Source organism: Lutibacter profundi (assembly GCF_001543325.1).
Lineage (GTDB): Bacteria > Bacteroidota > Bacteroidia > Flavobacteriales > Flavobacteriaceae > Lutibacter > Lutibacter profundi.
Map to the genome: position 1 here is coordinate 749,729 of NZ_CP013355.1, position 57,671 is coordinate 807,399.

The window sequence follows — 57,671 nt, forward strand, 5'->3', positions numbered from 1 at the left end:
TTATAATGCATTTAACTGAAAATAATGAATTTAAATGGGAGTTGGATGAAGAAATAACTGATGAAACTTTAATTGTACAAGAAGGAAAAATTAGAAAAAACTAAAACTAAACGAATATGAATGAATTATTAGAATTTATTAGCAATAATTTAGAATTAATATATATCCTAATTTTAGCGATATTTATTGGTGTAGAATTAATAAAAAATGTACCATCCGTATTACACACTCCTTTAATGTCAGGTGCAAATGCACTAAGTGGTGTTGTAATTGTTGGAGCATTATTAGTAATGCTTCAAGCAAATCCTAAAGATTACTTATCATTAGGTTTAGGGTTTGTTGCCGTAGTATTAGGAATTATAAACGTGATTGGTGGTTTTGCAGTTACCGACCGTATGTTACAAATGTTTAAAAAGAAAAAATAATGAATATAACATTAAGTATTATCTATTTGATTGCAACCGTTACATTTGTTATCGGTTTAAAAATGTTAGGACACCCTGAAACAGCAAAAAAAGGAAATTTAATTGCTGCGGTAGGTATGATTTTAGCTATTATTGGAACAATCTTTTTACATGATTTTGAAGTAGCTTCTATAAATTACATTTTAATTGGAGCTGCTTTATTAGTTGGAACTGTCGTTGGATGGCTAATTGCCATTAAAGTTGAAATGACAAAAATGCCCGAATTAGTTTCACTATTCAATGGTTTTGGAGGTGCAAGTGCAATGCTAATTGGAATAGTTGAATATGGCAATAAAGTTGGAGACGCAATGCAAACTTCAACCGTAATTGCGGCTATTGCTATTGGTAGTATTACCTTTACAGGAAGTTTAATTGCTTGGGCTAAATTAAATGGCTCTATGAAAGATATTAGGCTTCCAAAATATAACCTACTAAATAATATAGTTTTATTAGGGCTATTAGCCTTCTCAACTTATATTGTTATGATGGGTGGAAACCATTTATTCCTAATTTATATCTTATTATTTGCTTCGTTAGTTTATGGAATTTTATTTGTTATACCAATTGGAGGAGCTGATATGCCAGTTGTAATCTCTCTTTTAAACTCTTTAACAGGTATTGCAGCTGCAATCACAGGTATTCTATACGGTAATATGGTGATGTTGGTTGGAGGTATCTTAGTTGGATCTGCAGGGTTAATTTTAACTTTTGTAATGTGTGATGCAATGAATAGATCTCTAAGTAATGTGATTTTTGGAGCATTTGGAGGTGATGGTTCTACAGAAGGAGTTGCAGCAGTTGGAAAAACAGGCGGTACTGTTAAGAAAACAACGGCTAGTGATGCTGCAATTATGCTTAATTATGCAAGTAAAGTTGTAATTGTACCTGGTTATGGATTAGCCGTAGCACAAGCGCAACACGTTATTCACGAACTTGAATTATTGCTAACTAGCAAAGGTGTTGATGTGTCTTATGCCATTCACCCAGTTGCAGGTCGTATGCCCGGCCATATGAATGTTTTATTGGCTGAAAGCAATGTTGACTACGATAAATTAATTGAAATGGATGATATTAACCCTCAATTCCCTAATACTGATGTGGTATTGGTGGTGGGTGCAAACGACGTTGTAAATCCTGCAGCACATAACGACCCTTCAAGTCCTATCTATGGTATGCCAATTTTAGATGTAGAAAATGCGAAGCATATTATTATTAATAAACGTAGTATGAATGTTGGTTATGCTGGTATTCAAAATGAATTATTTTTTAATCAAAAAACTTCAATGCTCTTTGGTGATGCTAAAGCTGCTTTAACAGACTTAGTTTCAGAACTAAAAAACATGTAATTTTTGTAAATTACAAAAACCTTCTTTAGAAGATGCAATTTAAAATTGCATCTTCTTTTTTTGGGAAAATCCTATTCACTATCATATCATTTTTTAGTATTTTTGCCGAAACTAAAAAAATTCAAATGACATTAAAATTAAAAGGTGATATTGAAATTAGTGATATCCCTCCATGTACTACAAAAGCCTTAAAAATAAATCTTAACCAAAATATTTATGGCACTTTTGCCGAAATAGGTGCTGGTCAAGAAACAGTTCGGAATTTTTTTAGAGCTGGTGGTGCCTCAGGTACTATTGCTAAGGCAATGAGCGCTTATGATAAAAATTTTTCAGACGCCATCTATGGAGTTGAAGAAGATGGTCGTTATGTTACTGAAGAAAGACTAAAAAAAATGCTTCACTATGAAATTGAACTAATTGAAGATCGATTAAACAGAAAAAAACATCCAGGAAAAATGTTTTTTTCATATGCAAATACAGTAACAACTATAGATTTTGCCAAAAAATTCAAAGGGCATGGCTGGATTGGACTTAATTTTCAATTGGATCCTTTAGAAGATTATAATGAAATTATTTTACACGCACGCTTTAAGGAAACTGATGCTAAATTACAACAAGAAACTCTAGGCGTTTTAGGAGTTAACTTAATTTATGGAGCTTTTTATTTAAATGACAACCCTAAAGAGTTACTAAAATCGTTATATGATAACTTACATGAAGTTCAATTGGAAATTGATATGATTAATTTCTCTGGCCCTCGATTTTCATATATTGATAATAGACTCATGAGCCTATTATTGGTAAAAAATGGCATGACAAATGCAGTAATGTTTGGTCCAGATGGAAACAACTTATTACCTGCTCAACAATTATACAAAGCCAATATTTTGACGTTACGCGGTAGCTTTAGACCTGTAACTAAAGTAAATATGGACATGTATAAACTAGCTGAAGAACTTTTTTTAAAAGAAAATAAAGTCGATAAAAAAAACACTAAAATAATATTTGAAATTACATTAACTAATTTAATTTCTGAAGGAGAAATTAATGAAAGAGATTTCTTAGAAAGAGCTGAGTTACTATGCTCACTAGGTCAAAATGTAATGATTACCAATTTCCAAGAATACTATAAATTGGTTGAATACTTCTCTGAATTTACAAAAGCCAGAATGGCTTTAGCAATGGGAGTTTCAAGCTTTGTTCAAATATTTGATGAGAAATACTACCGCAATTTAAGTGGCGGAATTTTAGAGGCTTTTGGTAAATTATTTTATAAAGATTTAAAAGTTTATTTATACCCTCTTAAAGATCAACGAACAGGTGAAATTAAAACGAGTGAAAATCTAAAAGTTCATCCTCGAATGAAAGAATTATATAAATTCTTCAAATACAATGGAAAAGTAGTTGATATTGAAGATTATAATCCTGAAATTTTAGATATTTTCTCTAGGGTTGTTCTTGATATGATAGCAAAAGGAGAAAAAGGCTGGGAAGATATGCTCCCAAAAGGAATTTCTGAAATTATAAAAAATGAACGATTGTTTGGCTATTCAAAAAGAAAATTTGAGAAACTAACATAATCTTTGGTTTTGAATTAAACCTTTTCTATTTTTAAGCGTCTAATAGAAAATAAATTACGTGATAGACGAAAGATTATTAGTTGCTCAACTTAAAAATTCTGACACTCAGGAACTAGCATTTAGAAACTTAATGTCTCTATACAAAGAACGTTTGTATTGGCATATACGTAAAATTGTTTTAAATCATGAAGATGCAGATGATGTACTTCAAAATACATTCATTAAAGTTTTTAAGAATATCCATTCATTTAAAGAAAACAGTAAATTATATTCTTGGATATATAGAATAGCTACCAATGAAGCCATTACTTTTATTAATAAAAAAGCGGCAAAACAGCATATTGATATCAATGAATTACAGCATAAAATAACTGATAATTTACATGAAGACCCTCATTACTCAGGTAGTGAAATTCAACAATTATTACAAAAAGCAATTATTTCATTACCTCAAAAACAACAATTAGTATTTAACATGAAATATTTTGATGAAATGAAGTATTCAGATATCTCTGAAATTTTAGACACTTCTGTTGGAGCCTTAAAAGCATCATATTTTCATGCCGTAAAAAAAATTGAAAAATTTTTAAAATCATATTAAACCATCATATTAAAAACATGTCTTATAATTATTAATGAAAAAAGGAAATTTACATAAAAAAACACCTATGTTAAGTGAGGAATTACTTAAAAAAAATGGCTTTGAAATACCTGAAAATTATTTTGAAACTATTGAAGATGGCGTTTTAGCTAAATTAAAAACTGCAAAATTTCCAACGAAAATAAAACTTAATGCATTTAATACTCCTGAAAAATATTTTGACACAGTTGAAGATATTATTATTACAAAACTAAAGGCTGAAGCAATTCATGGTAAGAGGAATACTTCAATACCTGAAAAATACTTTGACACATTAGAAGAAAGTGTTTTAACTAAAATAAATGATGAAGCAAAAGTAATTTCATTAAAAAGAAAATTAACTAAATTTATAGCACCTATAGCAATTGCTGCTTCACTCCTATTACTATTTATTCTAAAAAACGATACTCCTAAAATTACATTTAACTCCCTTAATTCAACAGAAATTGAAGATTGGATTTATAATGGTAGTGTGGATATTGATGCTTTAAGCATTGTTTCTATGTATCCTGAAATTGAGTTAGATAGTGAAATATTAAGCACTTCTATTTCAGATAATGAAGTTTTAGAATATTTAAATGAAGAAGATCTAGATGAAATTCTCTATAAAAACTAAAAATGAAAAAAATGAAAAAATTACTATTCTTAACATATATAATACTGCTAACAACAAACACATCGTTCTCTCAACAGCAAAATAGGCAAAGAATTAAAGCACTTAAAACAGCTTATATAACTGAGGCTCTAAATTTATCACCAAATGAAGCCGAAAAATTCTGGCCTATTTACAATATGTATACAACTAAAATACAGGCTTTAAAAATGTCACTTGAGGGTGGGCTTCAGCATAAAGTTCAATTAGCTGGTGGAATTGATTATTTATCAAATAAGGAAGCACAAAAATTGATAGATGACGTAATTTTAACTGAACAACAAATTACTGACAACAAAATAAAATTAGTGAAAGAGTTGTCTAAAATAATTTCAGCAGTAAAAATTATACGACTTAAAAAAGCTGAAAAAGAGTTTAACAGAAGAATTTTGAGAGAATTTAGCAGACGAAAAAAACTACAAAGACAATAAAAAAGTAAGCAAGATAGCTCGCTTTTTTATTGATACATTTTAGCTCTAAGTTCTTTAGTTTTAGAATCTTCAAGATACTCATCAAATGTAGAATATCTATCTATGACTCCCTTTGGTGTTATTTCAATAATTCTGTTAGCAACGGTATGTGCAAATTCATGGTCATGAGTTGTAAACAATACTGTGCCTTTAAAGTTTTTTAACGAATTATTAAATGCCTGTATTGACTCTAAATCTAGGTGGTTTGTTGGTTCATCTAACATTAACACATTGGCTCTAATCATCATCATCCTAGATAACATACAACGTACTTTTTCTCCTCCAGAAAGCACATTGCATTTTTTTAGAGCTTCTTCTCCGCTAAAAATCATTTTCCCAAGAAATCCTCTTAAATACACTTCTTCACGTTCTTCTTCGGTTTTCGCATATTGTCGCAACCAATCAACTAAATTTAAATTAACATCTTTAAAAAATTCAGAATTATCTAAGGGTAAATATGACTGACTTGTAGTAACACCCCATTGAAATTTACCGCTATCAGCTTTTATATGTCCATTTAAAATTTCATAAAATGTAGTTACAGCTCTTGGATTTTTTGATATTAACGCTACTTTATCTCCTTTATTTAAATTAAAGTGAATATCTTTAAATAACACTTCTTCATCTGTTGATTTAGATAAATGTTCAACATTTAAAATTTGATCCCCTGCTTCTCTATCACGTTCAAATATAATTGCTGGATACCTACGACTTGAAGGTTTTATTTGATTAACATCTAATTTTGCAATCATTTTTTTACGAGATGTTGCTTGTTTAGATTTTGCAACATTGGCTGAAAAACGACGAATAAACTCTTCTAATTCTTTCTTTTTATCTTCAGCTTTCTTATTCTGCTGAGCACGTTGTTTTGCTGCTAACTGACTAGATTCATACCAAAAAGTATAATTTCCTGAATAATGATTTATTTTTCCAAAATCAATATCAGAAATATGAGTACAAACAGCATCTAAAAAGTGACGGTCATGCGATACTACAATTACAGTATTATCATAGTTAGCCAAAAAATTCTCTAACCAACCAATAGTTTCAAAATCAAGATTATTGGTAGGCTCATCCATAATTAAAACATCTGGATTTCCAAACAATGCTTGAGCTAATAATACACGTACTTTTGCCTTCCCATCTAACTCACTCATTAACGTATAATGCAAATCTTCTTTTATTCCTAATGAGGATAATAATGTTGCTGCGTTACTTTCAGCATTCCAACCTCCCATTTCTTCAAATTCAACACCTAATTCTCCAACTTTAATACCATCTTCTTCAGAAAAATCTTCTTTGGCATAAATAACATCCATCTCTTTTTTAATATCAAATAATTTTTTATTACCCAACATAACCGTATCTAAAACCTGATAGTTATCAAAAGCGTAATGATCTTGAGAAAGAACAGACATGCGTTTACCAGCTTCTAAATGTACTTGTCCTGATGTTGGATCTATTTGACCTGAAATAATTTTTAAAAAAGTTGATTTTCCTGAACCATTGGCACCAATAATTCCGTAGCAATTTCCTATTGTAAATTTTGTATTTACATCGTCAAACAAAACACGTTTACCGAATTGAACAGACAAATTTGATACTGAAAGCATTATATATTTTTATTTAAAATTTTTGCAAAAGTAATAAATTAGATTCACTAAAAAATATTTAATTTAAAGTTAATTATAACTATTTTAAAATACCTTTTCTATATTTAACATCTCGTTAACAAACTAGCGTATAAGTTGTACGTATTTTTGTGTCAACTTGTTTTCAATGAAGTATTTTATAAGTATCATATTATTCGTTTTAATTTTTAGTTGTAAAACAACTGAAAAAGATAATCCTGAAATTTATTTTGGAGGAGAAATTATCAATCCTAAATCAAGTTATGTCTTGTTTTTAAAAGATAATGAAGTAATTGATACCTTACCTCTTGATAAAAACAACCGTTTTTTTAATAAATATAAATCATTGAAAGAAGGTTTGTATACATTTATACATGGCAATGAGTTTCAGTATATTTATTTAGAACCTGCTGATAGCGTATTGGTGAGATTAAATACTTGGGATTTTGATGAATCACTTGTGTATAGTGGAAAAGGAAGTGATAAAAACGAATTTTTAATCAATCTTTTTTTACAAAATGGAAAAGAAGAAAAAGAGATGTATCAATATTTCAGTTTATCAGAAGCCAATTTTCAAAAAAAAATAGATTCCTTATTAACTAATCGACTTAAAATTTATAACGATTTTTCAACTACCCAAACTCATATTTCTGAAGACTTTAAAAAATTAACTACTACAGCAATTAACTTCCCTTTGTATAGGTTGAAAGAAATTTACCCTTATTTTCACAAAAGAGCTCATAACTTAGATAAGTTTCCTGAAATCTCTGCTAAATTTTACAATTTTAGAAATAATATTGATTTAAATGAGAAAAAGTTGGTTTCTTTTTACCCTTATCAAAACTATATTATTAGCTATTTGTACAACTTAAGTTATCAACTGAAAGAAAAAGATACCACTAAAAATAATATTACAGCCAATATTTTGAATGCTACTATAAAGCATGTTAAGGCTGAAAACTTCAAAAATACCTTACTAAAAAAAATTATAATAAATGATTTTTTCAAAACTAAATCCACTTGTAGTATTAATAATAAAGCTTTAGATATTTTCTTAAAAAATTGTAGTAACCCATCTTTTGTAAAGCAAGTTAAAAGTTTGGTAAATGACAGTGAATTTGTATCTAATGGCAAACCTCTTCACAATTTTGAAATTGTTTCTACCAACAATGTTAAAACCACCATTAACAATGTTATAAAAGGATCCAATACAGTTATTTATTTTTGGTCTACAGATTTTATGTCATCCGATTATTTGGTAAATAGAATCAAATACTTAGAAAATAAGTATCCAACTATTTTATTTATTGGCATTAATATGCATCCTTCTCTAGAAAATATAAAAACAGAACCTCATTTAAAACTACTAGATACTTCAAAACAATTTAAGTTAACTAAAGATAGCTACGCAAATAAATACCTAACTAGTAAATATCCACGAATTATTATTGTTAATAGCAAGGGAATAGTTAAAAATGGCTTTACCTATTTAGACTCAAATAAATTAAATTTAGAATTAAACAAATTAAAATAAAATATTTTTTCCTCTTTGTATTAAATTAAAGTGTATCTTTGCACGTTTTTAACCGGTTTATAGATGGGCGTCTGTAAATCAATAATATATACAGAATGTCGACATTTATGGAGTTAGGGCTTAATAGCAATATTATTAAGGCTTTAACCGATTTAGGATACGAAAATCCTACAGAAATTCAATCAAAATCAATTCCTCAAGTTTTAAACTCAAAAGAAGATTTAAAAGCATTTGCACAAACAGGTACAGGAAAAACTGCTGCTTTTAGTTTGCCAATTATAGAGCAAATTGATACAAAAAGCAAAGATACACAAGCAATTATCTTATCGCCAACTCGCGAATTAGCAATTCAAATTGCTAAAAATATAGCTGAATTCTCTAAACATATAGATGGTTTTAGAACCGCAGCTGTTTATGGAGGGTCAAATATTGAAGAACAAATTAGAAAACTCAAAAAAGGGGTTCATATTGTTGTTGGTACACCAGGTAGAACGGTGGATTTAATTAACCGAAAACAATTAAAATTATCTAATGTAAAATGGTTAGTTTTAGATGAAGCAGATGAAATGCTGAATATGGGTTTTAAAGATGAGTTAGATAAAGTTCTTGCTGTTACCCCTAAAGAAAAACAAACCTTACTGTTTTCTGCAACTTTCCCAAAAGAAGTAGAAAGTATTGCAAAAAATTATATGCACAAACCAGTTGAAATTAGTGCTGGTAAAAAGAATGTTGGTGCAGATCAAGTATCACATCAATTCTATGTAGTTTCAGAAAGAAATAGGTATGCAGCGCTAAAAAGAATTGCAGATGTAAATCCTAATATTTATGGAATTATTTTTTGTAGAACCCGTAGAGAAACACAGGAAGTTGCCGATAAATTAATAAAAGATGGCTATAGTGCAGATGCGCTTCATGGAGATTTATCACAAGCTCAACGAGATAGTGTTATGGGTAAATTTCGTAAAAAAAACTTACAGCTTTTAGTTGCAACAGATGTGGCTGCCAGAGGTTTAGACGTTACCGATTTAACACATGTTATAAACCATAAATTACCAGACCAAATAGAGTCTTATACTCACCGAAGTGGTAGAACAGGAAGAGCCGGAAAAGAAGGTATTTCAATTGCAATTGTTACAGGGCGTGAAAAAGGTAAATTACACCCTATTGAACGATTAATTGGGAAAAAATTTGTGAGCACCTCTATTCCAACTGGAAAAGAAATTTGCCAAAATCAACTTCTTAAACTAATTGATAAAGTACAAGACATTAAAGTTAATGAGACTGAAATGGCTGATTTTCTACCTTCTATTTATGAAAAATTAAAAGATTTAGACAGAGAAGAATTAATAAAACGTTTTGTTTCACTTGAATTTAACACATTTTTATCATATTATGAAAATGCACCTGATTTAAATGACAGTGACCAAATGAGAGGTGGTTCAGATAGTAGAGGAAGACGAAGAAATGACGAAAATATGTCTCGTTTTTTTATCAATATAGGGAGAAAAGACAGGTTAAATCCTGCCCGATTAATTGGTTTAATTAATGAGCAGCAAATTGCAAAAAATATTGAAATAGGTCAAATTGAAATTCTAGATACATTTTCATTTTTTGAATTAGACAAAAACTATACCGATGAAACAATTGCTGTTTTTAAGGAGAACGATGTTGATTTTGAAGGTAGGAATGTAAATGTAGAGATTACAGAGAAAAAACGCTCTGGAAGAAGTGGTGGAAGAAGAAGCGATGGAGATAGAAAAAGAAGAGACAAAAATTCAAAAGGAGATTTTAGTAAATTTGGACGAAATCGTTCTAATACTAAAAATGCTTTTAGCTCAGCTAATAAAAGCTCTAAAAGAAGAAAAAGATAATAAAAAAAGTGGCTTAAATGCCACTTTTTTTTTACATTGTTAAAAGCTTTAACAATAAAGAATTCTTTTTAAGAATAAAATAAATACTTTATTTTTTACAATTTGAATTCAACAATTGTTTTCTTTATAATTGAAATACAATCTAATAATTGCTCTTCATTCATAACCAATGGAGGTGCAAAACGAATAATATTTCCATGAGTTGGTTTCGCTAACAAACCATTATCACGTAATTTTAAACAAATATCCCAAGCTGTAGAACTATCTTCAGATTCGTTAATAATTATTGCATTTAATAAGCCTTTACCTCTCACCTGCTTTACCAAACCATTGGAATTAACTAATTTTTGAATTTCATTTCTAAATAAATTCCCTAATTGCTCTGCATTTTTAGCTAAATCTTCTTCTTTTATAACTTTGAGTGCTGCAATTGCGACAGCAGCAGCCAATGGATTGCCCCCAAAAGTAGAACCGTGTTGCCCAGGCTTTATAACATCCATTATTGCATTATTTGCTAGTACTGCTGATACAGGATAAACTCCTCCACTTAACGCTTTTCCTAAAATTAAAATATCTGGTGTTACGTTTTCATAATCTACCGCCAATAATTTCCCTGTTCTTGCAATACCCGTTTGTACCTCATCTGCTATAAAAAGAACATCATATTTTTCACACAGTTCTTTTGCTTTTTTTAAATATCCTTCTGAAGGCACATAAACTCCTGCTTCTCCTTGGATGGGTTCAACCAAAAACCCTGCTATGTTATCAAATGATTTTAATGTAGTTTCCAAAGCATCTAAATTATCGTACTCTATTTTAATAAATCCAGCTGTATAAGGTCCAAAATTTTTACGAGCATCTTCATCGTTAGAAAAGGAAATGATGGTTGTAGTTCTTCCATGAAAGTTATTTTCACATACAATTATCTCAGCTTTGTTTTCGGCAATTCCTTTTTTTTCATATGCATATTTTCTACATAATTTAATTGCTGTTTCAACAGCTTCTGCTCCACTATTCATTGGCAGTACTTTATCAAAACCAAAATATTGCGTAATGTATTCTTCGTATTTGCCAAGTATATCATTGTAAAAAGCTCTGGAAGTTAATGTTAAGGTTTGAGCTTGATTTGTTAATGCTTTGATAATTTTAGGATGACAATGCCCTTGATTAACAGCTGAGTAAGCCGATAAAAAATCATAATATCGCTTACCGTCAACATCCCAAACATATACCCCTTCTCCTCTACTTAATACTACTGGTAGCGGGTGATAATTATGTGCACCATATTTTTCTTCTAAATTAATTGCTTGTTCTGATGAAATTTTTTCTGAAACCATTCTTATAAAATGTTTTAAAAATTGAATTTTCTTTCAATTCCTTCTTATGGAGAGAAATCATCCTAGTAGCCAACAAAATTACAAAATTTTTTACGATTTATATTTTATCAAATAGCAATAAAATGGATTCATTTTAAAAGAATACCTAGTCTGTTTAATCCAAATTAATTTTTATAAAAGTTTACATTATTATTGATTTTTTTTAGATAAATTAGCAGTTGTAAATTAAATTATAAAAAAAATGAAAAAATCAGTATTAGTTTTAGGATTAGCTGCACTATTTTTTGTGAGTTGCGGTGAAAAAAAGAAAGAAGAAAAAACAAAACCAATGATGCAACAGCCAATGATGCAACATAATACAACTACGGAAACAACCACAGCGACTAAGGAAGCTGATGCAACATCCGATGTGGCTGATAGTAAGGTTGAATTAGGTAAAAAATTATTTTCTGAAAAAACCTGTGCCACTTGTCACAATCCAACTATGAAAGTTATTGGCCCTTCAATTAAAGAAATTAATAAAATATATTCTGAGAAAAATGGGGATATTGTTAAGTTTTTAAAAGAAGAATCTAAACCTATTGTAGATACTGACCCTGGACAAGTTGCAATTATGAAAGCAAACTTAGATGGTTTTGTTAAAAATCTTTCTGAAGAAGAATTGGCTGCAATAGCAGCTTATATGAAAAGCGTTAAATAAAGATAGCTTATAAAAAATATTTGAAGCATCCCTTAAATTGGGGTGCTTTTTTTATGCTAAAATGTTACATTTGCAAAATGGGTAGAAGAAACAAATCAATTATTTTTGAAAATATTGAAGTAATAGATGCTGGCGCTAAAGGGAAAACAGTTGCAAAAGCACCAGATGGACGTATTATTTTTTTAACTAATACTGTCCCAGGTGATATTGTAGATATTAAAACCGGAAAAAAAAGAAAAGCATATTTTGAAGGTACTGCTATTAAATTTCACACATATTCTAAAAAAAGAGTTGAACCAGTTTGTGAGCATTTTGAACATTGTGGTGGTTGTAAATGGCAATTTATGGGATATGAGCACCAATTGGCATATAAAGAAAAAGAAGTGATAAATAATCTAACTCGTATTGGTCACCTTAATTTACCAGAAGCAACTCCCATTTTAGGTTGTGAAAATATTTATTTCTACAGAAATAAAATGGAGTTTTCTTTTTCAAATAGCCGTTGGCTTACCTTGGATGAAATAAATTCAGAAGAAAATATTGATAATAGAAATGCTTGTGGATTTCATATTTCAGGCATGTGGGACAAAATTTTAGACATTGATAAATGCCATTTGCAAGAAGACCCTTCCAATCAAATTCGAAATTTTATTAAAAATTACGGTATCAAAAATGGGTTAGAATTTTACAATCCAAGAGAGCAATCTGGCTTATTAAGAACCATTATGTTACGTATTTCTTCAACAGGCGAAATTATGGTTGTTATTCAATTCTTTAAAGAAGAAAAAGAAAAACGACTTGGTTTATTAAAAGCTATTTTTAAAGAATTCCCACAAATCACATCTCTTCAATATGTAATTAATAGTAAAGGAAATGATACTTTATACGATCAAGATATTATTTTATTTGAAGGTAGAGATCATATATTTGAAGAAATGGAAGGTTTAAAATTTAAAATTGGCCCAAAATCATTTTATCAAACAAATTCTGCACAAGCCTACGAATTATACAAAATAACACGTAATTTCGCTCAATTAACAGGAAATGAAGTTGTTTATGATTTTTATACAGGTACAGGAACTATTGCTCAGTTTGTAGCAAAGAAAGCTAAAAAAGTAATTGGTGTAGAATCTGTTCCTGAAGCCATTGAAGATGCAAAACTAAATGCACAATTAAATAATATAAATAACGTTGAGTTTTACGCAGGTGATATGAAAGATGTTTTTAATAATAAATTTATAAAAAAACATGGAAAACCCGATGTTATTATTACAGATCCTCCTAGAGATGGTATGCATAAAAATGTGGTGGCTAAAATTATAGAAATTGCACCAAAAAGAATAGTTTATGTAAGTTGTAATTCTGCAACTCAGGCACGTGACCTTGCTTTGATGAAAGAACAATACAACATTATAAAAACTCAAGCAGTTGACATGTTTCCACAAACACACCACGTTGAAAACGTAGTTTTATTAGAATTAAAATAGCTTAACAATGAAAAAAAATTACGTGCTAATATTTATTTTTCTTTTTACTTTTTTAAGTTGTGAAAAAGATGATATTTGTGTTGAAACCACTACTCCTAATTTAATTATTAAGTTTTATGATAACGATGATCCGACAGTGATAAAGCAAGTTACAGAATTAACTGTTTGGGCTGAAACTAAGGATAGTATTTATATAAACAAATCATTAGATTCTATTATTATACCTCTAAATTTAAATGAAAACTTTACGAAGTATATCCTTGAAAATAATACTATAAAAGATACTGTTAAATTTACATACAACAGAAATGATATTTTTGTTTCACGTTCTTGCGGTTATAAAACAATTTTTGAAAACTTACAAATAGAGAGCAATACCACAAATTGGATCAAAAGTATTAGCATTAATAATTCAACAATTGACAATGAAAAAGCAACACATATTTATATATTTCATTAGTATTCTTTTTACCATATCTGTTAATTCTCAAGAAAAACTAGATACCGTAAAAACTAAAGAAAGTTATGGTATTAGAATTGGATTGGATTTAAGTAAACCCATAACATCATTTTTAGATACTAATAGCTACGGATATGAATTTGTTGGTGATATGCGTATTTCAAGAAATTATTATGCCGCTGTTGAACTTGGATTTACCAACAAAACTACCATTGAAGATTATCTCAATTTCACCACAAAAGGATCTTATATTAAGGCAGGATTCAATTACAATGTTTATAAGAACTGGAAAGGTATGACTAATGAAATTTATATTGGCTTAAGATATGGTTTAAGTTTTTTTAATCAAACTTTAAATAATTACACGCCCCACGTAAAAGGAACTTATTTTATACCAAATACCCTTGAAGTAAATACCGAATTTAAAGATTTAACTGCACAATGGGTTGAAATTGTTTTTGGTATGAAAGTTGAAACTTTTAAAAATTTATATTTGGGAGTTAGTGTTAGTTTTAATAATATGCTGAATACAAAAGAGCCTGAAAATTTCAAAAATTTATATGTTCCAGGATTTAATCGTGTATTTTTAAATAATGCAGGAGTAGGATTTAATTACACTTTAAGTTACCTTATCCCTATTTTTAAAAAAGAAAATTAATTTTTAATGGGAACAAAAAATATTATTTCATTTTTTACATTTGGAGTTTTTTTAATTGTTGTTGGAGTAATCTTAAAAATATTAAAATGGCCTCAAGCAAATTTAATTCTGTTAATCGGTTTCATATTTGAACTACTTGCCATTTTATTTTATATCTGGAAAAAACTAAAAAAATAAATATTGTTTCATTACTTTTGTAAGTCTTTTTTAATAAAAACATGAGTAAAAAAAATTAAATAGCTTAGATGACTTAGGAGGTTTTGTTTTTTCAACAAATAATAGTTTTGAATTTGATGAAGAGCAAAATGAAGAAACTATAGCTCCTAATAAACAGTTTTTAGAAGCTCATTTTTCAAATAAAGGAAGAGCTGGTAAAACCGTAACGGTTATTTCAGGTTTTATTGGAAATAAAAGTGATTTAAAATCGTTAGGTAAACTATTAAAAACCAAATGTGGTGTTGGAGGTAGTATTAAAGATAACGAAATTATAATACAAGGAAATTATAGAGATAAAATAATGGTAATCCTTAAAAAAGAAGGATATAATATAAAACGCGTTGGCGGATAAAAATTATGAATAAAATAGCAGCATCAGAATTAATTCTAAATCCAGATGGTAGTATTTACCACCTAAATTTAAAACCCGAACATTTAGCAACAAATATTATTTTTGTTGGAGATCAAGATAGAGTACCAAAGGTGGCAAAACACTTTGATACTATTGAATTTGAAACTCAAAAAAGAGAATTTAGAACAATTACAGGAACCTATAAAGGTACTCGTTTTACAGTAATGTCTACGGGTATTGGCCCTGACAATATTGATATTGTAATTAATGAGATTGATGCATTAGTTAACATCAATTTTGAAACCAGAACCATAAAAAAAGAATTCACCCAACTCAACATTGTTCGAATTGGAACTTCAGGCTCTTTACAAGATTATATTCCTGTAGATAGTTTTGTATTAGCAAAATATGGAATAGGTTTTGATGGTGTTTTACATTCATATGATTGCAACCATGTTTTAAATCCAGATTTTGAAGATGCGTTTATTAAACATACAAATTGGAACAGTCGTAAAGCACGACCTTATGTTGTAAAAAACAGCAGTGATCTTGAAAATAAACTATCAAGTGATGAAGTTTTTATTGGTGTTACTGCAACTGCAGTTGGGTTTTACGGACCACAAGGTCGTGTTCTTCGTCTAGCAATTGAAGATCCCAATTTAAATCACAAGATAGATAATTTTGAATTTAACAATGTGAAAATTACCAACCTTGAAATGGAAACTTCAGCAATTTATGGTTTATCTAAATTATTGGGGCATAACGCCTGCTCTATGAATGCAATAATTGCTAACAGAGCTAATGGTAATTTTAGTAAAGATCCTAAAAAAGCAGTTGAAAAATTAATAATTTATACGTTAAACAAGTTGGCTTTATAAAATAAAAGCATATTTAATACGTTTACATTCCTGTAATAATATTATAACAATATGAAGAAATCAATTTTAAATATCTTTTTTATCGCAATATCCTTAATGTTATTCTCAGCTTGTAAATCAACAAAAAAAGGATGTGGCTTAACAAGCGATATACAAAAAATAGAACAACCAACCATTCACAATATTACTATTTTAAGAGACGTTTAAAATTATATTTTATACTATAATAAAAATCCGCTAAAAAGCGGATTTTTCATTTACTAAAACTAACTATTTTGAATAAGTAAACTATTATATATTTATTTATAATGAAAGTATGTATATTTGTAACGTTTAAAAAATAAGAAAATGGATAACGGATTATACGCAAAATTTAACACCTCAAAAGGTGTAATAATTGTAAATTTAGAATTTAAAAAAACTCCTGGAACAGTTGGTAACTTTGTTGCATTGGCTGAAGGAAATTTAGAAAACAACGCTAAACCACAAGGTACTCCTTATTATGATGGACTGAAATTTCATAGAGTTATAGCCGATTTTATGGTTCAAGGTGGATGCCCTTTAGGTACTGGAACAGGTTCGCCAGGCTATAGTTTTGATGATGAATTTCACCCAGATTTAAAACATGATAAACCCGGTATTTTGTCAATGGCAAATTCTGGACCTGCATCAAATGGAAGTCAATTTTTTATTACCCACGTGGCAACACCTTGGTTAGATCAAAAACATACCGTTTTTGGGAATGTTATTGAAGGACAAGCTATTGTTGATTCAATTGCACAAGATGATATTTTAGAATCTGTAGAAATAATAAGAGTTGGTGAACAGGCTGAAAAATTCAACGCAGTTGAAGCATTTAGAATTTTTGAAGGTTCAAGAGCTAAACGAGAAGCTGAAGCTAAAAAAGAAGCCAAAGAAGCTATGGATAAAATTGCTGCTGGCTATACTGAAACTACAAGTGGATTACGCTATAAAATTTTGCAAGAAGGAAACGGAAAAAAAGCAGAAAAAGGCAAAACAGTTTCTGTACATTATAAAGGGCAATTAGCTGACGGACAAGTTTTTGATTCGTCTTACTCACGAAAACAACCAATTGATTTCACGCTAGGTGTTGGCCAAGTAATTGCTGGTTGGGATGAGGGAATTCAATTATTAAAAGTAGGTGATAAAGCTCGTTTTGTAATTCCTTCTAATTTAGCATACGGAAGTCAAGGTGCTGGCGGTGTAATTCCTCCTGATGCAACCCTTATTTTTGATGTTGAACTTATAGATGTTAAATAAAATAATAACATCTTAGAATATTTAAAAGCATTGATTTTAAAATCAATGCTTTTTTTTATTATTTTTGGGACAACTGTTTATAAAATAAATGTTAAATTATACGCCAATAGTTAAATGTTTATGATAGTTTAGCAAAAGTTTTTATAAAAAGCAGTGATACGCTTCAAACAATAGCAAATTATAAATATCTCTAACTTTAGATTTAAGTAATTCAAGAGCTGAAAAATATATTAAAAAATTAAGTCTCCATATAAAATGAAACAATTTTTAAACTTACTTTTTTTATTCTTCATACATACTCTTTTCTCACAACAACAAGAAATTGAAGTTACCAGCGTTTCTATCAATTCAAAATATGCTGAATTAGGTGTTATATACTTACCAAACAATGAAATAATATTCACCTCTTCACAAAAAATTGAAACAGACAAGCCTTTCTCTAAAAATAGAAGGAGACATAATAGAGAACTTTATTTAGAATTATTTAAAGGTACTATTGATGAAAATGGAGATATTATTAACACTTCAAGGTTCACAAAAGATGTTTTTAATAAATTTTTTGAAGCTGACTTTTGCTTCACACCAGATTTTAAGAAAATTTACTTTACTTGGAATAATTTTTTTAATTCACAGCCAAAAAAATCTAAACCTGAAGAAATGCCTTTATTTCTTTTCTCAGCTTCAGTAGATAAAAATTTTAACTTAACAAATATTACTCCACTTAGGTTTAATAGTAACAACTACTCAATTAAAAGTCCGGTTATTAGTAAAGATGGTAAATCTCTTTATATATCTTCAAACATGCCTAACGGATATGGAGGTTTTGATATTTACGTTGTTTCTATTCTTGAAAATGGAACACATAGTTGGCCAGAAAATTTAGGGCCTAAAATTAATACTAGTAAAGATGAGATGTATCCTTTCATTGATACAAATAATACACTTTATTTTTCTTCAACCGGGCATAAAGGTAAAGGAAATTTAGACATTTTTAAAAGTGAATTTAAAAACAACCAATTTTCAGATATTCAAGATTTGCCTGAACCAATAAATAGTAAGTTTAATGATTTTTATTTTGTTATTGATAATACAACTAATACTGGGTACTTTACTTCTGATAGAGAACCAGGAAAAGGCAATGTAGATATTTATGCTTTTAGAGATAAAAAAATTGAATGTAAGCAATTAATAACTGGTAAAATTTTAGATAATGAAACCAAAAAATCATTAAATAATGTTCTTATTTCTTTATATCAAGATAATGTTTTAAAAGAAACTCAAACAGTAAGCAATTCTTTTAAATTTGAAGTAAATTGCAATAAATCTTATAAAATAGTTGCAGAAAAAGAAAATTTTATTATAGCTGAACTTGATATAAATACTTCTGATACAGATAAAATTAATATTTCTGAACTATTAGAATTAATACCTATAAAGTGCAATCAATCAATTAATTTATCAGTTTTTAATAGTGAATCTAAACAATTATTAAATAACATAAATATTTCGCTATACCAAAACAATACTTTAAAAGAAACTCAACCAATAAATGGTATTTTTAAGTTTGAACTAAAGTGTAACGAAACATATAAAATAATTGCAGAAAAAGAAAATTTCAAAGCTGCTGAAATTATTATTAACACCGATAATACAAATGATATACAAATTTCTAAAACGCTTAATTTAACACCTATAAAATGTAATCAATTAATTACAGGAATTGTTTTAGATAAAAATACCAATAAGCCTCTTCCCAACTCCGTCATTACTTTTTTAAATACCGATAAAATAATAGATAGCATTCATGTTAATTCTGCAGCAACATTTAAATACTCATTAAAATGTAAAACCAAATATAAAATAACAGCATCACACGAAAACTATAGTAGTAATAGTTTTCAATTACAAACATCTGGAAAAAATAATTTGGAGTTAACTAAGAAAATATTGTTAGATCCTTCTTTAGAATTTGTTACAATTAGAAATGAAAAAATGATTAAAACAAACCCTATATATTTTGATTTAGATCAAGCCAAAATAAGACCCGATGCAGCGAAAGAATTAGATAAGGTAGTTGCCATTTTATTAAAATACCCAACAATTAAACTTAAAATTAAATCACATACTGACAGTAGAGCTCCTGATAATTACAATATGATTCTTTCAAACAAAAGAGCAACTTCAACCATTAATTATATTATTTCAAAAGGAATTAATCCAGATCGAATTACAGGAAAAGGATATGGAGAAACTGAATTAGTAAATAAATGTTCAAATGGTGTAAAATGCACAAATACAGAACATCAATTAAATAGAAGAACTGAATTTATTGTAATAGATGAATAACATAAAAACCGAAATTTCTTTCGAAGATTTTAATAAAGTTGATATTAGAATTGGAACCATTATTGAGGTTCATGATTTTCCTAAAGCTCATAAACCTGCTTACCAATTGGTAATTGATTTCGGTAATTTGGGTATTAAAAAATCAAGTGCCCAAATTACCCATTTATATACGAAAGAAGAATTGTTAAACAAACAAATAGTAGCCATTGTAAACTTCAAAAAAAAGCAAATAGCAAGTTTTATAAGTGAATGTTTAGTGCTTGGAATTGAAAATAGTCAAAATAAAATTGTACTATTACAGGCCTCAAAAACTAAACTTAAAAATGGCAAACAAGTAAGCTAATTACATCTCTTTTGAGAAAAATATAGCATTCATTAGTAATTTATTTGTTCCATACCAAAACGCCCTAAAATTGGTGTTATCTGTAAAAATCATTACGTTTCCTTTTCCATATTTACGAACTTGAAAAGGGACAGTATTTTTTAAAGCTTTTAAATTTTGTGTTGAAATATACCCACTTAAAAGTGGATTGTTTGTATATTTTATTGGATTATTATAACTAATACTATCTGGTTTAATAAATATTGTAGTACGTCTAAACATTGGCAACTTGTTATTAGTGAAACCAAAATTTATAGGATGAGATATATCTAACTTTGTTTCAAATATTGCTCCTCCAATAACCTGAGCTCCAGTAAAATTCCTTTTCTGTTCAAAAGTAATATTCTTTGCTTCAACTTTTACTTTCGTGTATTCTAATTTAATAAACTTATTAGTTGACAGCCATTTTACCGAATTTTTAAAACCTATAACATTACCTCCATTTTGAACCCATTGTTTTAATTTCTTTATGTTTTTGTCCGAAATATTTAATTTTGCATTTGGGATAATAAGCGTTGTATATTTTGAAAAATCTACCCTGCTTAAGTAATTTACATCTAATTTAGTAATATTCATTTCGTAACGTTGATCAAATAAATGCCAAATTTCACCAGCATCATAAGGAGAAACGCCATTTCCAACTAACATTGCCACCTTTGGATTTTTAATATTTCTAAATTGATTACTTCCTAAATCAATACCCGTAGCCGTTAGCCCTGTATTTACACCTTCAATTTCTAAGTTACTATCTTTTGCTATATCTTGTAAAAATGTATAAAGTTCTTCTTCGTTTAAATGTTGATTTTGAACTGGAATTAAAATAGTTCCATAATCAAATTGTTTACCATTTAATGAAAATGGTTTCATACCCACTTTTGCTCTAAGTCCTTTTTTAAGTATTTTATTTAAGGCCTTAGGAGTATAATATTCACTCCATTCCATCAAGTATGCATAACTACTTTTGGCTGTTAATTTTCCTTTTTTCAATGCTAATTTTGTAACTAAATCTCCAATATTTGATGTTGATTTTAACTCAGCATAATTTAAATTAAAAGCCAATGGAAAAGTCCATGCTGAAACATCATAAAACAAACTATCTGTAAATTTAGTTCGTTTTTCAAACATTGCTTTTATAAGTTTACTATTCATTTGGTTTGTTGGAATAATATAACTATGCCCTTTTTTAAACTTTAATCCATTTGTGGTAAAATCTGATTTTAGTTTATGAAACTTAATTTTTTGCCTTTTTAATATTTCAGCTAAATGATATGTTTTTGCATCATCTTTCTCATCTCCAAAAACAATGGCTTTTATAGTATTTTTTGCTCCTTCTTTCTTAACATTTTTATAAAAATTTCTTTGATAGTTTAATAATTTGGCTCGCATTGAATTTGCGGCTTCCAATGTAGAAAGTGCTGCTGTAAACTGATTTCTAATGGTAAAAGGAAAAGTTAATACCCCATTTACAGTTTCCTGAGCATGCCCTCTTGAACTTCCTTGTTCAAATAAAATTCCTATTCCTCCATTTATATCTGGATATGTAGATCCCTTTCCATAATAAAAATCATCATAACTTTCCTCCGTATAATATAATGAGCCTATTTTATCTAAAGCTTTTGCATGATAATTCCCTATTTCTTTAGTTAACTGTTGATTTAATGCAGGTGTTAATGGATGTACTCTTGATTGTATTCCTGGCTGAAAAAAGAAGGTAGAATTTGTTCCCATTTCATGATGATCTGTCAATATATTTGGCATCCAATTCCTATATGTTTCAATTCTTGCTCTAGACTCAGGCAATTGTACTGGCAACCAATCTCTATTCATATCAAACCAATAATGGTTTGTTCTTCCTCCTGGCCAAACTTCGTGAAATTCTCTATCATTAGAATCTGTATTAAGATGTTCGCTTTTATTAGTATTGGCCCAATAAGCAAAGCGTTGTAAACCATCAGGGTTTAGTGATGGGTCTAATAAAATAACTGTATTCTTTAGCAATGATTCAATTTCTGAACCTTCTGCAGCTGCTAAATAATAAGCCAAAACCATACTAGAATTGGCCCCACTAGGCTCATTGCCATGAATTGAAAATCCTTGATAAACAACCAAAGGTATAGATGCTACGTTTAACTGAGCGCTTACAGTCGCATCCGTTAATTTTAAATGATTCTGTTGAATATTTTTAATGTTTTTATGGTTTTCAGGAGAAGTTATGGTAAGTAATAATAATGGTCTTCCTTCAAAAGTTTTCCCTCGGTCTTCAATTGTAATTCTATCAGAAGCCTTTGCTATTGTCTTCATATAGGCAACTAATTTATCATGAGTTACGTGCCACTCTCCCTCCTTAAATCCAATAGAACTTTCGGGTGTTGGTATATCCGTATTATAAGAAACATTTTTTGGTAAATAATAAGATAACTCAAACTGATTTTGAGCACAAAGCATTACACTTACAAAAGTAAAAACTAAAAGGAATATTTTTTTCATTTTTTGATGATTTTCACCAAATATAAATAATTCCTTTTATTAAATATGTAACTATTATTTTAAAATTTTAAATCTTAAAAAAATAACTTAAACTAAAGTGAAGCTAAACTTGCTTTTAGAGTTGCTATTTTAGCCAAAGCATCGGCTTCCTTTTTTCGTTCATTTTTAATCACCTGCTCTGGAGCATTATTAACAAATCGTTCATTGCTTAATTTTTTTTGAACAGATTTTAGAAACCCCTCGGTATATTTAAGCTCATCTTCTAACTTTGTTTTTTCTTCCTCAACATTAATATCTGAAGTTATTGGAATAAAATATTCGTTAGATTTCACTCTGAAACTCAACGCTCCATCAATTTTTTTCGATACATATGCTATTGAGGATAAATTTCCAAGCTTTTTAATAATAGCATCAAATTTTCTATTAGAATTTTTATTATTGAAAGCAAAAAATTCAATGGTATCTTTAAATGCTATATTCTTATCTTTTCTAATAGTTCTAATATTAGAGATAATTTCTGAAGCTAATTTAAAATCGTTGATTAAAGATTGGTCAACATTTTCTTTAGTTGGATATTCGGCTATTATCAATGCTTCTTCTGGAGTTCTATCTTTAATTTCTTGCCAAATTTCTTCAGAAATAAAAGGCATATATGGGTGTAAAATTTTTAAATTATTTTCAAAAAAACCTATTACAGCATTGTATGTTTTTAAATCAATTGGCTGTTGATATGCAGGCTTAATCATTTCTAAGAACCAAGAAGAAAAATCGTCCCAAATAAGTTTATAAATCGTCATTAATGCTTCACTTATACGATATTGCTCAAATGATTTTTCTATATCTTGTAATGTTTGTTGAAATTTAGCTTGATACCACTCAATAGCTATTTTGGACGATTGAGGTTGCTCTAAAGTTTCTGAAATTTCCCAACCTTTAATTAAACGAAACGCATTCCATATTTTATTTGAAAAATTACGACCTTGCGCACACAATTCCTCATCAAATAGCAAATCATTTCCAGCCGCTGAACACAATAACATACCAACACGTACACCATCGGCTCCATATTTTTCCATCAATTCAATTGGGTCTGGAGAATTCCCTAATGATTTCGACATTTTTCTTCCCTTACTATCTCTTACAATTCCTGTAAAATAAACATTTGTAAATGGTTTTTCATTTCTAAACTCATAGCCTGCAAAAATCATACGAGCTACCCAAAAGAAAATAATATCGGGTCCTGTAACTAAATCATTTGTTGGGTAGTAGTATGCTATTTCTTTATTTGTAGGATTTCTAATTCCATCAAAAACAGAAATTGGCCATAACCAAGATGAAAACCACGTATCTAAGGCATCTGGATCTTGTGTTACATCTTCAATTGTCAATTCTTTACCTACTTTTTCTGAGGCCAATTTAACCGCTTCTTCAAGTGTTGAAGCAATTACAAAATCGTTTACACCATCTCCATAAAAATATGCAGGAATTTGGTGTCCCCACCAAAGTTGACGAGATATATTCCAATCTCTAATATTTTCTAACCAATGACGGTAGGTGTTAATATAATGTTTTGGAAAAAAATGAATTTCCTCATCTTCTAAAACTGCCTTTAGTGCTGGCTTAACAATAGTATCCATTTTTAAAAACCATTGTGCAGATATTTTTGGTTCAATAACTTCTTTTGTTCTTTCAGAAGTACCAACCTTGTGCATATATTGCTCAATTTTCAATAAACACCCTAACCTTTCTAATTCCTTAGTAATTTCTTTACGAACCACAAACCTATCTTTCCCTTCATAATGCAATCCAAAAGAATTTAGCGTGGCATCATCATTAAAAATATCTATTACATCTAAATTATGTTTTTCACCTAATATTTTATCATTTTGATCGTGGGCAGGAGTTACTTTTAAACAACCGGTACCAAATTCAATATCAACATATTCATCTTCAATAATGGGTACAATTCTATTTGCAATAGGTACAATGGCCTTTTTACCTTTCAAATGAGTAAAGCGTTCATCATTTGGATTGATACAAATTGCAGAATCTCCTAAAATAGTTTCTGGGCGTGTTGTTGCTATGGTAAGTACATCATCACTTCCTTCTATTTTATAATTTACATAATATAAATTTCCTTGTTTTTCTTCAAAAATCACTTCTTCGTCAGACAAGGTTGTTTTAGCCGCAGGATCCCAATTTACCATTCTATAACCACGATAAATCAATCCTTTATTATACAAATCAATAAAAACTTTGGTTACTGCTTCACTTAACTCGGCATCCATGGTAAACTTGGTACGTTCCCAATCACAAGATGCTCCTAATTTTTTCAATTGTTCTAAAATTATCCCTCCATGTTCAGCCGTCCATTCCCAAGCATGTTTTAAAAATTCATCACGTGTTAAATCCGATTTATTAATACCTTCTTCTTTCAATTTAGCTACAATTTTAGCTTCTGTTGCAATAGAAGCATGGTCCGTCCCTGGAACCCAGCAAGCATTAAATCCTTTTAATCTTGCTCTTCTAATTAATACATCTTGAATGGTATTATTTAGCATATGTCCCATATGTAAAACACCTGTAACATTTGGAGGTGGTATTACAATTGTATAAGGTTCTTTTTCATTAGGTATTGAATGAAAATAGTTGTTTTTCATCCAGTAATCGTACCATTTATTCTCAATATCTTTAGGGTTGTATTTTGTAGCTAAACTCATTCTGGTCTAATTTTTGTAATATAATTCGCAAATGTACAATTATAACAGATAACATAAAATATTTTGAAAGCATTAAAAATTAACTAACTTTACGAATTAATTCCAAATTAAAATAAAAATGAAAAAAATAATAACCTTATTATTTATTGGATTTTTAGCAATCTCAATAAATGCACAAAACAAAACAACAACTCAAGCTACAACAGACCCCAATGCTCCTGCATTTAAGTTTGATACTGAAATTATAGACTATGGAAAAATTGATCATAACTCTAATGGTGTTCGTGTATTTAAGTTTAAGAATGTAGGGAAATCACCTTTAATTATTAGCAGTATCAAATCTAGCTGTGGATGTACCGTTCCTAAAAAACCTAAAGGCCCTATTATGCCAGGTAAAACCGGTGAGATTGAAGTTAAATATGCCACAAATAGAGTTGGAGGGTTTTCAAAAATGATTACCATAAATTCTAATGTTCCTGGGGCATCTAAAAGATTAAGAATAAAAGGTATTGTTCTAAAACCTAAATCTCCAGTTCAAAAAGAAAAATCAACCATTTCTAATTAATAGAAATATAAGTAAATTATAACAAAGACTTTCAAAATTGAAAGTCTTTGTTATTTAAGCAGGTTTTCTAAGAAAAATATATATTCATAATTTTTCCCGTTTCTTTCTATAATTAAGGTTATTTTTTTATTTTGCTTTTGGTAAAACTTTTCAACTATTTCTTCAAGTTTTAAATCATAGGTGTATTTTCCATTAATTTTAATCACAATATCACCCGGTAATAGACCAGCTCTCTGTGCCGGAGAATCATTTCGCAATAAATGTATTTTATACGAAGGCTTAAATGTATACTTATAATTAAATTCTTTTATAGTTTCATCTTGTTTTACTGTGCCTTGGTTGGTAGAAAAACTATACGTTGTAAAATTTTGTTCTCTAACCAATAATTTTCCATTATGGACCAATTCAATACCACTCATATTATAACGAAATGGGTCTTTAAAAGAACTCGTTCTTTTTAACATTATTTGATTGTTTTTATAATCAAAAGTAACCACAAACCTTTTAAGTATATTTGCTCCTAAACTACCATTTCTTCCTTTAAATTGCCGTGCATGCACTATAGATAACGAATCTGGAAATGAAACTGTAGGGTTTTTTAATTCAAATTTCCCTATAACTATTCCTTTTATAATTGATCGCTTTCCGTAAATTGAACCACTTAATCCTTCCCCTAAAAAATCAATAAAGTATTTCTTTGGTACTTTAATATTAGGATGGCTTTTCTCAAATAACCACATTGCATCACTACCTCCAGAATCTATTAATAATTTAACAGGAGTAATTTTATTTGAAATAAGATTTAATTTTACACCTACTTCAATAAAAGGTTTGTTTTTATAAAATTTCAAATTGAATATCTCACATTTTCTACACGTTTTATATGTGTAAACATCTGAATTATAGAAAGTCATTCTTTTTGCTCCATAATTAATTTTGACAATAAAATCTTTTAAAATTTCATAACCAATAATACCGTGTATGGTAATTCCAAGTTTAGAAGATAAATCAAAGCTATCATCAAAAATTAGATACAAATTTTGATTAGTACTACTAATTTTTTTAAACTTAAATATATTTCCTTTCGATAAAATTGCATCTACTGAATCTTCACTACCTAATCCTTTTAATTTTATTTTTTTAACATTCTTTAATTGTAGAGAATCTTTATTACTAATATTAAATAAAATTGTTCTCCCAACACCTGAATCTAATATGAAATTTAATTTTCTTCCATTAACTTCAATAGGAAATACAATTAAATTACTTAAAAGTTTAAACGAAATAGTTTGTTTTTTTACACCATTTATTAAACTAAAATTATTTTGAGCTAAACTATAAAATGTAGTAAACATCATTAACCCTGCTATAATTTTATATTTAAAATTTTTACTCAAAATTTTTATTTTTTATTAAACTACAAAAAACACTTAGATTAGTAGTGATTTTATGATAACTTTAACCTTTAACATATTCTGTTAAAAGCAATGTATTTTGAAATTAATTTTGCAATTTTGTGTTATCAAATTATTTAAATCACAAATAATGCCAAGAATATCTACAAAAGGTAAAAACATGCCTGAATCACCAATTCGAAAATTGGTGCCTTATGCCGAAAGTGCTAAAAAAAAGGGTATTAAAGTTTTTCATTTAAATATTGGGCAACCAGATATAAAAACACCCACTGTTGCACTTAACGCCATAAAAAACAATACCATTAAGGTTTTGGCATATAGCCGCTCAGAAGGATCCGAAGAATACCGAGAAAAAATTGCTAAATATTACGCTAAAAACAATATTGATGTTACTGCTAATGATATTATTGTTACAACAGGTGGATCTGAAGCGTTATTATTTGCAATGGGAAGTATTGCAGACCCTGGAGATGAAATTATTATACCTGAACCTTTTTATGCAAATTACAACGGGTTTTCAATAGCTTCAGGCGTTAAAATTGTTCCTGTAGTTTCTAAAATTGAAGATAATTTTGCATTACCTCCTATTTCAGAATTTGAAAAATTAATTACTTCAAAAACAAAGGCAATTTTAATTTGCAATCCTGGTAACCCTACAGGATATTTATACTCAAAAGAAGAAATTGAAAAATTAGCCACAATTGTAAAAAAACATGATTTATTTATAATTGCCGATGAAGTGTACAGAGAATTTGTATATGATAATGTACAACACCAATCTATTTTACACAACTTTGGACTGGAAAATAACGCTATTATAATTGATTCAGTATCAAAACGGTACAGTATGTGTGGAGCCAGAATTGGTTGCTTAGTTTCAAAAAATAAAGAAGTTATAAGTACTGCTTTAAAATTTGCTCAAGCTCGTTTAAGTCCACCAACTTTCGCACAAATAGCTAGTGAAGCAGCTTTAGCAACGCCACAATCTTATTTTGAAGAAGTTATTGTTGAATACAAAAAACGAAGAGATGTTTTAATTGAAGAGTTACGTAAAATTAAAGGAATAAAAGTGGCTTCTCCTAAAGGTGCCTTTTACTGTGTAGTTGAATTACCTGTTGACAATGCAGATGCGTTTGCCCAATGGTTATTAGAAGAATTTAATTTAAATAATGAAACTGTGATGGTTGCACCTGCAGCTGGTTTTTATTCAACTCAAGGTTTTGGAACCAAACAAATTAGAATTGCCTACGTTTTGAAAAAAGAAGACCTAATTACTGCTGTGTCAATTATAAAAGCTGGATTGGAACAGTATAACAAAAACTAATTAAATACTGCTTCTCTATTCAATAAATTGAATTAATATTATTCAAATTTTGAATTTATTTTTTGTGAAACATACCGCATTTTAGGTATTTGTTTTATTGAAAAAAATTAGGTAATTTGCGCTTTATTAAGAATGATTCTAAATAAATAATGAGCAATATAAATATAGTGCATGCAACCTCTGATACACTTGTACGCATTGGGTTAAAATCAATACTATTTAAAGGAGGCGGTATAAATACTTTATACAACGCTGAAAATAATCAAGTCCTTTTTGAAACACTATCTAACAAAAAACCTGATTTACTAATAATGAATTGTGATCAAAGTAATTCATTCTCTATTAATGATATTAAACAAGTAAAACAACTACACGCTAACACCAAAATTTTAATTATTTCTACTGATAAAAACCCAACCTATATTCTTTCAATTCTAGAATTAGGTGTACATGGCTATCTTACACGAGAATGTGATGAGGGAGAGTTAATTAATGCCATTTTTGCAATTGCGAATAACGAAAAATTCTACTGTAACAAAATCATAAATATTATACTAGAAAAGAAACTAAATTCTAATGATGATTGTGACCCAACTAGCTTATCTCAAAGAGAAACTGAAATTACAACACTAATTGCAAAAGGAATGACTAGCAAAGAAATTGCAACAAAGCTTTTTTTAAGCCCTCACACTATCAATACACACCGTAAAAACATTATGAAAAAACTTGGAGTTAAATCTGCTTCAGAACTAGTTCTTTACGCTGTAAATGTTGGACTTATTTATCCATAATACAACCATAATTCCAAACAATACTGCACTAGATATAACAAATACCCTGTTTTAGGTAGTGCTTATGACCTTTTAAAGCTATTGACTATAGCCGAATACCATTGTATATTTGCTAAAATTATTAAGAATCATTCTAAATAACAAATATAGTTACAATTAAATATACAGTTAAATGAAAAAAAATATTACAATTATTGCAATAATATTATTAAGTTTTACAGGAGCCTTAGCGCAAAATGCAACTATTAAAGGAAAGATAAAACAAACTGACAGTACAACAGCAATGTCAGGCGTTTCCGTATATTTAGATAAAACGAATATAGGCAGTACATCAAACAGTACAGGTAATTACATTCTAAAGAATATCCATAAAGGACAATATACATTGGTAATTTCTGCAATTGGATATCATACCATAAAAAAAGAAATTTCTATTCAAGAAAACGAGATTCTGAATTTAAATTTCACAATGATAGAGGCTGTTTCGTCACTTTCTGAAGTTGTTATAATGACTGGTGGTATTTCAGGAATAAAAGGAATTATGGGTTCTGTACATTATATTACACCAAAAGAAATTCAAAAATTTAGTTATACAGATATTAATAGAATTTTACGCGCTGTTCCTGGTGTTAATATACAGGAGGAAGATGGCTTTGGACTTCGTGTTAATATTGGTTTAAGAGGAACTGGAGTAGAGAGAAGCTCAAAAATTACAGTAATGGAAGATGGGGTGCTTATGGCTCCTGCTGCATATGCAGCTCCTGCAGCTTATTATTTCCCAACAATAGGAAGAATGCAGGCAATAGAAATTCTAAAAGGTAGTAGCCAAATAAAATATGGCCCTCACACCACAGGAGGTGCTATTAATCTAATATCAACACAAATTCCTTATGAGTTCTCGGGAAGGTTAAACTTGATTACAGGTAGTTTTGGAGGTAAAAACCTACATGCTTTTGTGGGTAATTCTTATAAAAACTTCGCATATATTGTAGAAACATTTCAATATAGTTCTAATGGTTTTAAACAATTAGACGGTGGAGGGAATACCGGTTTTGATAAAAAAGATTATTTGGCAAAATTTCGAATCAATACCGATGATGATGCAAAAGTATATCAATCTTTAACCTTTAAAATAGGTAGATCTAATGAAGTCTCTAATGAAACCTACCTTGGCTTAACACAAGAAGATTTTAATGCCAATCCATATCGTAGGTATGCTGCTTCACAAAAAGATCAAATGAATACAAAGCACTCACAATTTTCATTAACACATGTTGCAAATTTCTCAGAGAATTTTAATATCTCAACTACAGCTTATTATTCTAAATTTTACAGAAATTGGTTCAAACTAAATAAAGTAAAAGATAATACCGGAACAAAAACAAGTATTAATTCATTGCTAGAAAACCCATTAGATTCCGAAGATGCTTTTGCTATTTTAACAGGATCTACCAGCACATATGAAGATGCTCTTTTTGTAAAAGCAAACAATCGCTCTTATTATGCAAAAGGTATTCAAACAATTTTTGGATATAATTTTAAAACCAATAATATAGCTCATAAAATTGATTTTGGATTTAGAGTACATCAAGACCAAGTAGATCGCTTCCAATGGGTAGATGAGTTTTCTATGAATAATGGCATTATGAATTTAACTAAAGAAGGAATACCCGGTACAGAAAGTAACCGAATTGAAACTGCAGACGCAATAGCAACTTATATACAATACAAAATTAATATAGGTAAATTTTCAGCAACTCCCGGTATTAGATATGAAAACATAACCTTAAAAAGGTTAGACTATGGAACATCAGATATTAACAGAGAAGGAATCAATCTGTCAAAAAGAAGCAACAATGTAGATGTTTTTATTCCTGGAATTGGGTTCGATTACCAGTTTAGTGAAAGTACAAGTACTTTTGCAGGTATTCATAAAGGATTTTCACCTCCAGGTTCAAAAGAAGGAACAAAACCTGAAAAAAGTATAAACTATGAATTAGGGCTGAGATATAGTAAAAATTCTTTATCCTACAAACCTGTTATTTTTTATAATAATTACAGTAATTTATTAGGGTCTGATCTTGCCGCTGCGGGAGGTGATGGTACAGGTGATTTATTTAATGGTGGACAAGTAAAAACAAAGGGATTAGAATTTCAACTTACTTATGACCTATTGGCTTCAAAAAAACAACGAACAATTAATCTGCCTATTACCATAGTTTACACTTATACTGATGCCAAATTTCAAAATGACTTTGAGAGTGATTTTGGAGGGTGGGGAAAAGTTTCAGCAGGAGATCAATTCCCATATTTAGCAAATAATCAACTTACACTTATACTTGGACTAGAACATCCACAGTTTAGTTTCAATGTAAGTGGTAAATATTTAGGAGAAATGCGCACTTTACCAGGACAAGGGAAAATTCCTCTCAATGAAAAAATAGAATCTTATCTTGTAATTGACAGTAGTGCTAATTATATATTGCATAAGAATATCTCTATTTTTGCCAATGCTACGAATTTAACAAACAAAGTATATGTTGCATCTAGAAGACCTGCAGGCTTAAGATCGGGTATGCCAAGGGCATTTAATATAGGATTAAAAGCAACTTTTTAACAAAATAAATTAGGGATAAAAACAACATAGACCCTACCCTTTTTAACAAGTAAATTATTTATAGTTTAAAAAAGAAAAATCAATTATTTTTACTAATTTCACTGAAAAATGATCGTATATTTTTTTAAGCAAAAGTTAATTGAATATCCAACACAACATATCTTTAAAAGAATACAATACGTTTGGCATTGATGTTTACGCCAAACAATTTATAGCTATAAATTCAGTAAAAAAACTTGTTGAAATTATTAATTTAAACAATGATATTTTCTTATTGGGTGGAGGTAGTAATATGTTGCTAACTTCTGATATTGAGAAATTAGTAATTCATTTAAATTTAAAAGGGATTATAGTTAACGACACTGAAAAAGATATTGTTTATGTAACTGCTGAAGCTGGGGAGAATTGGAACGAATTTGTTCTTTGGTGTATTTCACAAAACTATGGCGGACTAGAAAATCTATCGCTAATACCAGGAAATGTGGGGACCTCTCCTATTCAAAATATTGGCGCTTACGGAGTTGAAATTAAAGATACATTCTACCAATTAGAAGCTCTTGAAATTAAAACTGGAAAAACTAAAATATTTACAAAAGACGAATGTAACTTTGGATATCGAAATTCTATTTTTAAAAATGAATTAAAAGGTAAATACATTATTGTAAATGTAACTTTTAAGCTCACTAAAAATAATCATATCCTAAATACTTCTTATGGAGCTATTAGTGCAATTATTCAAAATAAAAAAACGCCTACTATTAAAGATGTTTCAGATGCTGTAATTGCAATTAGGCAAAGTAAATTACCAAACCCAAAAGAAATTGGAAATAGTGGTAGCTTTTTTAAAAATCCTGTAATTTCAAAAAAACATTTCAACATATTGAAAGAAAACTATCCTAAAATTCCACATTATATAGTTAATAACAATGAGATAAAAATACCTGCAGGTTGGCTAATTGAACAATGCGGATTTAAAGGGAAACGCTTTGGTGATGCCGGTGTACACTCTAAACAAGCTTTAGTATTGGTAAATTATGGCAATGCTACTGGAAAAGAAATATTAAGTTTGTCTAAAAAAATTCAACAAAAAGTAACGGAAATTTTCAACATTGAAATTGAAATTGAAGTCAATGTTATCTAAACTGTAATTTCCAACAATTTACAGCTAGTTTTAGTTGTTATACTCACTTTTTCAGCAGTTGCAGGAATCAATATTGTTTCTCCAAAAATTACTGTTTCTGAATTACCAAAAATAGAGATTGTTGCACTTCCTTCAACACACATAAAAATTACAAATGAATCAGTTTTTGAATAATCAATAACTTTTTCTTTAACAATAGGTATAAAGTTTGTTTTAAAATAATTACAACTAACTATATTATTAAATGTATTTATTTTAGTTGAATAATTACATTTACACGCTATTTTATCATTAAAATTTATTGCCTTAAGAGCTAATTTTGTATGTAATTCTCGTTTATTACCATTTGCATCAACTCTGTCAAAATCATAAATTCTATAAGTAATATCTGATGTTTGTTGAATTTCAGCCAACACTATTCCAGCTCCAATTGAATGTACAGTTCCTGGTTCAATAAAAAAAGCATCACCTTTTTTAACATTTTCGCTATTTAGAACAGACATTATTTTATGCTCTTCTAGTAAATGAGTATATTGTTTAGGTGTAATAATACCGTTAAAACCTAAAATAAGTTTGGCATTTTTATCAGCCTCAATAATATACCACATTTCGGTTTTCCCAAAAGAATTATGCTGTTTTTTTGACAATTCATCATTTGGATGTACTTGAACAGATAAATCTTGTTTTGCATCAATAAACTTAATTAATAAAGGAAATTTATTTCCAAAATTTATGTAATTATTTTCTCCAATTAAATTAGCTTTATACACTTGAAGCAGCTCCTTCAACGATTTATTTTTTAAATTTCCATTAGAAACAATTGAAATATTATTTTCTACATCAGAAATCTCCCAACTTTCGCCAATATTTTTTAATAACGAGTTTTTATTCAGTTTGGTAACCAATTTATTACCTCCCCAAATTTTTTCTTTCAATATTGGTCTAAACTTTAAAGGATAATTTAACATTTAATTTATTATTTGTTTTAATACATCAATTACAGTATCTATTTCTTGTTCAGTATTAAATTTACTGAAAGAAAATCGCACTGAAGTTTTGGTTGTTTCGGCTTCAGAAAGTATGGTGTTTAACACGTGTGAACCTTTATTACTGCCACTTTGGCAAGCACTTCCTCCTGAAACTGCAATTCCTTTTAAATCTAAATTAAATAGAAGCATCGCATATTCTTTGGGAAATCTAACATTTAATATTATATAACTACTTTTAGTTTCACTTTCTGACAGTCCGTTAAATTTAATTTCTTTAAAATTACTTTTAAGTTCTTTAATAAAAGAACTTTTTAATTTTTGAATATATGTAGATTCTTCTTCCAAATTTGTTAATGCTATTTCTAAGGCCTTTTCCATTCCTAATATACTGTGTATATTTTCAGTTCCGGCTCTTGCTCCTCTTTCCTGCTCACCTCCGTGCAAAATGGGGTAAATACCAAAACCTTTTTTTATGTATGCAAACCCTACTCCTTTAGGCCCGTGAAATTTATGAGCACTAGCAGTAAAAAAATCAATTGGAATTTGTTTTACATCTATTTCAAAATGTCCAACCCCTTGAACTGTGTCAGAATGAAATAACGCATCATATTTTAAACATAAATCTGAAACTTTTTTTAAATTTAATAAGTTCCCAATCTCATTATTCACGTACATTAAACTCACTATTTTTTTTCCATCTGTTTGTTGAAGCAATTGTTCTAAATGCGTATAATTTATATCTCCATTTTCGTCCAAATCAACCCATAAAGCAGTAATTCCAAATTCTTTTACAAGATTTTTAATGGTATGCAATACGGCATGATGCTCAATTTTAGATGAAATTATTGTAGTTACGCCTAAATTTTTAACCGAATTTTGTAAAATTAAATTATCGGCCTCACTTCCTCCAGCGGTAAAAATTATTTCATTTGAAGCTACATTTAAGTGTTTTGCAATATTCTTACGGGCTGTTTCAACCAACGATTTAGCTTTTCTTCCTATTTGATGTGTTGAAGATGGATTTCCATAAATAGTAGCCATTGAACTGCTAATTACATCAATTACTTCAGGTAAAATAGGTGTTGTTGCTGCATTATCTAAATATATACTTTTCATTAAAAGCAAAAGTAATTAAAATAGTTGGTTTCATTTAACGTTGAATTGTATAAAACACTTATTTTTGTTTTTTAAAAATTTTATTTAAAATGAAAAAAATCATACTTCTTTTTTTAACATTCTCATTGTTTGCTTGTAATGATGGTGATTTTGATGTGCCTGCTTTTGAATTTACTGATACTGTAAATAGTTGTGGAGAATATATTCTTTATAAAACAAACAGTAATGGTACTGAAGCAATTGTTTTAACTCTTAGCCCTACTGATTTAGGGACTATAGAAGGTGAAAAATCAATTCCTATTTCTACCGTTTCAAGTGTGATTTATAGAATTTTTAAAGAGGGTATAGAAGCTAATTATTTTTGTCAAGATATACCTCCTGCAACACCAATTGTTGTAAAGGAGTTAATTGCTGAAAGTGGTACAATTAACATTACAACTACTGCAAATTTAACAGATGGTGTTATTACCAGTTACACGTATGAAATTAGTATTTCAAATTTATTGTTTAATGATACAAATGAACGAATTTTGTTCGAAAATTTTTATTTTGGGACACTCTAGCTATTAATCTTTAGGGTTTTGGTATATATAAACCTCTGTTGCTCCTAAACCATATTTTTTAAAAGAAGCTTCATACCAAGTAACATGGTAATTTTTAAATAAAAATTCAAGTTCTGTTTTTAAAACCCCTTCACCCACTCCATGAATAAAAACAACTTTAGGAATTCTATTTTTAATAGCAAACTCCAGTTTATGTTTTGCTTCATTCATTTGAATATTTAACATGTCATAATTATCCATCCCCTTTGTTGAAGCAGTTAAATGATGGATATGTAAATCTACTTCCATTGGTGGTAATTTATCTTGCTTTACGGTAGACTTAAATTTTGGTGTATTTTTTTTAGAGGCTGTTTGACTTAACTTTTCTAATAAATTCTCATTAGAAATATCACTAAACTTAGAGAGTTCTTTTTGACTTTCTTTGATGACTACCAATTCATTTGGAGAAAAATCGAAAGGAAACCCATCAGAAGTTTCAACAATAATTTTACCATTATGCACTTCAATTACTTTTCCTTTAAGTACATCATCAATTACAGCCACATTATCACCAACTTTAAAACTCATCATACCCTATTGTATCTAAAAATAATGAAACAAAGTTAACATAATATTATTGCAGAATATAAAAATTAAATATTAAATGAATTGAAGAGTCTCATTTTATTTTTGAGGACATTAAATAATCTATATAAAATTTGTACATTTAACATCGTTATAAATTTTAATCTAGAAAAAGATGGAACAAAACCAACCTAAAAATTATTTAGTTGAATCAATTTTAGTAACTATTTTTTGCTGCTTACCTTTTGGTATTGCAGGCATTGTTTTTGCCAGTCAGGTGAATTCTAAATTTGCTGCTGGTGATTATCAAGGAGCTATAGAAGCTTCTGAAAATGCAAAAAAATGGATGAAATGGGGTTTATTTGCAGGAATAGCAATTGTAATTTTATATGCTATTTTTCTTTTTGCCCTAGGAGGAGCAGCTATTATGGGTTTAGGAAACTAAATTAATTTTAATGAAATTAAAATATATAGGAGTGTTGGTACTTGGAATAGTTATAGCATTCCTATTTTTTTTTGTAAACCCTAGTAATGTTAACTTTTTTCCAAAGTGCCCTCTATATGTTACTACCGGTTTGTATTGTCCGGGTTGTGGCAGTCAACGCGCTACACACCAGCTTTTACATTTAAATATTTTGGGTGTATTACAGCAAAATATCTTATACCTTTTGGGCGTACTTCTTATAGGTTATCACTTAATTGTAACCAGTTTAAATCTATTTTTTAAAAAGCATATTTACAATTATATGTATCATCCTAAAACACCTATTATTATATTAATAATTGTAGTCGTTTTTTGGATTCTTAGAAATATTCCTTATTACCCATTCACTCTTTTAGCACCTAATTAGGAATACTACATATACACTTATGTGTGTTTTTGTTGTACTTAGTGATTGGTGATTACTTATTTTTAATTTATATCGTTAATTATTTAATGATAAACATTAAATAATATTTGCTTTTCATTCTTTTAATGTATTTATTTGTATTTAAATTTAAAAAATTATTGTTTATGACAACTTTCAAACATATTTTGGTAGCAATCTTAATTATGCTTATTTCAGGTTTAATAACTTACTATTTAAAACCTAATAACCCTATAATAATGGTTTTTCTCTTTCTAATTGTAGTTTTTTTTATTTTCAATTTAATAATTAGAAAATCTCTTTCATTCAAGAATTACTTTACAAACCAATATAATCTTTTTACAACAAAAGTTTGGCATCAAAAATCATATGATATACCTAAAGATTTGATGTTTGAAAAAATTATTGAGGTAATTAATAGTTCCAATTTTAAATTGGTTGAAACGAATAAAGAAAAACTTGAAATTTTAGCAATCTCAACTATAACATTTAAGTCTTGGGGTGAAAATTTATACATCAGTTTTGAAACAAATGGAAACGAAACAATAATGAAGTTCTGTTCCACAACTTTATTTCAAATATATTCTTGGGGTAAAAATGAAAAAAATTATGATAACTTATTAAATGATATTGAAAATTCATTAATAGTTTAAATTTATAAGTATGCCTATTATTGTGAATTTAGATGTTATGCTAGCTAAAAGGAAAATGAAATTAAAAGAACTTTCTGAAAAAGTTGGTGTGTCAACAGTCAATCTTTCAATTCTAAAACAAGGAAAGGTTAAAGCAATTCGTTTTTCTACACTAAATGCAATTTGTTTAACATTAAACTGTCAACCTGGTGATATTTTAGAATATGTTGAATAAAAATTTAATTATATGCTGGTTTTTAGGTGCCTACGTTCTCAGGGAGCACAACGAGATTTTATAAGATTTGTGCGACTTGAAAATTGAAGATTTTTCAGACATCGTAAATCGTTTGTTAAATATTTATCGGTTCGTTATTTAGTTTAAATGTAAGCATAAATTTTATGAGGTGTTGTATGCTGACGTCTTTTCATAATGCTTACAAAATAGTCAATCTTTTATTTCGGATCTTGGGTTATTATAACTCTATCAAAATAATCTCCTGCTTCAAGCTCTACAACTACTATTCTTTCAGTGCCTGTTAGATTTTCATCTAATTCTATATACAATGTGTTATTGTCTTTTTTCTCAACCGTAAAACAATCCTGTTTGATGACATAGTTATCTGATTCAATATTGATATTGTCAGGAATCGCAAAATGTTCATTATTAACTGTTATTCCTATAATCCACCACCAATCTCCTTCTGTTGTAATGGTTATAGAATCTGAAGTAGATTTAAAAGTAACATCTTTTGTGGATAATTTTATAATGTCATCCCATTGTCCAATTGGCCTGTCGTTATTTGAATTTGAGCAAGAATAAATAAATAATGTTAGGGCAATTAAATAAAATAGGTTCAATTTATTTTTCATAATGATACTATTTAAAATTTCAATTTTTTAACTATTAAATTTATTCAATCTCATTTATAAATCCTAGTGTTTTCCTAATTTAATTTTTCATACGCTTGCATACAACTTATCATTTTTTCTTATGTATTAATTTTATCTGTTATATTTCATTTGGAGCATTTATTTCATTATTTATAAGAATTATCTTATCAAGAAAAGTTATATAAATTCAGCAAATGAATTCGAGTTTAAATAGCCTTTTTATTATAAGTATCGCTTTTTTATCAATAGGTTTTAATTAAAAAAGCACCCAATTGGATGCTTTTAAATTTATTGTAAAGAATTTTTATTCAAAATCTGTTTCCATTTTTATATAGTCTAAAAATTCTCGTTTAATTTCTTTGTTTTTGAATTTCCCTCCAAATTCAGAAGTTACAGTACTACTTTCAATATCGCGTACTCCTCTTGAATTCACACATAAATGTTTTGCATCAATTACACAGGCAACATCTTCAGTCCCCAAAGCCTCTTGCAAAGCTTGAACCACCTGCATTGTTAAGCGTTCCTGCACTTGCGGTCTTTTAGCGTAATAATCTACAATTCTATTCATTTTAGACAAACCTATTACATTTCCATTTGAAATATAGGCAACATGAGCTCGTCCAACAATTGGTAACAAATGATGCTCACAAGTAGAATATACCGTAATATTTTTTTCTACTAGCATTTCACCATATTTATAATTATTATCAAAAGTTGATAATTTAGGTCTGTTTTTAGGATTTAAACCACTAAAAATCTCATTAACATAAGCTTTAGCAACTCTTTGAGGTGTTCCTTTTAAGCTGTCATCTTCTAAATCCATTCCTAATGTTGTTAAAATATCTTTGACACTTGATTCAATTTTAATCAACTTTTCTTGGTCTGAAATATCAAAAGCATCAGCTCTTAATGGCGTTTTAGCAGAAGAGCCTACGTGGTCATCTCCTAGTTCATCTATTCTATTTTTCATTCCGTTTTTAACTTCAAACATTATCTACTATTTAGCCTGTAAATTTACAACTTACTTTTTAAAGTTATGCTGTGATTTTTAGTAATTCTTCCAAAGTACAAACTTTTTGTTTACCTGTTTGCATATTTTTCAATGTATAATTACCATTATTAATCTCATTTTCACCAACAATTACCACAAAAGGTATTTTTCTTTTGTTCGCATAATTTAGTTGTTTTTTCATTTTAGAACTATCAGGGTACAATTCTGATTTAATTCCTTTATTTCTAAGGCCAATCAAAGCTTTCATACAATAAGCGGCTTCCAATTCACCAAAATTTATAAATAGTACTTTTGGCTTTGGTAGTGCTACTTCATCAAATAAATGTAATTCTTCCAATACTAAATAAATTCGGTCTAATCCAAAAGAAATACCTACACCACTCATATCATGCAATCCAAAAATCCCTGTCAAATCATCATATCTTCCTCCACCTCCAATAGACCCCATTTTTACACCTTCTGGTGCTATAACTTCATAAATAGCACCTGTATAATAATTCAGCCCTCTTGCTAAAGTAACATCTAATTCTAAGGTGGCAGATTGCAATCCTAAAGATTCAATATTAGCAATCACAAATCTCAAATCTTCAACACCTTGCATTCCTTCTTCAGATGCTTCTAATAAATTTTGTAGCTGATTTAATTTATCTTGGTTACTTCCATTAAATTGAAACAATGGTTGTACTTTATGAATAGCTTCTTCTGAAATTCCTTTTGACAACATTTCTTTAGTTACTCCCTCGGCTCCAATTTTATCTAATTTATCAAGAGCAACCGTAAAATCAATCAATTTATCTTTTGCACCAATTATTTCAGTAATACCGGCTAATATTTTTCGGTTATTGAGTTTAATAGTCGTTCCTATTAATTTTAACTTACTAAAAACGGCATCATATAGTTGTACAAATTCTACTTCTTGCCATAAACTTTGGCTTCCAACCACATCTGCATCGCACTGATAAAATTCTCTAAATCGTCCTTTTTGCGGTCTATCTGCACGCCAAACTGGTTGCATTTGATAGCGTTTAAAAGGAAAAACCAACTCGTTTTGATGTTGTACAACATACCGTGCAAAAGGTACTGTTAAATCGTAACGCAATGCTTTTTCTGAAATTTTTGTAGTTACTTTTAAACTATCTTTAGATGCTATTAAATCATCATCCACTTTCTTTAAATAATCTCCCGAATTTAATATTTTAAAAATAAGTCTATCTCCTTCTTCGCCATATTTACCCATCAATGTTTCAGACTTTTCAAAGGATGGAGTTTCAATAGGTTGAAAACCATACACTTCAAACACTTGTTTAATTGTTGAAAAAATATAATTCCTTTTCGCTACTTCAGTTGGTGAAAAATCACGTGTTCCTTTTGGTATGCTTGGTTTTTGTGCCATTTTAAAAAATTAGTTTGCAAATATCCGAAATTAAAAAAACTAATTAAAGCTTTTCTTGGTTGTTTCTACTGCATGTTTTCATTTAACTTAAATATTCTATTTGCTTTTTCTAAATCTTCAGGTGTATCAATTCCAATAGCAGTATAATTAGTTGCTATCATTTTCACTTTTAATCCGTTAGCTAAAAAACGAAGGTTCTCTAATTTTTCTGTTTTCTCCAACTTATTCATTGGTAATTTAGTAAATTTTAATAAAGCTTTTTTTCTAAAAGCATAAATTCCTATATGTTTAAAATAAGTTGCTTCCAATTTTTCTCTTGGAAATGGTATTGGAGAACGTGAAAAATATAGTGCAAAACTATTTTCATCAACAACTACTTTTACATTGTTTGGGTTTTTAATTTCTTCTTCCTCTTCAATTTTCAGCATTAAAGAAGCAATATCAATTACTTTATCTGTATCTAGTTTAAAAACTTCTAGCAGTTCAAATAACGACTCTGTTTGCGTAAAAGGCTCATCTCCCTGAACATTAACAACAATATCAACATCCATATCTTCAACAGCTTCAGCAATTCTATCACTTCCAGATTTGTGTTCCTTTTTGCTTTTTATTGCCTTACCTCCTTTTGAAGTTATTTCATTAAAAATTAGTTCACTATCTGTTACAACATATACTTCATCAAATAGGCCCGTGTTTTTTGTGGCTTCATAGGTTCTTAAAATAACTGTTTTCCCTGCTAAGTCTTTCATTAATTTACCTGGGAAACGACTAGCTTCATATCTTGCAGGAATCATTGCAACTATTTTCATTGATTTATTTTTTTAAAATGTGATTTCCTTAAACGATTTATGCTAGCATTTAGTTCAAACCCTAATAATAATATGATTGAATTTATCCAAACAAATAACATAAGAACTAGTAGGGTTCCTATAGAACCATATAATTTATTATAGGTTGCAAATTTTAGTACGTAAATAGCAAACACCTTAAACATTACTAGGGTAAGCAATGTTGTTAAAATTGATCCTGGGGCAAAAAAGGCATGGTTTTTTACTTCTTTTGTTCCATACTTGTACAATAGAGATACTGAAACAAAAATTAATATTACAAAAAACAGAAACCGACCTTTTTCAATCCAAAAAACCTCATCTTCAAGCCATCCATTTGACTTTAAATCGTTTATTCCTATTTCAAAATAGATACTTACCGCAACGGTTAAAACCAAAATAAACGACAATAAAATTGCCATTCCCATAGCAATAAAATACTGGCGTAAAATATTACGCATTTCGGTAACATGGTACGAATATTCAAAACCTCCTAAAATGGCATTTACGCCGTTAGTCATTAAAAAAACAGAAGCAATAAATCCAAATGAAAGTAATCCTCCATATCTATTATTAGCAATATCTGCAATTACTTCTTGCACAGAATTAGCTGTGTTGGGAGGTAATAATTGCTCAATCATAAATAAAAAATCCTTTTGAAATCCTTCAATTGGCACATAAGGAATTAACGTCAAAATAAAGAGTAAAAAAGGGAATAACGCCATAAAAAAACTAAATGCTATTCCTCCTGCTCTAGAGGTTAAAGCTCCTTTTACAATTCCAATAACGTACATTTCAATAACGTCGTACAAAGACATGCCGTGCAAACCGGGTATTTTTATTTTTTTTACCAATCTTACAATCCAATTTACAATTGGAATTTTATCTAAGCTCTCTTCAATTTTTTTTGTCATTAAACTGCTTTTAAACTTAAATCCATATTATACACTGAATGCGTTAAAGCTCCTGAAGAAATATAATCTACTCCACAATCGGCATATTTACGTGCTGTTTCCAATGTTATTCCTCCTGAAGATTCTGTTAAACATTTATTACCTATCATTTTAACAGCTTTTCGAGTATCATCATAGTTAAAGTTATCAATTAAAATTCTATAAATAGTGTTAGATTTTAATATTTCTTCAATTTCTTTCAAACTTCGTGCTTCAACAATAATTTTTAAATCGAGATGGTTTTCTTTTAAGTAACGTTGTGTTTTATGAATTGCTTTTGTAATACCACCAGCAAAATCTATGTGATTATCTTTTAGCATAATCATATCATACAACGCAAACCTATGATTTTCACCTCCTCCAATTTTAACCGCCCATTTTTCAATAGCCCTAATACCTGGAGTTGTTTTTCTGGTATCTAAAATCTTAGTTTTGGTTCCTTTAAGTAAATTCGCAAACTTATTGGTTTTTGTTGCTATAGCACTCATACGCTGCATAGCATTTAACACTAAACGCTCTGCCTTTAAAATAGATAGCGAACTACCTGACACATAAAAAACAACATCACCATATTTCACCTCTTCCCCATCATTAATTAAAGTTTCAATCTCCAAATTTATATCTACATATTTAAAAATTTTCTTTGCAAATTCAACGCCAGCAATTATACCAGCTTCTTTTACTAATAATTTTGCTTTTCCTTGTGCACTTTCTGGAATGCAAGCTAATGAACTATAATCTCCGCCTCCAACATCTTCTCTAATAGCATTTGAGATTATAATGTTTAGTTCTTTTTCAAATTGTTTTTTGCTAATCATTTTATGCTATTTTATAACAAAAATAACTTTTTTATTTTCAAAAAATTCATCTTTATTTCTTTTTATATTTACCAAATGAAAATTAAATTGTTAAGCATAGGTAAAACCGATGATAAAAATTTACAACTTTTGATAGAAAACTATCAAAAAAGATTAAAACATTATATTAAATTTGAACTTGAAATTATTCCAGACATTAAAAATGTTAAAAATTTAAGTGAATCTCAACAAAAAGAGAAAGAAGGTGAACTAATTTTAAAAAAAATAAGTTCAACAGATGTTTTAATATTGTTAGATGAGAAAGGGAAAGAATTTCGTTCCATAGCATTTTCAAAATTCCTTCAACAAAAAATGAATTCAGGTATAAAACAATTGGTATTTGTTATTGGTGGACCTTATGGTTTTTCAGAAACTATTTATAAAAAGGCGCAAGGAAAAATAGCTTTGTCAAAAATGACATTTTCACATCAAATGATTCGGTTATTTATTGTTGAACAAATTTATAGAGCATTTACCATTTTAAAAAACGAACCCTATCATCATGAATAAACTAAAACTTGTTTTTGCTACAAACAATTTAAACAAACTAAAAGAAGTTCAGGCAATACTTACCAATTTTAAAATTGTTAGTTTAGCCGATATTCATTGTTTTGAAGATATTCCTGAAACTGCTAAAACACTTGAAGGAAATGCAATTATAAAGGCAAATTTTATCACAAAAAAATATGGATTAAACTGTTTTGCCGATGATACTGGCTTGGAAGTTGAAGCATTAAATAATGAGCCTGGAGTTTACTCAGCACGTTATGCAGGTAACGAAAATAACGCTAATGATAATATGGAAAAATTATTAAAAAATCTTAAAGATAGCGCAAATAGAAATGCCCAGTTTAGAACTGCAATAGCATTAAATATTCATGGAAAACAACATTTATTTGAAGGAGTTTGTAAAGGAACCATATTAAAAGAAAAAAAAGGAGAAAGTGGCTTTGGCTATGATCCTATTTTTATGCCAAATGGCTATAACAAATCATTTGCAGAGATGAGTTTAACTGAAAAAGGCACGATAAGTCATAGAGGTAAGGCAATGAAAAAATTAATAACCTTTTTAGCTGAGCATTCTTGATAAATCCAATAAAATCATATAGAACTATTTTTGTATTGTTAACTTTAGCATTACTCCTAACTATCTTTATAAATATTAGTTTAGGTTCAGTTTCAATACCTTTAAAACAAATTTTTCTATCATTTTACACAGGTGAAGTAGAAAAAGAATCTTGGAAATCTATTGTTTTAAACTACCGGCTACCTAAGGCAATCACAGCTATTATTGTTGGATCTGGCTTATCAATTAGTGGCTTATTAATGCAAACTCTTTTTAGAAATCCGCTTGCAGGACCTTTTGTTTTAGGAATAAGCTCTGGCGCAAGTTTAGGGGTTGCAATTTTAATTTTAGGAGCCTCTTTTTTAGGAGTAACTATTACAACTTATGCATTTACAAATTGGGGAATGGCAATTGCTGCTAGTTTAGGTGCTTTCTTAGTACTCTCTGCTGTAATGTTAGCTGCAGTTAAGGTTAGAAACACCATGTCAATATTAATTATAGGATTAATGTTTGGTAGTTTAACTGCCGCTATTATTAGTGTATTGGCCTATTTTAGCAGTGCTAGTCAATTACAACAATATTTATTTTGGAGTTTTGGAAGTTTAGGAAATCTTAGCTGGGCAGAAATTAATGCTCTGTTAGTTGTATTTTTAATTGGAGTTCTATTGGTTACTCTTATTATAAAGCCCTTAAACAGCCTGCTTTTAGGTGAAAATTATGCAAAAAGTATGGGTGTAAATGTAAAACAAACTCGTAATTTAACATTAATTTCAACCAGTTTATTAACAGGAGTTATTACTGCTTTTTCTGGGCCTATAGCATTTATAGGCTTAGCAGTTCCTCATTTAACAAAATTAATGTTTCATACATCAAATCATAAAATATTATTACCTGCTGTTGCAATTAGCGGTGCAATTATTATGTTAATTTGCGATAGCATTGCCCAATTGCCAAATAGTGAATATACACTTCCTATTAATGCTATTACTTCATTATTTGGAGCGCCCATAATTATTTGGTTATTGATAAGAAAACGTAAAATAAATTATTAATTGAAAGTAGAAAGTAAACATATTATTAAAACCAACAATTTAAGTATTGGATACACTTCAAGAAAAGAAGTAAATACCATAGCTTCAAACCTCAATATTCAATTAAAGAAAGGAAATTTAGTGTGTTTACTGGGTAAAAACGGCATAGGTAAATCTACCTTATTAAGAACGCTAACAAAGGTACAACCCGCTTTAAATGGTGAAATTTTTATTAACAATCAAAACCTAAATACGTTAAACAATCTCAACTTATCAAAATCCCTCAGTTTAGTTTTAACTGAACGATTGCCTGAAAGCAATTTATCTGTTTTTGAATTGGTAGCTCTTGGAAGGCAACCATATACAAATTGGGTTGGAAAATTAACAGACAATGACTTGCAATTTATAAATACTGCCCTTGAACAAACAAACACAACCCACTTAATACACTCAAGGTATTATGAACTAAGTGATGGTCAATTGCAAAAAGTGTTAATAGCTAGAGCATTAGCTCAAAACACCGATTTAATTATTCTAGACGAGCCAACCGCACATTTAGATTTGCACCATACCCTTGAAACTTTTACACTGTTAAAAAAATTAGCAGTAAACTTTAACAAAACAATTATAGTATCTACTCATGAAATTAACTTAGCATTACAATTGGCTGATGAATTGTGGCTAATGACTCCTTCAAATTTTGTTTCAGGAAAAACAAATACGCTAATAGCTAATAATTATGTAAATCAACTTTTTGATTCAAATTTAATTCATTTTAACAAAACATTAAAGCAGTTCACCATTTCTAACTCTCAATAATTTTAATATATTTGAGTGTTTAAATTCTTTCAATGAAAAATTTATTACTATTCATTTTATCAACAGTATTTTTAAGTTGTGGAAGTAATTATAGTATTTCCAGTTCTTCTATTATTACAGGAAAAATAGCCACTAAATATGCAAACACTATAACTTCTAACGATTTAAAAAAACTTTTATATACGGTTGCTTCTGATGAATTTAAAGGTAGAGAAACTGGTGAGTTAGGTCAAAAAAAAGCTGCTGAATTTTTAAAAAATTTTTATATAGCGCATGCTATCAAATCTCCGTACGGCGGAAATGATTATTTTCAAGCAATTCCTACTGAGCATCTAAAACTAGGTATAAATCCTTCAGAAAATGTAGTGGCTTTTATTAAAGGAAACGAGAAGCCTCATGAAATTATTATACTCTCTGCTCACTATGACCATCTTGGAGTGAAAAATGGTAAAACATATTATGGAGCCGATGATGATGGTTCTGGAACTGTTGCCATTTTAGAAATTGCTGAAGCATTTCAAAAAGCAGCTGAAGAAGGAAATAAACCAAAAAGGTCTATATTGTTTTTACATGTTACGGGTGAAGAAAAAGGATTGTTAGGCTCTAAATATTATACGAATTTTCCTATTTTTCCGTTAAAAAATACGGTAGTAGACTTAAATATAGATATGATTGGACGTGTTGATACAATTCACACATTTAGTCCTAATTATATTTATTTAATAGGTTCAAACAAATTGAGTACAGCGCTTCATCAATTATCAGAAGAAATAAATAATAAGTTTACAAAATTAAATTTAGACTACACGTATAATAGTGACGACGACCCTAACCGCTTCTATTATAGATCTGACCATTACAGCTTTGCTAAAAACAACATCCCTATAATTTTCTATTTTAATGGAACGCATAAAGACTATCATAAAGCCTCTGATACACCTGATAAAATTAACTATGAACTATTAGCAAAACGAACTCAGCTTATTTTTTATACAGCTTGGGAATTAGCAAACAGAAATACTCGAATTAAAGTTGATAAGCAATAGTTTAGTACAATATTGGAAGCTAAAATTACAAACTTTTAAATTCTAAAAATATTAATGAATTATTTTAAAAATTAGTTCTTTTAAAATATCTCCACTTGGTAGTGCATTTGCTCCTACTCCTTTACTTTTGAGGTCTGCTTCACGTAAAAAAGCAATAACCTGAGATGTTTTACGCATTGGATAGTTTTTTGCAGCGGTAATATAATCAGAAACAAAAAAAGGGTTTATTTTTAAAGCTCTGGCAACACTGCTTTTAGATTTATCTTTTATGCTATGATAAACTAATATTTGTGTAAATAAACTATTCAGCAAAGAGATTGTAACAACCATAGGATTTGCTTTTTGGTTTTGAGCAAAATAATTAATAATCATATTTGCTTTATAAACATTGCGCTCACCTACAGCTTTTCTCAACTCAAAATTGTTATAATCTTTACTAATTCCTATGTTTTCTTCAATATCTTTAGGTGTAATTACTGAATTTTTAGGTAAAACAACCATTAACTTATTAAGTTCATTACTTATTTTACTTAAATTATTACCTAAAAATTCCACCAACATTAATGTAGCCTTAGATTCTATTTGATATTTTTTACCAGATAAAACACGCCTAATCCAATCAGCAACCTGATTTTCATAAAGCTTTTTACTTTCATATACCAACCCGTTTTTTTGAATGGCTTTGTACAACTTTTTACGTTTATCAATAGTTTTATACTTATAGCAAATAACTAAAATCGTTGATGGTTGTGGGTTTTCTACATACGAAACCAATTTTTCAATTGTTCTTGATAAGTCTTGCGCTTCTTTAACAATAACCACTTGACGCTCTGCCATCATTGGAAAACGTTTGGCATTGTCTATAATTTCTTCAATAGTAACATCTCTTCCATATAAAACCATTTGGTTAAAGCCCTTCTCCTCTTCAGTAAGCACATTATTTTCAATAAATTCTGAAATTTTATCAATATAATACGGTTCTTCACCCATTAAAAAATAAACAGGTTTGATATTTCTATTTTCAATATCAGAAACTATTTTAGCAACGTCACTCATTTATAAAAAAAAATTAGCATTTTTGTTAAATGCATTTACTGAATTTACCAACTTATAAATTCAAAATCAAAAATACCAAAAATAAGTACACTATTTTTGATATTGTGAGAAAAAAATATGTGAGTTTAACTCCTGAAGAATGGGTACGTCAACACTTTATTCATTTTTTGGTTAAAGAAAAAAAGTATCCTATTTCATTAATAGCTATTGAAAAGCAACTAACAATCAACAACTTAACAAAAAGAACAGATATTTTAGTTTTTAACGTGGAAGGAACTCCAGAAATAATTGTAGAATGTAAAGCACCTTCAATTAAAATTACACAACACACCTTTGATCAAATTGCTCGCTATAACTTAAAATTAAATGCAAACTACTTAATAGTTTCAAATGGATTAAAACACTATTATTGTAAAATGGATTTTTTTAAAGAAGAATATGTATTTTTAAACTCCATTCCTAATTATAACGAATAAGAAATGAAGAAGAGTTATTTCAAAAAAATAGTGGCTGTTTTACTATTAATTATTGTTGGTGTATTTTTAATTCCAGCCCCTAAAACCAATTTTTTTAGCATTTATACAACTAATGATAAACCTGCTATAGATTTAAAGAAATTTCAAGAAAAACCAACAAAAGAAATTATTATTAATGGTATAAAATGGATTTACTATTCTGGTGGAAAAGGTGCTAAAACCATTCTTTTTTCACATGGAATGGGTGGTGCTTATGATTTATGGTGGCAACAAGTAGCCGAATTTGAAAAAGATTACAATGTAATAACCTATACCCTTCCCGAAGAAATTAATACACTTGAAAAAGCATCAAATGGTATTTTAAAAATTTTAGAAACTGAAAACATTAACCATTTTTATGCCGTTGGAACTTCCATGGGTGGCTACATTACACAGTATTTAGTATCCATTATTCCTGAACGTATAGAAAAAGCAGTTTTTGGAAATACATTTCCTCCAAATAACTTAATAGCGAAAGAAAATGCAACAAAAAGTAAGGTAATACCTTATTTGCCTGAAATATTAATAGCTAAATTAGCAACAGAAAAAATAAATAATGAGCTAGTTCCTGCTGCAAAAAACAATGAATTATTAAAAGCTTTTTTACCAAGTTTGCCCTTTAGTAAAAAACAATTTATGAATAGATATTATGTTGTTATTGATAATTTTACAGCTTCTCCATCTAATTATAGTGTTAAACGTATTCCTAAATTAATTATTGAATCTGATAACGATCCACTTATTCAACCTGAATTACGCAAAAAAATAAAAGAGCTCTATAAGGATGCTGACGTATATACTTTTCATAATGAAGGACATTTCCCATATATAAATGCATCTGAAGAATTTAATAACGTATTACGTAATTTTTTAAACAAAAAAAATGAATTTTTAGCGATAGAAAAAACAATAACCAATTATTTTGAAGGAAGAAAAAATGCAAATATAAAACAATTGCAAAGTGCCTTTTCTACGAATGCCAGTTTATATACCAGTTTAAATGGTAACGAAATAGTAATTCCTTTAACGGCGTATTTAAACAAAGTTAAAACAGATGGATTTCAAGAAGTTAAAACCGTAATATTAGATGGAGACATCACGGGTAGTATTGCAAATTTTAAGACTAAATTTGTATATTCTAAAAAATCTTATACAGACTATTTAATACTTTTAAGTACCCAAAATGGGTGGAAAATTAGTAGTAAAACGTTTACACAAACCAATTAATGAAGCATTTTTATACCTTTTTAACAAAGTTTGCTACAAAACGAAATATTAGTATAGGATTATTTTTAATTGTTCTATTTAATGTTATTTTACTCCCTAAGTTTCCTGAATTAATTTCAGCTATAGAAATTGACATAAAATCCATTTTAGACTTAAAATTTTCATATTCAACAGATGTAGCTTATACTTTATTTGAAAATCTTGGAGAGCAAGGAAGAAATGCCTATAAATTATCTGAACTATTTATTGATTTTCCGTATGCAATTATTTATGGTTTTACATATGCATTTATTATTTTAACATTATTTAAAATTAATAATTTAGAAAGGTTTAATATAGTAAGCTTAACGCCTTTTTTAATTAGTTGGTTTGATATTTTAGAAAATACTGGAATTATAGTAATGCTTTCAAAATATCCAACAAAACTCAATACTATTTGTTCATTAACATCTACTTTTACGTCATTAAAATGGATTTTTGCAGTAATTACATTTGTAATAGTTTTAACAAGCCTAATCTATTTAATTATATTAAAATCTAAACTAAGAATAAAGAATTGAAAACAGCTGTTGTTATTTTAAACTGGAATGGTAAACAATTATTGGAAAAATTTATTCCTTCAATTGTAAAATACAGCAATTTGCCTAATGTAGAAATAGTTATTGCAGACAATGCCTCTACAGATGATTCTATAAAATTTATTGAAGAAAATTACCCTGAAATTAAAATTGTAAAAAACAACAATAATGGCGGCTATGCCAAAGGGTATAATGATGCTTTACAACATGTGAATGCAGATGTTTTTGCTTTGGTAAATTCAGACATTGAAGTTACTAAAAACTGGTTAAATTCAATTATTACTACTTTTAAAAATGAACCTAAAACAGCTATTATTCAACCTAAAATATTAGATTATAAAGATAAATCTAAGTTTGAATATGCCGGTGCAGCAGGCGGATTTATAGATAAATTTGGATATCCATATTGCAGAGGAAGAATTTTCTCAGATCTAGAGACAGATAACAAACAATATGATGACATTATTGATATATTTTGGGCGTCTGGAGCTTGCTTTTTTATTCGTTCTGAAGTTTTTCATGAGTTAAAAGGTTTTGATGAAGATTATTTTGCACATCAAGAAGAGATAGACTTGTGTTGGCGAGCAAAAAACATTCAAAAAACTATTAAATATGTTGGTAGTTCAACCGTATATCACGTTGGAGGAGCTACTTTGAAGGAAGAAAGCCCGCATAAAACTTTTTTAAATTTTAGAAATAGTCTATTCTCACTTGTGAAAAATGTACCGAAAGACAACCTGTTTTTAATCATTTTTTCACGATTACTACTTGATGGCATTGCAGGTGTTAAATTTTTAATTGAGTTACGTCCTAAACATACCATTGCAATAATTAAAGCACATTTTAGCTTTTACTTTTATTTAACTAAAATGATAGCAAAAAGAAAAGGGTTTCAACAAACTAATTATTATGCAATTAGAAGTATTGTTTGGAAGTACTTTGTACAAAGAAAAAAAACTTTTAAAGACCTTTAATTTCAGTTATCACGACGTTAAAAATCAATGCTTCCTTTTCCTTCACGAAGAACTGTTATTTCACCATCAGACAAATCAATAATTGTAGAAGGAATATTACCGCCGTAACCTCCATCAATTACAATATCAACCCTAGATTCCCATTTTTCAAAAATTAATTCAGGATCTGTAGTATATTCTATTAAATCATCTTCGTCATAAATAGATGTAGATACAATTGGATTTCCTAATTTTTTAACCAACTCTCTAATAATCATATTATCAGGTATTCTAATTCCTACTGTTTTTTTATTTTTAAAAGCTTTAGGTAAATTATTATTTCCTGGTAAAATAAATGTATAAGGCCCTGGTAAAGTCTTTTTTAATATTTTATAGGTTGGAGTATCAATTTGTTTAACATAGTCTGAAAGGTTACTTAAATCATAACAAATAAATGAAAAATTGGCTTTATCCAATTTTATATTTTTAATTTTTGCGATTTTGCTCATAGCTTTCGCGTTGGTAATATCACAACCAACACCATAAACCGTATCTGTAGGATAAATAATTAACCCTCCTTTTTTTAAAATTGCTACAACTTTATCTATTTCACGTTCGTTAGGGTTTTCTTCATAAATTTTTACAAATTGTGCCATTTTACCTTTTAATTTTAAAGTAAAGATACATTTTTGGCATAAAAAAACCTGCAAAAGCAGGTTTAAATTTTCTATTTTTCAATAAGCCTAAATCCTTCTCCGTGAATATTAATTATTTCAACGTTTTCATCTAATTTTAAATATTTACGCAGTTTTGCAATATAAACATCCATACTTCGTGAAGTAAAATAATTATCATCACGCCAAATTTTGGTCAGCGCTAATTCTCTTGGCATCAAATCATTTTTATGCTGTGTAAGCATTTTTAATAATTTGCTTTCTTTAGGTGATAATTTTTGAGGTTCGCCTCCTTTATATGATAAATGTCTGAGTTTTGAATTAAAATTAAAATCTCCAATTTTAAACTCAAATACTTCTTCCTCTTTATTTTTCTCTCCTTCTTTACGTTGCATAATTGCTTTAATCTTATATAACAAAACTTCAGAATCAAAAGGTTTATTTAAATAATCATCAGCCCCTACCTGATACCCTTTTAACACATCTTCTCTCATAGTTTTTGCTGTTAAAAATATAATTGGTATATCTGCATTGGTACTTCTAATATCTTTAGCCAATGAAAAACCATCTTTTCTAGGCATCATTACGTCTAAAATACACAAGTCGTAATCATCATTTTTAAACATGATAAGCCCTTCCAACCCATCAATTGCAAGTGTAACATTGTAATCATTCAATGTTAAGTAATCTTTTAAAACTGTACCAAAATTTGGATCATCCTCTACTAATAAAATTCTTTTGTTTTCCATTATTCTTAAATTTTTAAATCAAGGGTAATTTTATGGTAAAAGTGCTTCCTATTCCTTTTTCACTTTCAACAGAAATTTCACCTTGATGAATTTCAATTATTTTTTTTACGTATGAAAGTCCTAAACCATGTCCTTTCACATTATGAATATTTCCTCTTTCTTCTCTATAAAACTTTTTAAAAATATTTTTTTGAACACTTTTGCTCATTCCAATACCATTATCTTTAACTCTAATAATAATACTTTTATTTGTGTTTTCAGTTGAAATATTAATTTTAGGAACTCCTTTAGAGTATTTTATAGCATTATCTAACATGTTAACGATTACATTCGTAAGATGAAACTCATTCGCTAATATTTCAGTATCGTATGCTTTTAAATCTAATTTAACATAACCTCCTTTATCTTTTATTAATAAATCAACGTGTGTTACAGCCTCTTCTAATATGTCGTGAATATCTACTTTTTCCTTACTAACATCTAATTGATTTTTCTCTAATTTAGAAATTCTCAATACATTTTCAACCTGTGCGTGCATGCGTTTATTCTCATCTCTAATCATTTTTACATAACGCAACACCTTTTCTTGATTACTTATTATTTTTGGATTTTTTATAGCATCTAGTGCTAAATTAATGGTTGCAATTGGTGTTTTAAATTCATGCGTCATATTATTTATAAAATCTGTTTTTATCTCAGAAATTTGCTTTTGTTTTACCAATTGATACAAGGCACTAACAAAAGCTAAAATTATAATGAGAATAAAAAAAGCAGAAAGTGTTAATATTTTATAAATTGAAGATAGTATGAAATTTTTCTTTTCAGGAAATGTTACATATAGCTGAAAATTACTATTTCCATCTTCATCGGCAAACATGGGCACTTTATAACTTTTACCTGCTTCTTTTCTAAAATAACCAGATTTTACTTGTGTTGCTAATCCGTTACTGTAAATTCCATATTTAAAATCGGTATCAATTCCCCTACTTTTTAGTTCATTATTTAATCTGTAGGAAATTTCTTTATTACTAACTCTTTTATGAATGGGCAATCTACTTGTATAAACATCAAATTGACGTTCTAAATATGATTTTTGAGCTCCTTCAAATCTTCCTACTTTAATATAGCGCTCTTCAGGAGGATTGATTCCATTATAATCTTTATCAAAATTTTGATCCTTTACAATTACAATCTCTTCTTTACTAAAAATTTCTTTAAAGTTTATGGTATCATTTTCAAAGAACTCAGTTGGCACTTTATAGTTTTGTTCAATTATACTTTGAGAATAGGTAAATTTTTCATTATTCGTTGTATCAATTTTTTCATAAATAAACTTTCGAATATCCGATGCTTTAAATTTCTCACCTTCTCTATAAATTTCTGATAATTTTAAATAAAAATCTTCAAATTCTCGCTGTTTAATATCTTCTGAAACTTTTGCAAGTGCAAATCTCACATTAGAAGTAAATTGCGCTTCAGTAATTTGTATGGTGTTTTTTATCCAAAAAACTTGAACAGAAATAATACCTATTAAAGCAATACTCATTAAAACAATAATGAGTATAAACACCTTCTTTCCCATTGTTCAAAATTAAACTTTTAATAGTAATTATGTTAAAATTTAACGTAAGTTAACAATAAATTCAACATTTTAACATTTTTTTAAGATATTTTTTAAGATTCAGGTATTGCAGCTATTAAGTCATAAATTGTAGAAACTTGAATTGTTGTACTCTTTAATTTATGATTTCTAATAACAAAATTAGATTTCTTCATCTTAAAATCATCTTCAAACTGATTTTTCATTCTGTCTAAAACTTGTTGCTTAGATACTCCATCACGCTTCATAATTCTATTCATTTTATCTTCAAAATTTGCAATAACAGTAATTATTAAATCACACATTTTACTACTGCCACTTTCAAATAGGATTGCTGACTCATAAATCACAAGATTTGTCTTACATTTTTTTACAAATTCAGCAAAATGTTCTTGTACTTTAGGATGAACCAATTTATTTAACTCTTCTAATTTATTTTTATCTTTAAAAACAATAGAAGATATATATTTTCTATTTAATTCATTATTTATATATGCTTTGCTACCAAATAATGCTATAAGCTGTTTTATTAGTTCTTTATTTGTGTGCATCAATTTTTTGGCTTCTACATCTGCTATATAAACTGTAGCGCCAAGATTACTAAACAATTGTAAAACTGTACTTTTACCACTTCCAATTCCTCCTGTTAAGCCTATTATTTTCATTGATAAAATTTTAAAAGAATCGTTTTATTTTTGAATTAAAAATTCAATCTGACTTGGATTGATTTTTATAGAAGAAATTAAATCACTTTTTTGTTTAATTATTGGTGTTAAATATTGTAATAACGTATCATTTTCATATTGTTTATAGTCATAAACAACTACAAAACTATTTTTTGTTATTTTATTAAAGTTTGAAAGCCCTGCTTGGTAAATAACTTCAATTATATTAGGGAAAGTATTCATTTTAACACCTTCTGGTTTATTAATTATGGTAACAGGAATATTGAAACTTCCCTCGGTAAATTTATCTACATTGGCTTTAACTATAACCTTTGTTGTACTTAAAATAATATTCGTGTTTTTTGGTGGTAATTTTAAATCTATTTCTCTGTTAATATTTTTGTGTACATCACTTAATTGCAATAAGGTATTTGATAATTCTTTAATTGAATCAACATATTTTTCTGGACCAGTTATGGTTACAGAGTCTGGTATAATTTTTAAAGGTTCTGTTAAATTATATCCTAATTTGAATTTAATTTCTAACAGAAGATTTACTGGAACTTTCTTTGATTTATTTTTACCTAACTCTATAAATATGGTATCCTTCAAAACACTAACAACTTCTGTTTCTCCTGATAATTGAGAATTTAAATATGCTTTTTGCTGGTTTGGTACTAAAAAGTAATTTGGATTACCCTTAACTACATTGCTTAAATTAAAAGTAACTCTGTTTTTTTTTAACTTATATTTTAGCAATGAAAAACCTGGAGCTTTTAATACAATATTTACCTCTGAAGTAGGACTATTTTGCAATAACATCCCTGTAGGTATATTTTTATATTCAACGGCAAATACAGCTGTACTATTAGTTATTTTTGACAATTCAATTAACACCCAAATTATTGATGTAAGTAGTAGTATAAATAAAAATACTTTTACTTTCCTTTTATTTGTAATTGATATCCCTGAAGTTTTTACAACTAATTTCATTTTTTATAAATAAGTCTAAATATACAAAAAGTGAGCTTAACAGCTCACTTTTATTTTATATGTAACTATGCTTATTTTTTTTCTTTAGGTGCTTGTAACTTTTTACTAAGCTCCATTGAAATTGCTGATCGTTCAAATTTCATTTTCCCTGCTCCAGTTTCAATTATTACGGTATTATCACTATCTACGATATCTACAATTTTTCCGTGAATTCCACTTGTAGTAATTATTTTATTCCCTTTTGCAATAGAACTTTGAAATTTTTTTTCGTTTTTTTGTCGTTTCATTTGTGGTCGTATCATAAAAAAATAAATAACCACAAACATTAATAAAAAAGGAAGCATGGTTGACAATGTACTTCCATCTGTTTGTAAGAATATAACTGTATACATTTTGTTTTGTTTTGTTTTTAATTTATTATTTTTCTTTAGGTAAAACAGTTCCTTTAACTCTTAAAATCTCTGTTCCTTTTTCGGTATTGGTTGTAAGCGTAATAGATTTGTTATTGTTTCCTCTTTTTCCTCTTGAATTAAATGAAAATTTTAAAACAGCAGAATCTCCTGGTTTTATAGCTTCTTTAGGCCAAACCGGTACAGTACAACCACAAGATGCTTTTGCTTTTGTTATAACTAAATCAACTTTCCCTTTGTTATAAATTGTAAAATCACCTTTTACAATATCACCCTCA

The 57,671-nt window shown here is 28.6% G+C and carries 59 protein-coding genes and 1 pseudogene (2 of these 60 running past the window's edge); 38 read left to right on the top strand and 22 right to left on the bottom strand.

All coding sequences use genetic code 11. The features are described 5' to 3' along the window. From Lupro_RS03270 to Lupro_RS03300, 7 genes are all read left to right on the top strand, one after another. A protein-coding gene (locus Lupro_RS03270; protein WP_068206226.1) for a Re/Si-specific NAD(P)(+) transhydrogenase subunit alpha crosses the window boundary here: on the top strand, nt 1–104 show its final stretch. The gene continues 997 nt to the left of window position 1, outside the view; 104 of the gene's 1,101 nt are visible here — the last part of the coding sequence; its start codon lies off the left edge, out of view; its stop codon occupies nt 102–104. Nucleotides 105–116: 12 nt separating this feature from the next. Next, complete coding sequence (locus tag Lupro_RS03275) at nt 117–425, top strand: NAD(P) transhydrogenase subunit alpha part 2 (protein ID WP_068206229.1); 309 nt, start codon at nt 117–119, stop codon at nt 423–425. Next, nucleotides 425–1,810 carry an NAD(P)(+) transhydrogenase (Re/Si-specific) subunit beta gene (locus Lupro_RS03280; RefSeq protein WP_068206231.1) on the top strand — a complete coding sequence of 462 codons (1,386 nt, stop codon included), beginning with the start codon at nt 425–427 and terminating at the stop codon, nt 1,808–1,810. The genes Lupro_RS03275 and Lupro_RS03280 overlap by 1 nt, the downstream gene beginning before the upstream one ends. A 125-nt stretch (nt 1,811–1,935) precedes the next feature. After that, the gene (locus tag Lupro_RS03285) at nt 1,936–3,390 is read left to right on the top strand and encodes a nicotinate-nucleotide adenylyltransferase (protein ID WP_068211393.1); all 1,455 of its coding nucleotides are present in this window, start codon (nt 1,936–1,938) and stop codon (nt 3,388–3,390) included. A gap of 58 nt (nt 3,391–3,448) precedes the next feature. After that, the gene (locus Lupro_RS03290) at nt 3,449–3,991 is read left to right on the top strand and encodes an RNA polymerase sigma factor (RefSeq protein ID WP_068206234.1); all 543 of its coding nucleotides are present in this window, start codon (nt 3,449–3,451) and stop codon (nt 3,989–3,991) included. A 34-nt stretch (nt 3,992–4,025) separates the two neighbouring features. Beyond that, a complete protein-coding gene (locus Lupro_RS03295) occupies nt 4,026–4,646 on the top strand; it encodes a hypothetical protein (protein ID WP_068206235.1) in 621 nt (206 codons plus the stop codon). An 11-nt stretch (nt 4,647–4,657) separates the two neighbouring features. After that, on the top strand, nt 4,658–5,113 hold the full coding sequence (locus Lupro_RS03300; RefSeq protein WP_144439105.1) for a hypothetical protein: 456 nt from the start codon (nt 4,658–4,660) through the stop codon (nt 5,111–5,113). 26 nt (nt 5,114–5,139) lie between these two features. Here the strand turns inward: Lupro_RS03300 and Lupro_RS03305 are convergent, their stop codons facing one another. Continuing rightward, nucleotides 5,140–6,765, bottom strand: coding sequence for an ABC-F family ATP-binding cassette domain-containing protein (locus tag Lupro_RS03305; protein ID WP_068206239.1), 1,626 nt, complete (start codon nt 6,763–6,765; stop codon nt 5,140–5,142). A gap of 166 nt (nt 6,766–6,931) precedes the next feature. Here Lupro_RS03305 and Lupro_RS03310 point away from each other — a divergent pair, with 166 nt between their 5' ends. Then, complete coding sequence (locus Lupro_RS03310) at nt 6,932–8,317, top strand: hypothetical protein (RefSeq protein ID WP_068206240.1); 1,386 nt, start codon at nt 6,932–6,934, stop codon at nt 8,315–8,317. A gap of 95 nt (nt 8,318–8,412) precedes the next feature. Next, nucleotides 8,413–10,188, top strand: a complete 1,776-nt coding sequence (locus tag Lupro_RS03315) for a DEAD/DEAH box helicase (protein ID WP_068206243.1) — start codon at nt 8,413–8,415, stop codon at nt 10,186–10,188. A 95-nt stretch (nt 10,189–10,283) separates the two neighbouring features. Here Lupro_RS03315 and rocD read toward each other — a convergent pair whose 3' ends face one another. Continuing rightward, nucleotides 10,284–11,525 (bottom strand): ornithine--oxo-acid transaminase, encoded by a 1,242-nt coding sequence (gene rocD / locus Lupro_RS03320; RefSeq protein WP_068206245.1) that lies wholly within the window; start codon nt 11,523–11,525, stop codon nt 10,284–10,286. 241 nt (nt 11,526–11,766) lie between these two features. Between rocD and Lupro_RS03325 the strand changes: the two genes are divergently transcribed. From Lupro_RS03325 to Lupro_RS03360, 10 genes and pseudogenes are all read left to right on the top strand, one after another. Continuing rightward, nucleotides 11,767–12,225 carry a c-type cytochrome gene (locus Lupro_RS03325; protein WP_068206247.1) on the top strand — a complete coding sequence of 153 codons (459 nt, stop codon included), beginning with the start codon at nt 11,767–11,769 and terminating at the stop codon, nt 12,223–12,225. Nucleotides 12,226–12,302: 77 nt separating this feature from the next. After that, entirely contained in the window at nt 12,303–13,712 is a 1,410-nt protein-coding gene (gene rlmD, locus Lupro_RS03330) for a 23S rRNA (uracil(1939)-C(5))-methyltransferase RlmD (protein ID WP_068206249.1), read from the top strand. Nucleotides 13,713–13,719: 7 nt separating this feature from the next. Next, nucleotides 13,720–14,172, top strand: coding sequence for a DUF6452 family protein (locus tag Lupro_RS03335; RefSeq protein ID WP_068206250.1), 453 nt, complete (start codon nt 13,720–13,722; stop codon nt 14,170–14,172). Next, complete coding sequence (locus Lupro_RS03340) at nt 14,138–14,830, top strand: DUF6048 family protein (protein ID WP_068206252.1); 693 nt, start codon at nt 14,138–14,140, stop codon at nt 14,828–14,830. The genes Lupro_RS03335 and Lupro_RS03340 overlap by 35 nt, the downstream gene beginning before the upstream one ends. Nucleotides 14,831–15,056: 226 nt before the next feature. Further along, nucleotides 15,057–15,398 (top strand): annotated as a pseudogene (locus Lupro_RS13105) (translation initiation factor); the annotation flags it as partial. A 5-nt stretch (nt 15,399–15,403) separates the two neighbouring features. After that, nucleotides 15,404–16,276: a nucleoside phosphorylase gene (locus Lupro_RS03345; RefSeq protein ID WP_068206254.1), complete on the top strand. Its 873-nt coding sequence runs from the start codon at nt 15,404–15,406 to the stop codon at nt 16,274–16,276. A 51-nt stretch (nt 16,277–16,327) separates the two neighbouring features. Continuing rightward, on the top strand, nt 16,328–16,483 hold the full coding sequence (locus Lupro_RS13525; RefSeq protein WP_158499552.1) for a hypothetical protein: 156 nt from the start codon (nt 16,328–16,330) through the stop codon (nt 16,481–16,483). 141 nt (nt 16,484–16,624) lie between these two features. Further along, complete coding sequence (locus Lupro_RS03350; protein WP_068206256.1) at nt 16,625–17,557, top strand: peptidylprolyl isomerase; 933 nt, start codon at nt 16,625–16,627, stop codon at nt 17,555–17,557. 255 nt (nt 17,558–17,812) lie between these two features. Further along, nucleotides 17,813–19,903: an OmpA family protein gene (locus tag Lupro_RS03355; protein WP_068206258.1), complete on the top strand. Its 2,091-nt coding sequence runs from the start codon at nt 17,813–17,815 to the stop codon at nt 19,901–19,903. Between the two features lies 1 nt (nt 19,904). After that, entirely contained in the window at nt 19,905–20,246 is a 342-nt protein-coding gene (locus tag Lupro_RS03360) for a tRNA-binding protein (protein WP_068211396.1), read from the top strand. On the opposite strand, the gene Lupro_RS03365 is transcribed toward Lupro_RS03360, so the two are convergent. Further along, on the bottom strand, nt 20,247–22,772 hold the full coding sequence (locus tag Lupro_RS03365) for a M14 metallopeptidase family protein (RefSeq protein WP_068206260.1): 2,526 nt from the start codon (nt 22,770–22,772) through the stop codon (nt 20,247–20,249). It abuts the gene before it with no gap. 92 nt (nt 22,773–22,864) lie between these two features. Beyond that, nucleotides 22,865–25,492, bottom strand: a complete 2,628-nt coding sequence (locus Lupro_RS03370; RefSeq protein ID WP_068206262.1) for a valine--tRNA ligase — start codon at nt 25,490–25,492, stop codon at nt 22,865–22,867. Nucleotides 25,493–25,610: 118 nt separating this feature from the next. Here Lupro_RS03370 and Lupro_RS03375 point away from each other — a divergent pair, with 118 nt between their 5' ends. Further along, a complete protein-coding gene (locus Lupro_RS03375; protein ID WP_068206265.1) occupies nt 25,611–26,057 on the top strand; it encodes a DUF1573 domain-containing protein in 447 nt (148 codons plus the stop codon). Nucleotides 26,058–26,107: 50 nt separating this feature from the next. On the opposite strand, the gene Lupro_RS03380 is transcribed toward Lupro_RS03375, so the two are convergent. Further along, nucleotides 26,108–27,454 carry a PDZ domain-containing protein gene (locus Lupro_RS03380; RefSeq protein WP_227807475.1) on the bottom strand — a complete coding sequence of 449 codons (1,347 nt, stop codon included), beginning with the start codon at nt 27,452–27,454 and terminating at the stop codon, nt 26,108–26,110. Between the two features lie 148 nt (nt 27,455–27,602). Between Lupro_RS03380 and Lupro_RS03385 the strand changes: the two genes are divergently transcribed. The 4 genes from Lupro_RS03385 to murB all read left to right on the top strand — a co-directional run bounded on the left by Lupro_RS03385 (nt 27,603) and on the right by murB (nt 33,345). Beyond that, entirely contained in the window at nt 27,603–28,796 is a 1,194-nt protein-coding gene (locus tag Lupro_RS03385) for a pyridoxal phosphate-dependent aminotransferase (RefSeq protein ID WP_068206267.1), read from the top strand. Between the two features lie 149 nt (nt 28,797–28,945). After that, the gene (locus tag Lupro_RS03390; protein WP_068206269.1) at nt 28,946–29,587 is read left to right on the top strand and encodes a helix-turn-helix transcriptional regulator; all 642 of its coding nucleotides are present in this window, start codon (nt 28,946–28,948) and stop codon (nt 29,585–29,587) included. 172 nt (nt 29,588–29,759) lie between these two features. Further along, entirely contained in the window at nt 29,760–32,204 is a 2,445-nt protein-coding gene (locus Lupro_RS03395; RefSeq protein WP_082703848.1) for a TonB-dependent receptor, read from the top strand. A gap of 139 nt (nt 32,205–32,343) precedes the next feature. Then, a complete protein-coding gene (gene murB, locus Lupro_RS03400) occupies nt 32,344–33,345 on the top strand; it encodes a UDP-N-acetylmuramate dehydrogenase (RefSeq protein WP_068206271.1) in 1,002 nt (333 codons plus the stop codon). Here murB and Lupro_RS03405 read toward each other — a convergent pair. Both Lupro_RS03405 and Lupro_RS03410 read right to left on the bottom strand, forming a co-directional pair. Continuing rightward, nucleotides 33,342–34,313 (bottom strand): type I phosphomannose isomerase catalytic subunit, encoded by a 972-nt coding sequence (locus tag Lupro_RS03405; RefSeq protein WP_068206273.1) that lies wholly within the window; start codon nt 34,311–34,313, stop codon nt 33,342–33,344. The genes murB and Lupro_RS03405 overlap by 4 nt on opposite strands. After that, a complete protein-coding gene (locus Lupro_RS03410) occupies nt 34,314–35,450 on the bottom strand; it encodes a cysteine desulfurase family protein (protein ID WP_068206274.1) in 1,137 nt (378 codons plus the stop codon). A gap of 89 nt (nt 35,451–35,539) precedes the next feature. On the opposite strand from Lupro_RS03410, the gene Lupro_RS03415 reads away from it, so the two are divergent. Next, nucleotides 35,540–36,013: a hypothetical protein gene (locus Lupro_RS03415; RefSeq protein ID WP_068206277.1), complete on the top strand. Its 474-nt coding sequence runs from the start codon at nt 35,540–35,542 to the stop codon at nt 36,011–36,013. A 3-nt stretch (nt 36,014–36,016) separates the two neighbouring features. Here the strand turns inward: Lupro_RS03415 and Lupro_RS03420 are convergent, their stop codons facing one another. After that, on the bottom strand, nt 36,017–36,583 hold the full coding sequence (locus Lupro_RS03420) for a DNA mismatch repair protein MutS (protein WP_068206279.1): 567 nt from the start codon (nt 36,581–36,583) through the stop codon (nt 36,017–36,019). A 169-nt stretch (nt 36,584–36,752) separates the two neighbouring features. Here Lupro_RS03420 and Lupro_RS03425 point away from each other — a divergent pair, with 169 nt between their 5' ends. The 4 genes from Lupro_RS03425 to Lupro_RS03440 all read left to right on the top strand — a co-directional run bounded on the left by Lupro_RS03425 (nt 36,753) and on the right by Lupro_RS03440 (nt 38,313). After that, nucleotides 36,753–37,022, top strand: a complete 270-nt coding sequence (locus Lupro_RS03425; protein ID WP_068206281.1) for a CD225/dispanin family protein — start codon at nt 36,753–36,755, stop codon at nt 37,020–37,022. 10 nt (nt 37,023–37,032) lie between these two features. Then, nucleotides 37,033–37,428, top strand: a complete 396-nt coding sequence (locus Lupro_RS03430; RefSeq protein ID WP_068206283.1) for a DUF2752 domain-containing protein — start codon at nt 37,033–37,035, stop codon at nt 37,426–37,428. 164 nt (nt 37,429–37,592) lie between these two features. Then, the gene (locus Lupro_RS03435; RefSeq protein ID WP_068211405.1) at nt 37,593–38,099 is read left to right on the top strand and encodes a hypothetical protein; all 507 of its coding nucleotides are present in this window, start codon (nt 37,593–37,595) and stop codon (nt 38,097–38,099) included. A gap of 10 nt (nt 38,100–38,109) precedes the next feature. Further along, a complete protein-coding gene (locus Lupro_RS03440; RefSeq protein ID WP_068206286.1) occupies nt 38,110–38,313 on the top strand; it encodes a helix-turn-helix domain-containing protein in 204 nt (67 codons plus the stop codon). Nucleotides 38,314–38,531: 218 nt separating this feature from the next. Here the strand turns inward: Lupro_RS03440 and Lupro_RS03445 are convergent, their stop codons facing one another. The 6 genes from Lupro_RS03445 to nadC all read right to left on the bottom strand — a co-directional run bounded on the left by Lupro_RS03445 (nt 38,532) and on the right by nadC (nt 43,972). After that, nucleotides 38,532–38,948 carry a hypothetical protein gene (locus tag Lupro_RS03445; protein ID WP_068206288.1) on the bottom strand — a complete coding sequence of 139 codons (417 nt, stop codon included), beginning with the start codon at nt 38,946–38,948 and terminating at the stop codon, nt 38,532–38,534. A gap of 325 nt (nt 38,949–39,273) precedes the next feature. Continuing rightward, nucleotides 39,274–39,960 (bottom strand): GTP cyclohydrolase I FolE, encoded by a 687-nt coding sequence (gene folE / locus Lupro_RS03450; RefSeq protein ID WP_227807476.1) that lies wholly within the window; start codon nt 39,958–39,960, stop codon nt 39,274–39,276. A 43-nt stretch (nt 39,961–40,003) separates the two neighbouring features. Beyond that, nucleotides 40,004–41,374: a histidine--tRNA ligase gene (gene hisS / locus Lupro_RS03455; protein ID WP_068206290.1), complete on the bottom strand. Its 1,371-nt coding sequence runs from the start codon at nt 41,372–41,374 to the stop codon at nt 40,004–40,006. 65 nt (nt 41,375–41,439) lie between these two features. Continuing rightward, entirely contained in the window at nt 41,440–42,183 is a 744-nt protein-coding gene (gene kdsB / locus Lupro_RS03460; protein ID WP_068206292.1) for a 3-deoxy-manno-octulosonate cytidylyltransferase, read from the bottom strand. Next, nucleotides 42,180–43,115: a YihY/virulence factor BrkB family protein gene (locus Lupro_RS03465; protein ID WP_068206295.1), complete on the bottom strand. Its 936-nt coding sequence runs from the start codon at nt 43,113–43,115 to the stop codon at nt 42,180–42,182. The genes kdsB and Lupro_RS03465 overlap by 4 nt, the downstream gene beginning before the upstream one ends. Continuing rightward, complete coding sequence (gene nadC / locus Lupro_RS03470) at nt 43,115–43,972, bottom strand: carboxylating nicotinate-nucleotide diphosphorylase (RefSeq protein ID WP_068206296.1); 858 nt, start codon at nt 43,970–43,972, stop codon at nt 43,115–43,117. The genes Lupro_RS03465 and nadC overlap by 1 nt, the downstream gene beginning before the upstream one ends. Nucleotides 43,973–44,047: 75 nt before the next feature. On the opposite strand from nadC, the gene rlmH reads away from it, so the two are divergent. From rlmH to Lupro_RS03495, 5 genes are read left to right on the top strand one after another with little or no spacing between them, the layout of a single operon-like run. Beyond that, the gene (gene rlmH / locus Lupro_RS03475; protein ID WP_068206298.1) at nt 44,048–44,521 is read left to right on the top strand and encodes a 23S rRNA (pseudouridine(1915)-N(3))-methyltransferase RlmH; all 474 of its coding nucleotides are present in this window, start codon (nt 44,048–44,050) and stop codon (nt 44,519–44,521) included. After that, nucleotides 44,514–45,098 carry a non-canonical purine NTP diphosphatase gene (locus Lupro_RS03480; protein WP_068206300.1) on the top strand — a complete coding sequence of 195 codons (585 nt, stop codon included), beginning with the start codon at nt 44,514–44,516 and terminating at the stop codon, nt 45,096–45,098. The genes rlmH and Lupro_RS03480 overlap by 8 nt, the downstream gene beginning before the upstream one ends. Then, nucleotides 45,098–46,129: a FecCD family ABC transporter permease gene (locus Lupro_RS03485; RefSeq protein ID WP_068211411.1), complete on the top strand. Its 1,032-nt coding sequence runs from the start codon at nt 45,098–45,100 to the stop codon at nt 46,127–46,129. The genes Lupro_RS03480 and Lupro_RS03485 overlap by 1 nt, the downstream gene beginning before the upstream one ends. Then, nucleotides 46,130–46,927, top strand: a complete 798-nt coding sequence (locus Lupro_RS03490) for an ABC transporter ATP-binding protein (protein WP_068206302.1) — start codon at nt 46,130–46,132, stop codon at nt 46,925–46,927. A gap of 32 nt (nt 46,928–46,959) precedes the next feature. Next, on the top strand, nt 46,960–47,973 hold the full coding sequence (locus Lupro_RS03495; RefSeq protein WP_068206303.1) for a M28 family metallopeptidase: 1,014 nt from the start codon (nt 46,960–46,962) through the stop codon (nt 47,971–47,973). A 51-nt stretch (nt 47,974–48,024) separates the two neighbouring features. On the opposite strand, the gene holA is transcribed toward Lupro_RS03495, so the two are convergent. After that, nucleotides 48,025–49,029, bottom strand: coding sequence for a DNA polymerase III subunit delta (gene holA / locus Lupro_RS03500; protein WP_068206304.1), 1,005 nt, complete (start codon nt 49,027–49,029; stop codon nt 48,025–48,027). Between the two features lie 29 nt (nt 49,030–49,058). Here holA and Lupro_RS03505 point away from each other — a divergent pair, with 29 nt between their 5' ends. The 4 genes from Lupro_RS03505 to Lupro_RS03520 are packed head-to-tail and all read left to right on the top strand — an operon-like array spanning nt 49,059 to nt 52,323. Continuing rightward, entirely contained in the window at nt 49,059–49,505 is a 447-nt protein-coding gene (locus Lupro_RS03505) for a type I restriction enzyme HsdR N-terminal domain-containing protein (RefSeq protein WP_068206306.1), read from the top strand. Nucleotides 49,506–49,508: 3 nt separating this feature from the next. Further along, complete coding sequence (locus Lupro_RS03510; protein WP_068206308.1) at nt 49,509–50,771, top strand: alpha/beta fold hydrolase; 1,263 nt, start codon at nt 49,509–49,511, stop codon at nt 50,769–50,771. Then, entirely contained in the window at nt 50,771–51,331 is a 561-nt protein-coding gene (locus tag Lupro_RS03515) for a hypothetical protein (protein ID WP_068206311.1), read from the top strand. The genes Lupro_RS03510 and Lupro_RS03515 overlap by 1 nt, the downstream gene beginning before the upstream one ends. Further along, a complete protein-coding gene (locus Lupro_RS03520; protein ID WP_068206313.1) occupies nt 51,328–52,323 on the top strand; it encodes a glycosyltransferase family 2 protein in 996 nt (331 codons plus the stop codon). Before Lupro_RS03515 ends, Lupro_RS03520 begins: the two co-directional genes overlap by 4 nt. Nucleotides 52,324–52,340: 17 nt before the next feature. On the opposite strand, the gene Lupro_RS03525 is transcribed toward Lupro_RS03520, so the two are convergent. The 7 genes from Lupro_RS03525 to Lupro_RS03555 form a co-directional block, all read right to left on the bottom strand. Further along, entirely contained in the window at nt 52,341–52,958 is a 618-nt protein-coding gene (locus Lupro_RS03525) for an L-threonylcarbamoyladenylate synthase (RefSeq protein WP_068206315.1), read from the bottom strand. 71 nt (nt 52,959–53,029) lie between these two features. Beyond that, complete coding sequence (locus Lupro_RS03530) at nt 53,030–53,725, bottom strand: response regulator transcription factor (RefSeq protein ID WP_068206317.1); 696 nt, start codon at nt 53,723–53,725, stop codon at nt 53,030–53,032. Between the two features lie 13 nt (nt 53,726–53,738). Then, nucleotides 53,739–55,307 (bottom strand): sensor histidine kinase, encoded by a 1,569-nt coding sequence (locus Lupro_RS03535; protein ID WP_068206319.1) that lies wholly within the window; start codon nt 55,305–55,307, stop codon nt 53,739–53,741. 92 nt (nt 55,308–55,399) lie between these two features. Then, nucleotides 55,400–55,990, bottom strand: a complete 591-nt coding sequence (coaE, locus tag Lupro_RS03540; RefSeq protein WP_068206321.1) for a dephospho-CoA kinase — start codon at nt 55,988–55,990, stop codon at nt 55,400–55,402. Between the two features lie 24 nt (nt 55,991–56,014). Next, nucleotides 56,015–56,983, bottom strand: a complete 969-nt coding sequence (locus tag Lupro_RS03545; RefSeq protein ID WP_068206323.1) for a CdaR family protein — start codon at nt 56,981–56,983, stop codon at nt 56,015–56,017. A 71-nt stretch (nt 56,984–57,054) separates the two neighbouring features. Continuing rightward, a complete protein-coding gene (yajC, locus tag Lupro_RS03550; protein ID WP_068206330.1) occupies nt 57,055–57,375 on the bottom strand; it encodes a preprotein translocase subunit YajC in 321 nt (106 codons plus the stop codon). A gap of 25 nt (nt 57,376–57,400) precedes the next feature. Next, a protein-coding gene (locus Lupro_RS03555; RefSeq protein WP_068206332.1) for a DUF1573 domain-containing protein crosses the window boundary here: on the bottom strand, nt 57,401–57,671 show its 3' portion. It continues 185 nt past the right edge of the window; only the last 271 of its 456 coding nucleotides appear in the window; its start codon lies off the right edge, out of view; it ends in the stop codon at nt 57,401–57,403.

Coding starts and splice junctions, on each gene's coding strand:
- Lupro_RS03275 (WP_068206229.1), top strand. CDS start 117: ATGAATGAATTATTAGAATTTATTAGCAATAATTTAGAATTAATATAT.
- Lupro_RS03280 (WP_068206231.1), top strand. CDS start 425: ATGAATATAACATTAAGTATTATCTATTTGATTGCAACCGTTACATTT.
- Lupro_RS03285 (WP_068211393.1), top strand. CDS start 1,936: ATGACATTAAAATTAAAAGGTGATATTGAAATTAGTGATATCCCTCCA.
- Lupro_RS03295 (WP_068206235.1), top strand. CDS start 4,026: ATGAAAAAAGGAAATTTACATAAAAAAACACCTATGTTAAGTGAGGAA.
- Lupro_RS03300 (WP_144439105.1), top strand. CDS start 4,658: ATGAAAAAATTACTATTCTTAACATATATAATACTGCTAACAACAAAC.
- Lupro_RS03305 (WP_068206239.1), bottom strand. CDS start 6,765: ATGCTTTCAGTATCAAATTTGTCTGTTCAATTCGGTAAACGTGTTTTG.
- Lupro_RS03310 (WP_068206240.1), top strand. CDS start 6,932: ATGAAGTATTTTATAAGTATCATATTATTCGTTTTAATTTTTAGTTGT.
- Lupro_RS03315 (WP_068206243.1), top strand. CDS start 8,413: ATGTCGACATTTATGGAGTTAGGGCTTAATAGCAATATTATTAAGGCT.
- rocD (WP_068206245.1), bottom strand. CDS start 11,525: ATGGTTTCAGAAAAAATTTCATCAGAACAAGCAATTAATTTAGAAGAA.
- Lupro_RS03325 (WP_068206247.1), top strand. CDS start 11,767: ATGAAAAAATCAGTATTAGTTTTAGGATTAGCTGCACTATTTTTTGTG.
- rlmD (WP_068206249.1), top strand. CDS start 12,303: ATGGGTAGAAGAAACAAATCAATTATTTTTGAAAATATTGAAGTAATA.
- Lupro_RS03335 (WP_068206250.1), top strand. CDS start 13,720: ATGAAAAAAAATTACGTGCTAATATTTATTTTTCTTTTTACTTTTTTA.
- Lupro_RS03340 (WP_068206252.1), top strand. CDS start 14,138: ATGAAAAAGCAACACATATTTATATATTTCATTAGTATTCTTTTTACC.
- Lupro_RS03345 (WP_068206254.1), top strand. CDS start 15,404: ATGAATAAAATAGCAGCATCAGAATTAATTCTAAATCCAGATGGTAGT.
- Lupro_RS13525 (WP_158499552.1), top strand. CDS start 16,328: ATGAAGAAATCAATTTTAAATATCTTTTTTATCGCAATATCCTTAATG.
- Lupro_RS03350 (WP_068206256.1), top strand. CDS start 16,625: ATGGATAACGGATTATACGCAAAATTTAACACCTCAAAAGGTGTAATA.
- Lupro_RS03355 (WP_068206258.1), top strand. CDS start 17,813: ATGAAACAATTTTTAAACTTACTTTTTTTATTCTTCATACATACTCTT.
- Lupro_RS03365 (WP_068206260.1), bottom strand. CDS start 22,772: ATGAAAAAAATATTCCTTTTAGTTTTTACTTTTGTAAGTGTAATGCTT.
- Lupro_RS03370 (WP_068206262.1), bottom strand. CDS start 25,492: ATGAGTTTAGCTACAAAATACAACCCTAAAGATATTGAGAATAAATGG.
- Lupro_RS03375 (WP_068206265.1), top strand. CDS start 25,611: ATGAAAAAAATAATAACCTTATTATTTATTGGATTTTTAGCAATCTCA.
- Lupro_RS03385 (WP_068206267.1), top strand. CDS start 27,603: ATGCCAAGAATATCTACAAAAGGTAAAAACATGCCTGAATCACCAATT.
- Lupro_RS03390 (WP_068206269.1), top strand. CDS start 28,946: ATGAGCAATATAAATATAGTGCATGCAACCTCTGATACACTTGTACGC.
- Lupro_RS03395 (WP_082703848.1), top strand. CDS start 29,760: ATGAAAAAAAATATTACAATTATTGCAATAATATTATTAAGTTTTACA.
- Lupro_RS03405 (WP_068206273.1), bottom strand. CDS start 34,313: ATGTTAAATTATCCTTTAAAGTTTAGACCAATATTGAAAGAAAAAATT.
- Lupro_RS03410 (WP_068206274.1), bottom strand. CDS start 35,450: ATGAAAAGTATATATTTAGATAATGCAGCAACAACACCTATTTTACCT.
- Lupro_RS03415 (WP_068206277.1), top strand. CDS start 35,540: ATGAAAAAAATCATACTTCTTTTTTTAACATTCTCATTGTTTGCTTGT.
- Lupro_RS03420 (WP_068206279.1), bottom strand. CDS start 36,583: ATGATGAGTTTTAAAGTTGGTGATAATGTGGCTGTAATTGATGATGTA.
- Lupro_RS03425 (WP_068206281.1), top strand. CDS start 36,753: ATGGAACAAAACCAACCTAAAAATTATTTAGTTGAATCAATTTTAGTA.
- Lupro_RS03430 (WP_068206283.1), top strand. CDS start 37,033: ATGAAATTAAAATATATAGGAGTGTTGGTACTTGGAATAGTTATAGCA.
- Lupro_RS03435 (WP_068211405.1), top strand. CDS start 37,593: ATGACAACTTTCAAACATATTTTGGTAGCAATCTTAATTATGCTTATT.
- Lupro_RS03440 (WP_068206286.1), top strand. CDS start 38,110: ATGCCTATTATTGTGAATTTAGATGTTATGCTAGCTAAAAGGAAAATG.
- Lupro_RS03445 (WP_068206288.1), bottom strand. CDS start 38,948: ATGAAAAATAAATTGAACCTATTTTATTTAATTGCCCTAACATTATTT.
- folE (WP_227807476.1), bottom strand. CDS start 39,960: ATGTTTGAAGTTAAAAACGGAATGAAAAATAGAATAGATGAACTAGGA.
- hisS (WP_068206290.1), bottom strand. CDS start 41,374: ATGGCACAAAAACCAAGCATACCAAAAGGAACACGTGATTTTTCACCA.
- kdsB (WP_068206292.1), bottom strand. CDS start 42,183: ATGAAAATAGTTGCAATGATTCCTGCAAGATATGAAGCTAGTCGTTTC.
- Lupro_RS03465 (WP_068206295.1), bottom strand. CDS start 43,115: ATGACAAAAAAAATTGAAGAGAGCTTAGATAAAATTCCAATTGTAAAT.
- nadC (WP_068206296.1), bottom strand. CDS start 43,972: ATGATTAGCAAAAAACAATTTGAAAAAGAACTAAACATTATAATCTCA.
- rlmH (WP_068206298.1), top strand. CDS start 44,048: ATGAAAATTAAATTGTTAAGCATAGGTAAAACCGATGATAAAAATTTA.
- Lupro_RS03480 (WP_068206300.1), top strand. CDS start 44,514: ATGAATAAACTAAAACTTGTTTTTGCTACAAACAATTTAAACAAACTA.
- Lupro_RS03495 (WP_068206303.1), top strand. CDS start 46,960: ATGAAAAATTTATTACTATTCATTTTATCAACAGTATTTTTAAGTTGT.
- holA (WP_068206304.1), bottom strand. CDS start 49,029: ATGAGTGACGTTGCTAAAATAGTTTCTGATATTGAAAATAGAAATATC.
- Lupro_RS03505 (WP_068206306.1), top strand. CDS start 49,059: ATGCATTTACTGAATTTACCAACTTATAAATTCAAAATCAAAAATACC.
- Lupro_RS03510 (WP_068206308.1), top strand. CDS start 49,509: ATGAAGAAGAGTTATTTCAAAAAAATAGTGGCTGTTTTACTATTAATT.
- Lupro_RS03515 (WP_068206311.1), top strand. CDS start 50,771: ATGAAGCATTTTTATACCTTTTTAACAAAGTTTGCTACAAAACGAAAT.
- Lupro_RS03525 (WP_068206315.1), bottom strand. CDS start 52,958: ATGGCACAATTTGTAAAAATTTATGAAGAAAACCCTAACGAACGTGAA.
- Lupro_RS03530 (WP_068206317.1), bottom strand. CDS start 53,725: ATGGAAAACAAAAGAATTTTATTAGTAGAGGATGATCCAAATTTTGGT.
- Lupro_RS03535 (WP_068206319.1), bottom strand. CDS start 55,307: ATGGGAAAGAAGGTGTTTATACTCATTATTGTTTTAATGAGTATTGCT.
- coaE (WP_068206321.1), bottom strand. CDS start 55,990: ATGAAAATAATAGGCTTAACAGGAGGAATTGGAAGTGGTAAAAGTACA.
- Lupro_RS03545 (WP_068206323.1), bottom strand. CDS start 56,983: ATGAAATTAGTTGTAAAAACTTCAGGGATATCAATTACAAATAAAAGG.
- yajC (WP_068206330.1), bottom strand. CDS start 57,375: ATGTATACAGTTATATTCTTACAAACAGATGGAAGTACATTGTCAACC.